Origin of the sequence: Streptomyces sp. G-G2 (genome assembly GCF_030063135.1) — a bacterium.
Lineage (GTDB): Bacteria > Actinomycetota > Actinomycetes > Streptomycetales > Streptomycetaceae > Streptomyces.
This window is the reverse complement of the sequence record NZ_JASISO010000040.1, coordinates 1-57,671: the sequence shown is the minus strand read 5'-3', so window position 1 is coordinate 57,671 and position 57,671 is coordinate 1. Positions and strand designations below refer to the sequence as shown.

The window sequence follows — 57,671 nt, the reverse complement described above, 5'->3', positions numbered from 1 at the left end:
CGCGGATCCGAATCCCCACCGCGGTCAGCCTCAAGGGGTGGACGCTGACCGACGCCTCCAACCACACCTACACCTTCGCCACCTTCACGCTGGGAGCCGGCAAGGCTGTCACCGTCAAAACCGGGAAGGGCACCAACACCGCCACCCCCCTGTTCCAGCAGCGCGCCGCCGACGGCTGGAACAACGACAAGGACACGGCCACCCTGCGCCGCGCGCCGCGCCGCGCCGCGGATCAGGCTCCCCTCCCCCGATGCCTCCTGCTGGCTTGATGACGCTGAACGGAAAATCAACGTTCACGTAGGCAGGCGCAGCGCCGTTCGGCGGGGCCGAACGGTCTCACTACGAATTGGTGGGGCAGGTCAGGTCGCGCTGGTGGGGGCGAGGGTGACGTGGTGGCCGAGGTGTTCGAGCTGCCGGACGAGGTCGCGGGTCTTGCGCTGCGGATTGAGATGTCGCTGGTGCGAGTCCAGGCCGAGGTCCTGATAATGGTCCTGCGGGTCGTCGATCAGGTGCCAGACGATGACGAGGATGGATCGTGCGACCGCGACCAGGGCCTTGGCGTGGCCTAGCCGCTTCGCCCAGAGCGCCCTTGAGCCAGGCGTTCCCCTTGTCTGCGGGCCCGGTGGTGCTTTTGGCGCCGGACTGGATCGTGCGAGGGCACAGCTTCACCCACCAAGCAGGGCCCGCTCCGCAACCCCTGGCGCTCAGGCGGTCCCGTTGACAGTAGGCGCCCCCCTTAAGACACTCACCGGGGGCACCAACAGACCCCATCCGAAGGCCCACCCGAGATAGTTGCTTCGAGTAACAAAAGATGCCAAGCCGTCGTCCACGATCGCCCCGGCGTTCCAGTGCTTGAACGCGGTGCGGACATAGCTTCGCGGGAGTCCGGTGCGGCGGGGATCCGGTCGATGCCCTCGAACAGCGTCGTCGACGAGGACTGGGCCTACCAGCGGCCCTATTCCTCAAACGACCAACGCACAGCGGCCCTGACAGGCTACCTCCACACCTACAACCACCACCGCAGCCACACCGCACTCGGCGGACGCCCACCCATCAGCCGCGCCAACAACCCTGCGGTCAATACACCTAGGCGATCCCGGATGTTGCGACCGCCCTGCTCGCGGACGCGGTCGTGGACGGCCGAAGAACGCGTCAGCCGACCCGAAGACCGACCGCAAGCGTCAGTTCAAGGACCCGGTGCGGCGACCCGAGATCCGGAAACAGCTCCCGCAGCTGCGACATCCGGTACCGGACGGTCTGGGGATGGACGAACAACGCCGCCGCCACCTCGTTCCGCCTGCCATGGTGCAGCAGCCACGCCCGCAACGTCTCCTCCAGCCGCCGCGCGGTCGCGACAGGCAAGGTCTGCAACGGTGCGAGGGCTCGGGCACGCAGGTCTGCGAACGCGTCCACGTCGGCGCTGAGCACCAGCTCGGGCAGGTGGTCCTCGGTGTCGCGAATATCAGAGGAGAGGGAGCGCGCGCGGACGGCTCGTGCGTACGAGGCGGACGCACGAATCCATGGCCGGGCCGGGCCGACCACGGCGGTGCGGTCGGTCAGCTGCCTCAAGAGATGTGATCGGTCGGCATCGGGGACGAGCAGCACGCCGAAGGCGTCCGGCAGATCGTCGAGGACGAGGGTGCTCGGGTCGAGCACGCGGTAGGCGGGCCGGGCCTGGGCGGCGGGCAGCAGGACCGCGGTCAGCGAAACCGGAGGCTGCCACCCGGCCCGTTGAACAGAGGCCCGCAATACGTCCGGGCTCGCGCCGGCGAGGAGGTCCCGGACCAGTTGTTCCAGGTGTCGCTCATGGGCCCGGCCCTGGGCGGCCAGTTCGTCGGCATGGCCCGCGGCGCTCGCGGCGGAGAGCTCGTCGATGTAGGCGAAGGTCAGCTCGGCGAACTTGGCGACCTCGGCGGCGGGCAGACCTGCGGGCACGGCACCCGCGGCCAGGCATCGCCAGGCCACGCGGGCACCGACGCGGTAGGCGCTGAGCAGGGCGTCCATCGAACGGCCGTCGCGTACCTCGCCCCGGCCCAGCTCGTAGGCTGCGTCACCGGCGTCGCCGCCCGTGGCGTTGCCGCTCGCGAGGTTCAGGTAGTGCCCCAGGGCGGTGCGGACGGCTCGGCGGATGGTGCCGCCCATGCGGCCCGAAAGGGCGTTGGCGTATGGAGGGACCTCGTCGATGATCGCCTGGACGACCTCGTCGGCGGTGGTCTTCAGCGCGGCCCGAAGTGCGGTGACCGTCGTCTCATCCAGGGCCAGTTCGGTGGCCCTCCGGACTGCATGGATCATATTTTGTTCCCTGCGAACAATTCATCCGACCAGTTTTACGTCCTGCGGACAGGACTTTACGCCCTGAGGCGCATCAAGCTGGAGTCATGACGAGTGCAGCCCTCCGCAGTAGGGCGTGGAAACTGCTGGAGATGGTCACGACGCCGCTGCTGCCGTCGGACTACCTCGACCTGGTCAGCCCGCTGCGCGCGGGCGCTGACCTGCGTGGGCGCATCGAGGCCGTGCACCCCGAGACGGGTGACGCCGCGACCCTCGTGATCAGGCCGGGACGGGGCTGGCGCGGTCACACAGCCGGTCAGTACGTGCGGATCGGGGTCGACGTCGACGGGGTGCGCCTGTGGCGTGCCTACTCGGTCACCTCGCCGACAAACCGCCAGGACGGCCGCGTCACGATCACCGTGAAGGCGATCCCGGACGGCAAGGTCAGCAATCACCTGGTCCGCAAGGCGAAACCGGGCACGCTGATCCAGCTCGACCAGGCGACCGGTGACTTCGTGCTGCCGGAGGCCAAGCCCGCCAAGGTGCTCTACCTGACAGCCGGCAGCGGCATCACGCCGGTGATGGGCATGCTGCGCGACATCGAGTTCGACGACGTCGTCATGGTCCACTCCGCGCCACAGTCGCAAGACGTGATCTTCCGCAACGATCTGCACGACCTGGTCGCGGACAAGAAGCTGCGTCTCACCGAGCTGCACACCGACACAGACGGCATGCTCGACATCGCCCGTCTCGACGAACTCGTGCCCGACTGGGCCGAGCGCGAGACCTGGGCTTGCGGGCCCGCGGGCCTGCTCGACGCCGCCGAAGAGCACTGGACCGAGCACGGCGTCCAAGAGCGCCTGCACACCGAACGCTTCCGCCCCAGCATCGTCGTCGTCGGCGACGGTGGCGAGGTCACGTTCAGCACCACCGGCAAGACCGTCGACGCGGACGGCGCCACGCCGTTGCTGGACGTCGGCGAGGAGGTTGGCGTGCTCATGCCGTCCGGGTGCCGCATGGGCATCTGCTTCGGCTGCGTCACGCCGCTCAAGGCGGGCGCCGTCCGCGACCTGCGCACCGGCGAGATCACCGAAGCCGAGCCGGGCGTCCTCATCCAGACCTGCGTGTCCGCCGCGGCGGGCCCCTGCGACATCGAACGGTAGGAGCACCTTGACCGCCATCGACCCCACCGCCCATCTGACCGCGGAGCAGATCGAGGAGCTTGGCCGCGAGCTGGACGCGATCCGCGACGAGGTGATCGCCAGCCGCGGCGAGAATGACGCCGCCTACATCCGCAAGGTCATCGCGGCGCAGCGCAAGCTCGAGCTGGTCAGCAGGGGCGTGCTGCTGTTCTCGATCTTCCCGCCCGCGTGGCTGATCGGCACCGCCGGTCTGTCCGTGGCGAAGATCATGGACAACATGGAGATCGGCCACAACGTCCTGCACGGCCAGTGGGACTGGATGCGGGATCCGAAGATCCACTCCACCACCTGGGACTGGGATCACGTCTCGCCGGCCGAGCAGTGGAAGCACTCGCACAACGAGCTGCACCACACGTACACCAACGTGATCGGCAAGGACAACGACCTCGGCTACGGCATCATGCGCGTCGACGAGGACCAGAAGTGGCACCCGTTCCACCTCGGCCAGCCGCTGTGGAACTTCATCAACGCCTGCTTCTTCGAGTACGGCATCGCAGCGTACGACCTGGAGCTCGGCGAGAACCTGAACAAGCGCCGCCGCGAGAACCCGGAGTTCCGCGCGCGGGCCAAGGCCGTGGGCCGCAAGATCCGCAAACAGGTGCTCAAGGACTACGTGATCCACCCGCTGCTGTCGGGCCCGTCGTTCCTCACCACGCTCGCCGCCACGTTCACCGCGAACCTGGTCCGCAACATCTGGTCCCACTCGGTGATCATGTGCGGGCACTTCCCCGAGGGCGTGCAGGTCTTCGAGCGCCGGTCGATCGAAGGCGAAACTCGCGGCCAGTGGTACCTGCGCCAGATGATGGGCTCGGCGAACATCAGCGGCAGCAAGGCCATGCACTTCATGACCGGCAACCTGTCGCACCAGATCGAGCACCACCTGTTTCCTGACCTGCCGAGCAACCGGTACGCCGAGGTCGCGCTGAAGGTGCGCGCGTTGTTCGAGAAGTACGAGCTGGAGTACGTCACCGGGCCGCTGCCCAAGCAGGTGTTCTCCGCGTGGCGCAAGGTCTTCCGGCTCTCGCTGCCGAACAAAAAACCCAAGGTCAAGACGCCGGACCGCGAGCAGGAGCTCGTCGCGGCCTGATGCCCGGTATGGGTTCAGATCTTTCGACCGTACCGGCGGCACCGCCGGTTTCGGTGAGCAGCAGCAGCTGACCAGGCGGGGCGTGGCCGCCGCCGAACGGCCCGCACCGGCCCCGGCGGCAAGGCGAGCGCCGGGGAGCGAGGGCAAGGCGCAGCAAGCCTTCCAGCGCGGCCCGACCGCCCTCACCCAGTGGATCGAGCGGTAAGGTGATCGTGCGGTCCCCCGCGGGAGACGGCGGATCCGCCCGCTCCGCAGCCTCCCCGGCCTCCCCGGCCTCCCCGGCCTCCCCGGCCTCCCCCGCTGCCCCTGCGGCCTCTGCCTCCCCGACGTCCTGCCCGGCGACGGCAGCCCGGCCAGGCGAGCAGAACGCGGTAACCCCGTAACCCCCGTTCGCGCACCCCCGCGATGAACGCCGGGCTGTCCATGTCGGCGCCGGAAGCCACCGCCTCCCGGTCGATCAGCACCGTGTTCGGGCGCGCCGTGTGCTCCGCCGCCACGGGCGCGAACCCCGCCTTCAGGTCGGCGAAGCTGTAACCCTGAATCACGGAGCGGCTCGTGACCGACTCCGGCACCACATCGAGGCGGCCCGGCTTGCCCACCGCCTCCCGATAGACGCCGCCCCAGTCCCTGATCTCCTGATCTCCTGATCCGACAGCGCGGTGCGGAGCACCGCGAGGACCTGCTGCTCCAGATCGGTGGGGGTCTTCCCCTGCCGCAGCCGGTCCGCGCCGTGCAGCGCCGCACCGACCAGCACGTTCGCCTTGTCCCCGCGCGCCAACATCCCCGCCGCACGCGAATCCCGGCGCGTGCCCATCAACAAACCCCGCAACCTCTCCAGGCACTGCTCCGGAGTCGTGTCCCGGCTGGCCATCGAAAACCCACCTCTCGCCGGGGAAACCACGACGGGCGAATGGACGGTGAGAGCGCGCGACAGGCGAACGCTCAACTCCGCCTCGTCGCACGCCGCAAGGACCACTTCCCAGCGTCCCGCGCCCGGCGCGGTGCGAGCAGCAAGCCGTCGCTGGTCCTGGTGGCAGCGGGTGCGGGATGACGCGCTTGGCCCTGCGACGGCGGCGTAGGGCCAAGCGCGCAACGGGCCGCTAGCAGGTGATGGTTACCTCATGGACCACCGGTTGGGCCGGTCGGGGGAAGAAGGCCACACCGAAGGTGCCGCGGATGGTCGAGCCGCACGGGACAGTGCTGACCGGGCCCCGTATTTCCAGGGGTGCCGAGTTGAAGATGACGGACCTGGTCAGGGTGGTGGGCGTGCCGTTGCCGACCACCTCCACGGACAGCGTCGTGATCAGTTCTTTCGTGGTGGGCGACGGGCCGGCGAGGGTGACCTTGCCGTAGAACTCGACGCTGGTACCGGTGACATCGGCGCACAGCCGGGTGGACAGGCCCGCCTGCAGGCCCGCGTTCCCGCAGGAGGTGACGGTCGCCGTGGTCTCGGCCGACTGAACGGTGGCGCTGGCGGGCGTGATCGCGAAGACGGCCAGACCGGCGGTACCGGCGGCGAGCAGCGTTAAGCGGTTCATGCGGTTCCCCTTTGTGTGAAGCACGGTCTGGGGACTTCCAGACTATGCATATGACATGTGATATTTCACATGTCACTAAACCGCAAGGTGATCGGTACCTGAACTCCCGGCGTCCACCCCACGGACATCCAGTGCCACACTCGCCGCTCAGAAGGGCCTCTGCGTGCTCGCTCCCCCGCGAGGTGGCATTCGGCAGCAGACGGACGAGACGGTCGGCGAACGCCGCGACGAGGCAACGGAGTTCGTCCGCCCCTCTCTGGGGCCCAGGTCCCCTGCGGGCCATGACACGGCGCCCTGTTCGTCGTAGTCCGGCTGCCCCACGCGGGGTCGGGCGGCTAGACTTCTCACCCCGGTTCCGCGAGCTGAACGACCAGCGGTTCTGGCGGGCCACGATGCCCGGCGTCAAGACCGGCACGTACGGAGCGGTAGAGGACCTGGCCCGCAACCGCGTGAACCTGAATGAGGTGATCACGCACTGGCCGGACATGTTGAAGGGCGCCGGGTCCCTCGTCACCAACCAGGTCGGCGCGTACGACCTGCTGCGGATGTTCGGACGCGAGGGGCGCCCGACTCCGCTGGGGACGGCGTTCGCGGAGCACGGGCGGATCGCGAAGACCGAGCACCTGCTGCGGGTGATCGACCCGGTGGACGACACCTACCGGCGTCAGATGAACGGGCAGCTCACGTGCAGGAGTCCCGCCACAAGCTGGCCCGGGACGTGTGCCACGGCAAGCCCGGCACCATCCACCAGGCGCACCGCGATCGGATGGATGACCAACTCGGCGCGCTCGGCCTGGTCCTCAACACCATCGCGCTCTGGACCACGAAGTACACCGACGCCGCCGTCGCCCAGCTCCAGGCCGAGGGCCACGAGATCCGCGAGGAGGACATCGCTCGGCTCTCCCCGCTCAAGCACCGCACCCTGAACCTGCTCGGCCGCTACAGCTTCACCGCCAGTGTCCCGGCCGCCGGCGGCCTGCGCCCACTGCGCGACCCGGAAGCGCCCGAGCTCGACGAGGACGGCGGCGGCGGCGGCGGCGGCGGCGGCGGTGGCGGCGGCGGCGGCGGCGGCGGGCAAGAGTAGCAAGGCTAACCACTCCCTACGCTGCACCGTGCCGGAATCACCGCCCAGCGATGACCACGCGATAGCCATAGTCGACAGAGTCCTGCCCCAGCAGGTCAGCATGTCGGCGGTGCCAGGCCCCCGAAGCCAGGTCTGCGCGCAGCCGCTCGATCGCTGGCTCGACCACCGACGCGGGCATCTGGGCGAAGGTGGAACTCGCCTGCCGAATAACGGGATCCAGGAAGTGCTCCGGACGCCGCCAGTACGCGATCTGGAAGCCGTCGGTGAAGTCGTGCGGAATGGGGAAGGAAAGCACCGTATGCGCCTCCAGCGCTTCCACCACCGTGGACAGGGGTTGTGAAGCGGGCTCGTTCGAACTCGCGGAGCTCCGGAAGGTAATCCTCGATCAGCCACAGCTCGGGCAGATGGTACGGATCGAAAGTGAAGAGTACCGGCCGACGAGAGACACGGCGCATCTCATCGAGGCCACGCCGCAGGTCGGGCCAGTGCTGCACCGCCATCACCGCCATCGCGGCATCAAACGCGTCGTCCTCGAAGGGCAGGTCCTCCGCTCCAGCCAGGAACTTCCTGCTGCCTGGATGCTGATCAAGCATCACCTGTGACGGGTCGACCGCGGCGACCTCGATGTCCTCCGGCTCGTAGGAGCCGGTACCCGCGCCAATGTTGACGACCGTGCGAGCCCCCGCCCAGCGACTGGTGAATCAGGGCAGCCAGGCGGGGATCGGCCCGGCGGATGTTCTGGTACCCGATCCCGATGCGGTCGTACGTCGCCGTCAACGGAGCCGGTCCCGAAGCAGAAGCAGTCATGAGCTGGATCTCCCGCCGTTTCACCGACGGGGGAGCCACCCTTCTCTTCGCTGACATTGACCCCGGCCTTCGATGGCACTCCGGTGCTGGCACCCTGGCCGTCCACGCCTGCCCCGCCAGGCAGCACGACTTGGCCGCCAACGGCCACGGGGTGATGTTCACACCCTCCCTGTTCTGCGATCGCGCCGTCACCGTTGTCGACCTCACACTGCCGCCCCGGATCTGGTATCCCGCCCGCGGCCTCGCCACCCTCTGGCACACCGACACCACCGCCCCGCCGGCCGCACTGGCCGACCTGCTCGGCCGCACCCGCGCCCGCATCATCAGCCACCTCGCCGAGCCGGCGAGCACGACCGAACTGGCCCAGCGGCTGGATGTCTCGCCCGGCACGGTGAGCCAGCACCTCGGCGTCCTGCACCGCGCAGGACTGATCACCCGGGCCCGACAGGGCCACGCCGTGCTCTATCTGCGTAGCCCCCTCGGCGACCAACTACTGACGTGACGGGGCGAGAACAGAGAGACCCCGCTACTTTGTCCGTCCGGCGCGGCTATGCGGGAACGAGATGTCGCACACAAGCCCAAGGCTCCCTGTCGGCAAACGATCGAATGACGACAGGTGCCGCAGGCGTCCAACGAACCCGGACTTTCCTGCGCCCGTTGACGGCGCGAATCCCATCAGATCCGTTGGTGTCTGATGACCGGGTTTGGTGACAGATAGGGTCTGATCCTCCGTACGGAAGGGGTCCCGGACGGCGAACCTGGTCTACAAGCGGGTTTCGACCGACCGGCAGTCGACCGACCGGCAGACCCTTGTCCTACCGAGGCCGGCATCGAGGACCCCGTCCCGTTCGAGGAGGAGTCCGGCACCGCCCGTCGCCTCCATCCGCTCCAGCGCCCGAAGTTGGGCGAACTGCTGGCGTATCCGCGGCCGGGAGACACCGTGCACATCTCCGAAGTGTGCCGCTTCGTACGCGGCACCGGGCACATCCTCGACGTGCTCGACATCCTCCACCGCGACCGTCTCGCCCTGCGCATCCACGACGGCGCGTTCTCCGCGATGGACCTCACCGCCCGCCACCCGCGCACCGGAGAGCTGCTGTCCACCGTGAAGTTCATGGTGCAGGCCCTCGCCGCCGCGTGCGAACTCCAACGCGACCTCCAACGGGAACTGACCTACGACGGACTACGGGCCGCAGAGGCCAAGGGCAACAAGGGCGGCCGCCGACCCGCCATCCCTGCCACGAAGACCGAGAGCGATCGCGCCGCGTACCTGCGGATGGGCGCCTTGGAAGACCGCGTCCGTATATCGGACCGAGGCCTCGTCTCTCCGAGGGGGGCCGGACTGGGGCCCCTGCAAACCGGATCATCCGAGGCTCGGATGCCTTATCGTGACTGCGGCTTCACAAGTGATCAGCAGAAACAAGGGGGATTCGTGACCGGGACTCTGGTGGTTCACGCGGAGCAGCCGGGGCTCGGCAGAGCCGGGACGTTCGCCGTGGTCGTCGACGAAGCGACGGTCGGCCAGGTCAAGCAGGGGAGCTCCGCACGGTGCCCCGCAGCGGTGGGCACACATACGGTTCGGGTCACTGGGAAGGACGGCACCCGCTCCAACACCGCGACCGTGGAAGTGTTCGAGGGCCAGGACTGCCTAGTCACTGCCCAAGGCACTGGGCTGTGAGCCGCCGTTCTGCTTCCGCTCCTGGCTGGCATCGCGGTCCCCCCGATCTACGTGGTGGCCTCCATCCTGCTGACAGGCGTGCTGCTCCGTACCATCCCCGGCCTGCTGTTCCGAGTACGGGCCGACGGCAACCCCGACCTCACGAACACCATGGGTGTTCAGGCGGCCGAGGGGGAGCACAGCGGGACCGGCCTGTGGTGGGAGACGGACCCGGCACTCGCCAAGCGGTTCCGCAAGAACTCCGAATCCTGACTCCGCCAACGCTTCGCCCTGGCATCGGCCAGTACACGGCTCACCATGCGGCAAACGGGAGTGGACTCCAAGGAGCTTTCACGAACCCCGGGACAGCAGGTCAAAGGGCTGGTGTGACCAGTCCTCGGGGTACTCGTGCTGGTCGTGGGCGGGAGTTCGCGGAGAAAATCATTCGTCAGTGGTTGACTTCGAGGTTGGTCAGGACGAGCAGGGCGCGCAAGAGTTGGGTGGTGCAGGCGGGGTCGGTGCGGAGTTTGGTGAGGATCCGCCAGTTCCTGAGGCGGGCGAAGCCGTGCTCGACCGGTGCCCGTCCGGCAGCGAGGGCCGGTTGGCTTCCTTCTGGCCCGCCCGGGGTGAGCTTGTGGGTGCGGACGACCCCCTGACGAGGTCCGCCCAAGCCCGCCTCGCGGCCGCCTCCGCCGAACGGCAGGCCCGTCGCACCGGGCGGGTCCGGGGCTGATCCGGCGTTCGCCCACCTTTACCGGCCGCGGTGCCCAGGATCCCGGGCCGGCTGTCGGGATGCCGGTGGCAGCCAGGCCGGACGCGGGCGCGGAGCCGCACGCGAACCGCTCCCCCGCATGAGGCTACGTCGACCGGTTCGCCCGGTCGGCCACTGTTCGCAGCGTGTGGGCTCGTTCGGCCGGGTGGTAGTCCGGCCCGACCCTTCGATCAGCAGCAGTCGCCTTTAACCTGGTCGGTACGCAGGTGCAGGATGGTCCGGTAGGCCGGGGAGTCGTACCAAGCACGGGCATCAGGCAGGTTGGGGAACTCGATCAGCACCATGCTGCCAGGCCACGTGCCCTCGACGACTTCGGCCGGCGGACCGTGGATGACTGAGCGGCCCGCGAAGGGGTCGAGGGTTGCCTGGATGCGCTCCAGGTACTCGAGGACGTCGGAGTGATTCCGGCGGCTGCGGAGATGAGCACAGCCGTAAGCGGGCATCACGGGGCTCCTTCGTTCCGGGGGCGAGCGATGACCGTGACCGTAGCTGAGGGTGTTGGGGCGGCGCGATGACCCGAGAGGTAATCGCCGCCCGGCCGAGGAACCGATCCGAGGCCACCGCACGCCCCGCCGGTCCGCCTCTCACGGAATGCCTGCCAGAACCGGCGGAGCCGCCGGGGAACGCCGACGACGCAGGCCCATGCGCCCCGTCGGTCCGATAAGCGTTGTCTTGCGCCCTCAGTACGGCGCCTGACGTTCTCTCAGGTCCGCCCCTGGCGCATGGCAGCCCGATGCCGCCAGGCACGGCTGGCCAGCGGAGGGTTTAAGGTCACCTGTGGGCGGCCTGACCTGCCCGTCCATACGGAACAGCTGGGGGGCTGGACATGCTGGAAGCATTGGGGCTCGACGGGACCTGGAGTCCGTGTACCGGGCGATGCTGTATGAACCGTCCTGGGGGCTAGCCGAGTTGGGCGCTCGCCTCGCCCTGCCGGAAGCCCGCGTACGGGACGCGCTGGACCGGCTCGTCGACCTGAACCTCCTGACCTCCTCTCGCGAGAGCTCCGGCGGGTTGCGGGCCGTCAGCCCCGAGGTGGGCCTGGAGCTGATCCTGCGCCGCCAGGAGGCGGATCTGGCACGGCGCCAGCAGTAGTTGACCACGAGCAAGGCCGCGGCCGCACAAGCCATCGCCGAATACGCCCACCTGCAGCCGAACACGAAGACCGACGGCACCGAGCGCCTGGTGGGGATCGACGCCATCCAGGCACGGCTGGAGATCCTGACCCACGATCTCGACGAAGAATGCCTCGCGATCATCCCTGGCGGCGCCCAGTCGCAGGCCAGCCTGGACGCCTCGCGATCGCTGGACGAACAGGGCCTTGGCCCACGGCGTCGAACTGCGGGCGGTCTACCAGGACAGCGTCCGCAACGACCCGCCCACACTCGCCTACGCCCAATGGACCACCGAACGCGGCGGCCAGGTGCGCACCAGTCCCATGCTGCCACCGCGGCTGCTGGTGTTCGACCGTACGACGGCCATCGTCCCGATCGACCCGGCCAACTCCCTCCGCGGCCCGCTGTGTACAACGGCGCCGAACATCGTCGCCTCGCTGACCACTCTGTTCGAGCAGGTCTGGGAGACCGCCGTACCGCTCGGCGCGGACCGCAAGCTGCCGTGTTAGACGACTCTCAGCGTGGTGATGAGGAGGGGTGACAGCGACACTCCCATTGCACAGGTGCTTTGGTCGTGTACGGGTCCTGTCTGGCTCTTCGTGTGCGACGACACGGTGAGCACGAGCAAGTCGTAGGGCCGCTGTTCGTTCAGAAGGCTTCGACTTGTGGCCGTACCGACGGCAACTCCCACAGTTCCAAATGTCCGCTGATCAGGTCCGCGAGGAACTGAACCGCGCCTCCCGTGTAGTGCCACCAGCCGCCATTGCGTGAGGCCACGGTGACAGTCCAGTCGTCAGGACCAGACCCTGTTGTGCTCCAGAGGAAGTAGTCCCCCTGGTTGGACGTGGCCCAGGGCAGCAGGCCCCCAGGGGCAGGAAAGGGACGCAGCGGAATGGACAGTTCTGCATCCGCACACCACTCGGCGAGGATCTCAAGATCTTCAGGGTCCTCTGCCCATGCCCTCTCCTGCCCGGGGTTCGGGAAGCCGAGGCAAAAGAAGTCACCGAAGACCAAGGACGGGTAGCTGTTGGCAAGCAGCTTGTAGTCGGAAGGCAGTTCCGTGTTCAGAAATTCCTCGGCCCGAGCCCAGTCGATGCCGGCTGAGGCCGTACGTCGGTGGAGGGCGAGGCCGGGGAGAGCCTGTTCCAAAGCCACGATCGCCGAGGCCGGATCAGTCAGTCGCTGACGAGGTACCTGAGTGCCGATGAGAGCGTCCACCGGGACAGCGTGCCAGAGCAAGGATCTCGAGCCTTCACTGACCTCCTACGCTTGTCACGAACGACGCCTTGAGCAACATGATCCTTTTGCGTTTGGGCAGGCTGGCGGTACTTCGTCCGTGCTCGGAGCCGAGCACATCTTGGGCCGCGGAGGCTGTCGGTGCTGATCGTGGACTCGGACGTGCTGCTGGTGGAACGGCAGCTTCGGGACGGTCGGCTGACGTGTCCGTCATGCGAGGCGGTCCTGGCCCCATGGGGGCATGGCCGGCCCCGGGTGATCCGCGGTGATCTTGGGGCCCGGTTGCTTCTGCGGCCACGCCGTACGCGTTGTTCGGGCTGCGGCGTCACGCACGTGCTTCTGCCGGAGGCACTCTGGCCGCGGCGGGCGGATGCAGCCAAGGTGATCGGGGCCGGGCTGGAGATAGCCGCGTTGGGCATGGGGCACCGCCAGGTCGCCGCCCGTCTGGGCCTGGCCGAGGGCACGGTCCGTGGCTGGCTGCGGGCGTTCGCCGGGCGGGCCGAGGACATCCGCCGCCATTTCACCGTCGCTCTGGTCGCGCTCGCCGATGACCCGGTATTGCCGGATGCGACGCCGTCGACGCTCGCCGACGCCGTCTCGGCGGTCGCGGCCACCCATCAGGCAGCTGTGACCAGGTGGCCGCAGATGCTCACGGTGTCGCGGTGGGAGTTCGCCGGCCGGGCGATAGGCGGCAGGGTCCTGACCTCGTCTTCTGTCGCTATTTGATCAACACGGGCCGCCCCTGGGCGGGATCGGGAGGTGCCGGGAGTCTTGATCGTGTCCGCCGAATGAGCGGCGGGCTCTGTTCGAGACGCGAGGTGGGTTGCCTATGTCACCAAGTGAGGACGAGGACCGTCGCCGGGCGGAGCGGGCCCGGCAGGTGGGCCTGTTCCGTTACGGCCTGATCCAGGACCTGATCGACACGAAGCTCACGACACGCCAGCGCGGGAAACTCGCCCGCGAACTGGCAGAGAAAGAGCACACCGACCCGTTCGGCCGGCAGGTGAAGGTCGCCCGCGGGACGCTGGACCGCTGGGTCCGGCACTACCGCGCGGGCGGGTTTCCCGCCCTGGTGCCCGCCCCGAGGCAGGTCACCCCGCGGACCCCGGTGGAAGTTCTGGACCTGGCGGCCGCGCTGAGGAGAACCCGGCCCGCACGGCCGCGCAGATCCAGCGGATCCTGCGGACGACACAGGGCTGGTCGCCGACCGACCGGACCCTGCAGCGGCACTTCGCCGGCGCCGGCCTCACCGGCACCAACGAGGGCGGCCGGACCAGCGTGTTCGGCAGGTTCGAGGCCACCCGCGGCAACGAGTTGTGGACCGGGGACGCCCTCCACGGACCGAGGATCAGCGGCCGGAAGACGTACTTGTTCGCGTTCATCGATGACCACAGCCGGGCGATCGTGGGTCATCGGTTCGGGTTCGCCGAGGACACCGTGCGCCTGGCCGCCGCCCTGCGGCCGGCGCTGTCTGCCCGCGGGGTCCCAGAGTCGATCTACGTTGACAACGGGAGTGCCTTCGTGGACTCGTGGCTCTTGCGGGCGTGCGCGTCCCTGGCCGTCCGCCTCACCCATTCCAAACCCGGACGGCCTCAGGGCAGGGGGAAGATCGAACGCTTCTTCCGCACCGTCCGTGATCAGTTCCTGGTCGAGCTCGATGACGAACGTGTCGGCCAAATTGAGCATCTCACCGAGCTGAACAGGCTTTTCACCGCGTGGGTGGAGACGGTCTATCACCGCACGGTGCACTCGGAGACGGGGCAGCCTCCGATCGAACGGTGGCTGGGTTCGATTCCCCGGCCGCTGCCGCTGCCCAGCCCCGCTGATCCTCGGGAGGCGTTTCTGTGGTCGGAGTTCCGGACCGTGACGAAGACCGCGACGGTCAGCCTGCACGGCAACAGCTACGAGGTCGATCCGATGCTGGCCGGGATGAAGGTGGAGCTGGTCTTCGACCCGTTCGACCTGACCGAGATCGAGGTGAGGGCGGCGGGGAAGACGGCGGGCAAAGCCCTCCCGCATCGGATCGGCCGTCACACCCATCCGAAAGCGAGGCCGGAGACACCGCCGGAGCCGGCCCCGCCGACTGGAATCGACTACCTGAAGATCCTCGACGAAACGCACACGGCGAACACCGCCAAGGGCATCAACTACTCGTCCCTGATGGACGACGGGCGGGGACGGCGATGATCGACCGTGTTCAAGGGTATTTCGGGTTCACCCGTGTCCCCTTCGGCCGCAACCTGGCCCCGTCCATGCTCCACCAGCACCACTCCCACCGGGAAGCCGCCGCCCGCATCGCGTGGTGCATCAACAACCGGGCGATCGGCGTGGTCACCGGCGAAGTCGGCTCCGGCAAAACAGTCGCCCTCAAGGGCGCAGTCGCCTCCCTCGACCCCGCCCGTTTCACGGTCATCTACCAGCCCAACCCCGAGGTCGGCATGCGCGGCCTCTACGACCGCATCGTCACCAGCCTGGGCGGGACCCCCAAGTTCCACCTGGCCGCTCTCGCCACCCAGGCATCCGCCGCACTGGCCGCGGAGGTCGACGAACGGGGCCGGACCCCAGCCGTCGTGATCGACGAGTCGCACCTCCTCGACCACCAAGAGCTGGACGAGATCCGCATGCTCACCAACTACGACATGGACTCCACGACACCGTTCGCGGTGTTGCTGATCGGCCAGCCCACCCTGCGCAAACGGATGAAACACGGCGTCCTGGCAGCCCTGGACCAGCGGATCTCGATCAGCTACCAGATGCCCACGATGACGAAGGAGGAGACCGCCAGCTACATCAAGCACCACCTCACGATCGCCGGACGCCAGGACATCCTGTTCTCCGACGACGCCGTCGAACTCATCCACCTCACCAGCCGCGGCCTGCCCCGCTCGGTCAACAACATCGCCTGGCAGTCCCTCATCACCGCCTTCACCGAGGAGAAAGGCATCGTCGACGAATCATCCACCCGCGCCGCCATCACCGAGACACACGCGACAGAGTGACCACGAAGCCGACACCGTGTTCACGACGACCCCGGCGGCCTGACGGCCGCCGGGGTCGTTTCGTCACATCCCATCGACAACCAGCACGTCACCTTCATGCACATCTTCAGCGTCACTCAACAGGTTTCGCTGCGCACAGTACGCCGCCAGATGGCCGGGCTGATGGAACGCCTGCACGCCACCATCCGGTTCGAGGCCGGACTCAAGGCCGCCCAGCGCGGCTGGTCTGACGGCATGACATGCGTTTCCTCCGCGGGCGTGTTCCCGCGGGGGCGGACATCCTCCTGCTCAGCAATGCGGTTGGTCCGCGGAGGGCGGGTGGGAGTGCGTCGGGGAGGGCCGACAAACGTGGAACCATGAGGTGTTCATGACGCGTCACTGTCCCCGTGTCCCCGTCCCCACCCACCTCATAGGAGAAGCGCATGGCCAACCCGTACGAGGTGTCACCGCCGCCCGCCCCCAGGCGTCGCTTGGGCGCAGGCCCCGTCGGTTTCCTGGTCCTCGTCCTGATCGTCGGGGGGATCTACGGCCTCTCGAACTGGCTCGGCGACGACAAGAAGCCCTCGGCGTCATCCTCCGCCACCACGTCGGCCCCGCCGTCCGTCAAGCCCTCCACCGGTGACCCGGGCTCCTCCGAGTCCTCCTCGGACACATCCAGTTCGTGGAAGGTCGGCGACTGCGGCGGGCCCGACCCCGACAACAAGCCCGACGGGTACCGGCCCCAGCGCTGCGGCGAGTCCGGCGCCAGCTTCAAGGCGATCGACATCAAGGACGCCAGCATCATCCCCGGCACCATCCAGTGCCCGGCCGGCACTGACCTGATGATCCAGGTGAGCATCTCCTACGGCGGGAGCAAGAAGGGCGGCGGCATCCCCACGAACACGGTGTGCGGCCGCAATCTGTCCGGTGACCACCCCGGTGACGCGGGCGCGGGCGGCGGCCAGCTGGTGAAGGGTGACTGCATCACCTCGCAGGCCGCGGAGGTTCCCTGCGCCACGGGTGGCACGGACACCTACAAGGTGCTCGGCCTCGTCAAGGACAAGAGCGAGTGCCCCGACGGCACCAGCGAGCCCATGCAGTTGACCATCGCCATCGGAAGGCCCTACGACGTGATCTGCGCCGACAACTGACGTCCTACGGTCGATCAGGTCGGCCACGGCACGCGCCGACGCCGGTACGTGCGTACAGCACTGCCCTACTCTCGGGTTCGAGGAGCGTATGTGGTGAGAGGGCCCCACATTTTCCCGGCTCTGGGAAAGTGCTTCGTTCCGTATGGAGTGCGCGACAGGTGTCGCGCACCGGGGCGGAGTCAGCCTGGTGCCCTTCTTCGAGAGTCTGCAGGCGCATCTGTCTGGCGCCTACGTCATCCAGGCGGCCTCGGAGTATCGCCGACAAACCTGGCCTCGACCTCTACACTGAACATCTCATTGCGTAGGAGGGGGTGGTGCGATGCGCAGGGCAATCAGAGCTGCGGCCGTCGTGGCATTAGTGAGCGTGCTCGGGGCTTGCGGGGGTGGAGGCTCGGGCACCGATATACCCCAGGACACACAGTCCCCGTCTAAGCATCCAAGCACAGCTACCACCGGGCTCCGACTGTCGGTTCCATCGGCGTTCGACGGGACCAAGGGCTGGACACAGCCAGCCAGTTCCGACACTCACGTTGCTGTCGCACCCACCGCCGCCCTGGTAGTGACAGTCACCAAGGTGCCAGACGGATACGTACTGACGGCCAAAGACCTCGCTACCGGCGCGGCACGCTGGTCCACGACGCCGTGGTGGCCATTCGATTCCGTCCGCAACGAGCTGCCTCGCCCGGAGATCGTCACCGCCGGCGGGAAGGACTACGTCGCACTGTCGATCAGCGGAAACCCCGGCGATGGCACACTGACCAAAGGCACACCGACCATCCGCATCGCGGTCTATCCGACGGATGCTGCAGGCAGCACGGCTGCCCCCCTACGAACCATCGACATCCCGGCACAGGAACCCGTCGCGCTTCCGTCCGCTCAGGGTGCCCTGCTGGCCTATTTCGGCGATCATCAAGCCGTGACAGCCGTGGACGTGACGACGGGGAAGATCACGTCGTACTCCACTGACGATGTGGGGAAGCCCCCCGACGCCGAGGCCTGCAGGCTGTGCGGTCACGGTAACGCCAGCGCCGGCGTCACCTCGAGCGGTCCGCTGGTTCGGGGTGGCGGAAACGATTTTTGGGTACCCGGTGCCTGGTACAGCCCCTCTAACGTCCCCCAGGGCGCCGAGGCTCCGGGCGGGTACGGAGAGATGTCACAGACCCTCACGGTGATCGACGACCGGATAATCGCCGGCTGGCCGGCGATGGGGAAGGACGGCAGGGACAGCGACGCCCGCGTGTGGGCAGTGCATGACATGTCCACCGGCAAAGTGAAAGCGTCGACGACTTGTGCCGCCGGCAGCCCGCGCGGCTCCAAACCCGAAGACGTCCGCCCCGTGTTCTCGGCGGACCATCGCTATCTCGTATACGGCATCCTGGCTTTCGACCTCGCCACTGGCCAGGGACGTTGTAAGGGCGACACGGCCACTGACAAGGGGGTCGTCTTCACGTCCGTCGACAAGGATGGCACCGCCTACGGACATACTGACGGTGGTGACGCCTCGGCGCCGGTCGCCCTCGCCATCGACAGTGGAACGGTCACTGTGCAGCCCCCCGGTACCGAGATCCCCACCATGATTCTCGAAAACGAGGCTGTCTACCTGAGCGAGGACGACAACAGGTACAGCGTGGCGGTGTGCCCGCGCCGTTGAGGCGATCGTCGCCGGGGCCGACGCCCGCGCACGCGGCATCCGGGTCCACCCGGCCGCCGCCGCGGCCGCGCTCGCCGTGTCCTCGGCAGGCACGCACTACGCCGCGGACCGCCGCGTGCCGGGCAACGGCCTGCTGGAGAAGACCGCCACCAAGACCGGCAAGGGCGGCTTCTCCACGCTGGCCGACTTCGGAATCAACGGGGCGTTCCAGCTCGGCTTTCTCTGCACCAACGGCAGGAGCCAGGGGCGGCAGGTTCTATGGTGCGGGCGTGGCCGTAGGCCCCTGGACTTCCAGGACGACAGCCGTGCCACCGATGGTCCGGTCTTCGTGCATCGTGGTCGTCTGGCCGGGCTGGAGGTGTCGCCACTGCGAGGGGTCGAGGGGGCACGTCGCACCGAGGAACGCTCGCCGGGCCCCAGGGCGTGGGTGAACTCGACCCACAGGCGTGCGGGATTCGTAGCAGCGCCAATGGCACCAGGCTGCGCTTTTCTCCAGCCGCATCTGCCCGGCGGCCGCGGCGAGGCTTTCCCAGAAGTCGAGCGGAAGCGGGCGGACGTCACCGAGTTCCTCCAGGAGTCCAAGGGCCACCTCCCACTCGTCGTGGGCGAGGTAGTCCCAGACGTCGTTGATCGTGATGTCGTTCTCGGTGGCGATCTCTGCGGGGACCAGCAGGGAGGCGGCTTCCAGCAGCTCGGGGACGTCCATGCGGTGATTTCTGGACCACGGTCTCCTGGCGGCGGCAGGAGGTGCCCGATGACCTCCATTGAGCAGGTCGCGACCCTGGCGACCTTCGGGGCGGTGTGGGCGGTTCTCTCCGTCGGTCACAACCTCGCGGCCCACGTGATCAGGCAGACCGACCAGCAGGCCGAGGGACGGCGTGAGCCCGCGGCGGGGCTGGGGTGTGTGCCTGGGACACGTAGCTTCTGTTGGCGCAGGACGGAGGCATCGGCTGACTGGCTGACGTTTGCACTGGTCAGCAGTTTGGTGCTGACCGCCGTCGTGTGCGACAGGTGTCGTTGACAACGGCGGCCGGCGCGATGCGGGGAGCGGGGCGCGGGCACCGGGGTGGATCAGTCGGCCTGGCTGTCCGCGCGCTTGGGCAGGCTGAACATCAGGGCCCACATCAGCGCGAAGGCGCTGCCGACCCACCAGAGCACGCCGGTGAACGCGTCGCGGTTGACTGCGGCGTCGGGCGAGCCGCCCGTGGTGGAGAAGAACACCAGGGCGGTCAGCGCGGTACCGAGGGCGATGCCGAAATTGACCGCGGTGTTGAACAGGCCAGAGGCCGATCCGGCGTTCTCGTGGGGGACCTTGGCCAGGGACATGTCGGCGAGCGGTCCGCCGAGCGTGCCGAAGGCGAGGCCGAGGAGCAGGAGGGGGGCCGTCATCGCGAGGAGGGTCAGGCCGGCCTGGCGGCTGCTGATCTGGATTCCGTAGAGCGTCATCGAGGCGACAGCGAACAGGGCTCCGGTCTGTGGCACGCGGCGCCCGTAGCGCCCGGTGGTCTTCATCGCGATGACTGCGCCGGCCACCTCACCGCATGCGATCAGCACGAAGGCCACGGCTGCCTGGAGCGGGCTCATGCCCAGGCCGCGCTGCAGGTACAGCGTCCAGGTCATGAAGAACATCCCGGACAGCAGCCCCATGAGGAGCTGCGCGGACAGGCCGCCGGAGAACGCCTTGTTCTGGAAGAGGGACAGGACGACGAGCGGGGTGTCCTTCCCGCGTTGGTGGCGCAGGAAGATGCCAAGGACGAGGAGACCTCCGGCGAGCATGGCGATCGACCAGAGCGGCCGGTGCTGGGTGTGGCCCTCGGTGAGCGGGAAGACGATCAGGACCACGGCGAGCGCGGACAGCAGCATGCCGGTGAGGTCGAGGCGCTCTGCCTTGGGTGCGGTGGACTCGGTGATGAAGTGCCGTCCGAGAATGACTACGGCGAGGCCGATGGGCAGGTTGATCAGGAAGATCGGCCGCCAGCCCAGTCCGAGAAGGTCCGCCTCGGTGAGCACGCCGCCCAGGACCGGACCCAGAACGGCGCCGACGGACAGGACCGCCCCGTAGAGGGTGAAGGCCCTGCTGCGGTGCTTGGCGTCAGCGGCGTCGAAGGTGACGTGGAGGGTCGCCAGGATCTGCGGGATCATCACCGCCGCTCCGCCGCCCTGGAGGACGCGGGCCGCGATGAGCATGCCCGTACTGGTGGCGAGCCCGCACAGCAGTGACGCGAGGGTGAACACGGCGGTGCCGATGAGGAAGATCTTGCGCCGCCCGTAGGTGTCGCCGAGCCTGCCGCCGGTGATGAGCCCGACGGCGAGGGTCAGTGCGTAGCCGGCGGTCAGCCACTGCACGGCGGCCGGTGAGGCGCCGAGCGACTGCTGGAGGGTGGGGACGGCGGTGAGGACGACCGACTGGTCCAGGACGTCCATCAGCTCGGCCACCAGGACCACCACGAGGGCGATCTTGGCGGCCAGGGCCATCCTGGAGGAACTGCCGGCCTGGGCCGACGAGGGGTCGGTGGTGTGCTGCGGCTCGTTGTCGAGCGCGGGGGAAGCCACGGTGGACCTCCTGATTCAAGGAATCGGGGAGCTCGCCGTCAGCCGCGCCGGGGCCGGACAACACGAAACCCGGGGCAGACGGCAGAGCTGCACCCGGAAAACGACAGGAAACTGCGGGGGTGGGTGAAGCAACTCAGGCCAGTGCGACGTCCGCCCCCGTACACGTTCGAAGAATCAGAACGCGGGGAAACGCGGACGGCTACTTGGCCTGGGGATACAAGCTCACCTCAAGGTCGTGGATCAGGGAGTCCGAACACTGCCGCCGAAATCCGACGCAGGGACTCATCTACGGTACGACACCTCCTGCACTCTGCGCACGCGAGATATCGCCTGGAAGGCCTCGCAGGGCCTGATCAACCGGGTCACCGGGACCGGTGAGGGATGCTGTTCAGCTGGGTCATCCGCTCTCGGTTGGTGGCTCGGGATGCCTGGAGGTCTTCTTCGCGTTCGGAGAGCTGGTCGCGGAGCTCGACGACCTGTTGCTCAAGGTGGTCGATCTTCCGCTTGAGGGTGTCTGTGTCGGTGGGAGCACCGAGGCCACTGGCGCGCCAGGCGTCCTGGCCGAAGCTTCGGACAGGCGTTGTTCGAGGCGAGCGACGTGTCCCGCAAGGGCGGGTGTTGCGTTCGGCGAGGTTGGCCAGATCGCTCAGCAGGGAGTTCCGGGTGACCTGCGGTCCGGTGGTGTTGTCGAGCGGTTGGGCGGCCTGGGCTACCACCGCTGCGTGGACGTCGCCGCGGCGGTAGTTCAGGCTGCGGTGGACACCGGCCGGGCGGGCTACGGCGGAGACGCTGATCGGCTGGCCGTCGCGGGTCAGGACGTCGAGCGCGGCCAGCACGCGCCTGCGGCGGCGGGTGCCCAGGCACCGGAACCGGAACGGGCAGGCATGTCCGCCGGCTTTGACGTTGCTGGGCTCGGCGCAGATCCCGAACGGTACGGCGACCTGCCCGACCCGCATCCGCAGCCCTTCCACCATCAGCAGAGAGATCCGCCGCAATCGCACTGCCTGCCCGCTTCCCGGACCAGCCGTCCGTATGGGCCGCGCACTTGCACGTGGGGGCGTGAGCGCGCGGTCCCGCCGAGTCGCCGTCCCGGACGGGACGGGGCGGGCCCGCCCCGTCCGGGACGGTGGCGAGGGCGGTCCCGATCACGTTCGCCGGGCCGGCCCGGTCGCAGGGGGAACCGTTGCCCCGGATCCTGCGTGACCCAGCCCTTCACGGCGCGTTCACGCTGCCTCGTCGGCTGGTGGGAGTTCTCGGCCCGGTTGTTCAGGCTCGTGTGGGAGCGGTGCTCGACGGAGGGCACGACCTCGCGGTGGGCGGCGCCGTAGGAGCGCAGCTTGTCGGTGACGATCACACGGGGCACCGCCCGGGACAGTGCCCTGCCGAGTAGTCCGGCGACGGGGCGGCCCTCGGGAGTGTGCGTCGGTGAGGTGGCGGTTCACGGAGGTCGAGGGGGCGGCGCGGCACGCGTCAGACCCGCCAGGCCCTTTCCAGCGCTTCGCTGAGTCCCGAGCCCTTCGGCCAGGGCGTCAGCAGTCCCAGGCGGCCGACCACCTGTCCCAGCCAGTCGGGGTCACCGAGCCGCTGCGCCTCACCGGCGGCGACGACCTGCGACAGCAGTTCCTGCAGCAGCACCGTGTCGAAGAGACGGTAGGCATGCGCATGCCGGGCAAAGGTCAGCTTGCGGTCCTCGTAGGGGTGACGGAGCGTCATATCGAGATGGCCACCGCCGCGCCCGTTGAAGGGGCCGGGGAGGTTGCCGAGCATGCCCAGCAGCGAGTACTGCCCGTGATTCGGGTGGCCGCGCCCGATGACCACCCCGACCCCGAGCATGATCCTCGACCACGGGATCGACTCGCCGTCCCCGCCGCGCCCGTGCCGGTACAGCCCCTCGGCGCGGAACTCGATCCAGGAGCCACCGGGTCGGCCGGGGTCGCCAACTACCCAGGTGCCGTTCACACGTTCCAGCGGTCCCAGGGCCGTGCGCGTATCCGCCATGGGTTCATTTGAGCACATGCTCCCACGGGCCCACGGACCCACGGACCCACGGACGGGCCACCGGCCGGTGGCCGGCCGTGCCCGTGCACGGGCCGACGGCAGCTCTGCCGTCGGCCCGTGCAGCACTTGTGCGCCGTGTCCCGTCAGAAGAGGGACAGCAGGCTGGTGACCGGCGATACGAGGTCGTGCCCGAACTGCGTGATTTTCGTGGCGACGGTCCCGGCGCCCACAGCACCGATCCACTTGGACTGGCCGAAGGTGAGGACACCCAGGGCGGTGCTCGCGAGGGAGGACTTGAACTGGCTGCTCGTCCACCCGTAGCCGATCCCGGTGAACAGCGTACTGAGCCCGGAGAAGGCCATGGAGGTGTAGCCGAAGCCGGTCGCGAGACCCTCGATGAACGGGACCGCGGGCGGGAAGAACATCCCGATGCCCAGGCCGGCCAGGCCGGTGAAGGCGGAGGCGAATCCGAACATGATGCTGAGGGCGTTCGTCGCGTCCGCCATCCACCGCGCGTCCTCCTTCCACCAGGGAAGGCCGCCCTTGACGCTGTCGTTCTCCGGCTTGTCGGCCGGGTTCAGCCCGGCGCCCTTGGCCGCCTTCGCTTCCTCGGCAGCCTTCTTGGCCGCGGCCGCGACTTCGGCCGTCCGCTTGTCCAGGGCGATCTGGTGGGCCTGGCTCGCCGCCGTCGCTGCGGTCTTCGCGTCCTGGCCGGCCTGCACCGCGGAGGAGTGGGCGGAGGCGGCGGACGCCTGGGCGGCGTTGGCGGAGGCGACCGCGTTGAAAGCGGCGTCCACCGCGCGGTTGGCCGAGTAGTTGGCCGAACGCGCGGCGGTCCGGGCCGTGGCGGCCGCCTGCTTCGCCTTGTCGGCCGAAGCCTGAGCGGACGCGGCCGACTTCTCGGCGTTGCTCGCGAGCGTATCCGCGTCCCGCGCGGAGGTGGCCGCGTTCGAGGCCGACTGGGTGGCCTTGTTCGCCCAGTCCAGCGCCTCGTTGGCGGCATTGCGGGCCTTGGCAGCCGCCTCCTGAGCGCGGGCCGCGTCCTCCTGAGCCTTGTGCGCGATCTTCGCGGCCGCGGCGATCGCTCCCTGCATCGCGGCGATGTGGGTGGCCGAGTCGTAGTCCAGCTGCGCGGTCTTGTGCTGGACCGAGGCGATGAAGTTGCGGCGCATCCATGCCGGACCCTCCATCGCGGCCTGCGCGTGGGACTTGGTGTACGGTCCCCCGGTGCTGAGCAGGGTCGCGGTGGCGACGGTGTCGTCCTCCTGCTGCGCCGCCTCGTACGTGCTGCCGAGGAATTCGTAGAGGGCGCCGGGGGTTCCGGCGTTGAGTGCGTCGTTCGCCGCCTTCGTCACCGCACGGCCGGGGTTGTTGGCCAGGACCCGGTTGACCGCGACACGGTTGTCCATCGCGGCGGCCTGGATCACTCCGGTGCTGAGGAAGTCCGTCGCGGCGTCCGGGGCGCTGCTCGCCAGTGCCGTGGTCGCGGCGGAGGCGATGTCCGGAGCGCAGGTCTTGGCGAGGTAGAGACTGGTCTCCCGGTCGTCCTGGCGCTGCGCGATCCGCCGGTCGGTGTCGATCCAGACGTGTACGTCCGAGTCCGTGCCCGCCAGCGCGAACCGGGCCGCCTCCTGCGACCAGGATCCCTTGGAGGCCATCAGGGCAATGGCCGCCTTGCGTCCGAGCGTGGCCGCACCCCCCAGGTCACCCGTCCTGAGGGCGGACTCGGCCTGGGTCACGAAGTCCTTGGTGGCCTGCTCGGCCTGCTCGGCCTGGGTGCGCCGTTTGGCGTAGTCGGCCTTCTCCTGCACTTCGGCCTGCGCCAGCAGGCGGGTCTCCTCGATCGCCTGCTTCATGTCCTGGTCCAGGCGCTGCCATTCGGCCTCGCGCGCGCTCTTCTCCACCGCGACCGCCTGAATGACGGCGTCGGTGGCGGTGTTCGCGGCCTTGGTGGCTTCGTTGGCGAACTCGGTGGACTTCTTCGCGTACTCCACCGCCTGGCCGGCGTACTGGACGGCCCAGTCGGCGGCGGCAGCCGACTTCTCGGCGTGGTCGGCCGCGCTGTTCGCGGCATCGCGCGCGGTCCGCGCGGCGGTCGCCGCGGCGTTGGCCAACACCTGGGCGGTACCAGCGGCGTTGGTGGCGATCTGGGCGTTGGCGCCGGCGATCTGCGCTTGCCGCTTGGCCTCCGCGGCCTCGGCCTGGGCCGCGCCCGCGGCACTGGCCGCGGCGGCCGAAGCGTTCGCGGCGGCCGAAGCGTTGCGTGCTGCCGAGGCGGCGGCGTCCCCGGCCCCCGCGGCCTGGGACGCCGCACCGGCGGCGAAGTCGGCGGCCGTAGCGGCACTGCGTGCCTGGGCCGCGGCGGTGCGAGCGGCGACGGCGGCGTCCTTGCAGGCGGCTGCCTGAGAGGCGTCCTTGGAGGCGGCGATGGCAGCGCCGTACGCCCGGGCGGCAGCGGAGCCCGCGCTGGCCGCGGCCTGACTCGCGGCAGCGGCCGCGTAGGCGGCCCGGCGCGAGGCCTGAACAGCGGCGTTGGACGCGCTCATGGCGACCCGAGCGGAGTCGGCCGCGCCCTTCGCCGCCTCTCCGGCGTTGCGGGCCGCCTTACCGGCCTTGGCCACGTCGTTCTGGGCTGCCTGGGCCTCGGCCGCGGCGTTCTCCGCCGCTTCCTTGGCCTTCGACGCCGCCTCGACGGCCCGGGCGCCGGCCTCCACGGCTTGTTTCGTCATCGCATCGGCCTTCTTGCCTTCGCGCTGGACGACCGCCACGAGTTCCTGGATCTTCGAAGCCTCCTGGTCGCGGGCCCGGGCGATGTACTGGCCGGTCTCAAGGAACCATTCGACGTCGGCTGCGGAGCCGGAGAGCGCCCGGGAGGCGTACTTCTGCACCTCCGGACCTGCCTGCATCATCAGCTTGGAGGTCTCGACGCGCATGTCCTCCTCGCGGGCCGCGTACTGCCCGTCGGTGAGGAACGTCTCCAACGCGGCCTGGGAGCCGTCGTTCAGGGCGGCGTTGCCGACGCGGTTCACGGCCTTGCCGCCACTGGCCATCACCGTGGCGGTGGCGACCCGCAGGTCTTCGGCGATGGCGCCCTTGAAGCCGCCCCCCAGGTAGGCGGCGATGGTGGAGTCACCGCCGTTGATCGCAGCGACGGCTTCGCGCCGGCTGCCCTTGCCGCCCCGTACCAGGGAGGTGATGATCGCGACCCGGTTGTCCATGGCCGTGTCCGACGGCAGTTTCACGGCGAGGAAGTTCTGTACCTCCGCGTCGGATCCGGTCAGCGCCGCTGCCGCTGACGCACGAACGGCTTTGCCACCCAGCAGCCACGCCTTGACGACCTTGGCCCGGTCGGTGTCCGGCAGCAGGAAGGGGTCACCGTTGTCGTCCGCCGGCGGCGCGGCGGCCCACGCGGCCGCTGGGTTGAGCACGAGGCTGGAGGTGGTGATGGCGGCCGTGGTTGCCGCGACGGCGCCGAGGATGCGCCGCCTGCTCCAATACATGGTGTCCAAAACGGTCCTTAGGGATCAGTGCCTGGTGTGCGGCGCGCGCGTGACGGCATCGCCAGACAGCGAGTTGTTTTGGCTGCGCCCATGCTCCCCGGCCTGTAAGGAAATCGGGGGGAAGTGATGGGCACGCGCCACGACCCTATGCGTCAAAGAGCGGGTTGAACACCCGTCACCTCGAATCGGCAGACGCCGCACGATCCTCGTCAAAACCTGGAATGAAACCTTCCGCAGGCAAGGTGTGGAATTCACTATTCCGAAACAGCGAGAGGCGCGGGCAAACGTGGTGCACGTCACGTACCAGGTGGCCGACTTGCCCTATTTTGTCACCAATATATGGATGGACGAGCATCGAGGCAGATGTTTCTATACGGAGGGCCCTGCGGGACTGCACACTTCCCGCCATCCGCCATCTCCCTTTTCTTTACGGGGGGTTACGGAAAACTGGGCACGTAGTTACGATCTTGCTGGGAGTGGGGGACTTCCAGGGGTGATGAGCTCGCGTTCGAGCGCATTCCCCATTGGTCATTCATGGCCTTCACCTCCGCGTTGGCACACGTTGCGGGACTCACTCCCGGAACCGACGACTAGGACAGCGATGAAGGTAAGCAAGGCAATTGTGCGCTCCGTTGGCGCGGCCGTGGGCGCGGGCGCCCTGGCATGGGTCGCGATCGCGAGCGGCGTGACGGGCGGGACGGCCGTCACCGCAAGTGGTTCCGGTATGAAGGCGGTTGCCGAAGAGGGTCCCGGTTACGCCGTAGAGGACTTCGGGTACCCGAACGCGGACAAGGTTCTCGCGGAACAGCACATCACGCTGAAGCGCGGTGACGGCCATATCCTTCTCGCCGACTGCGCGAGCGCGAGCGATCTGCTCGAGGTCTGGTCCCGTACGAACGACAAAATCTGCTTCCGTATCACGGGCAACCAAGGATATCTGACCCTGGAAATTCCTTCGGTCTTCAGCATCAAGGGGAACTCGTACGCCACCCGGGTCGACATGTCCGTGGGCGCGGAGTCCAAGACGTTCGACGTGAACAAGGGCACCTGGACTCCGGTCGGTGAGAGCGCGGACGAGCAGGGGCGTGACTTCATGCTCATGGAAATCAGGTCTTCCAAGTAGCAGTGGCAGGACCGGTGACTTCCGTTCGCGAAGTCCCCGAATCCTGTTCCCGCACGCTGAATCAGATCCGGCCGACGGAAGTCTTCCCGGTAACGGCTTCGCGGATTCACCGGAATCCACATCGCCCGCAGTCCGGCGACGCGCGATCGAGGCGAAAGACCCCGACCGAATCCGCCGGGGCGTACGACGTGCGCGACCGAAGACGCACCTTTCGGCAGCACCCTCGATCGATTTCCTACGCACTTGATCAACTGAAGGAAGACGCATGTCTGCACTCCGTCTGCGCTCGGCACGGATGGCTGGCCTCCTGGTCTCCGCCACCGCGGTTTCGGCAGGTCTGATCCCGTCCGTTCCCGCCCTGGCGATGACTGGTCCCGAGGCCGCCACCGGGCAGCTTGTGAACGTCGCGAAGCTGAACATCGGCGACGAAGCCCACTCCCGCGCCTGTACCGCGACGCTGGTCGACCAGTGGTGGATCGCCACCGCCGCCAGTTGTTTCGCCACCACGCCCGGTGCGCAGGTCCCCGCCGGGAAGCCCGCGCTGAAGAGCACCGCCACCCTCAGCAGCGGCCAGGCCGTCGAGGTCGTCGAGGTCGTGCCCCGTACGGACCGAGACCTGGTCCTGGCCCGCCTCGCCGACCCCGCCACCGGGGTCACGGGCATCAAGCGCGGCGTCGCGGCACCGGCCGTCGGCGCCGACGTCACGTCGGCCGGGTTCGGCCGTACGAAGACCGAGTGGGTGCCCGACAAGGCGCACACCGGCATGTTCACCGTCGACGCCGCCGACCCCACCACGCTGACCATCACCGGCAAGGGCACGGACGCCATCTGCAAGGGCGACACCGGCGGCCCACTGCTGAACGCGGCCGGCGAGTTGATAGGCGTCAACAGCCGCTCCTGGCAGGGAGGGTGTCTGGGTACGGCCACCACCGAGACCCGCACCGGGGCCGTCTCCGCACGGATCGACGACCTCAACGACTGGGTGCAGCAGGCGAGGGCCCTGACGCCGGGCTGGAAGGCCGAAACCCTCGTGCGGGCGGGGACCGGCCTCTACCAGGGCATCCGCCTGGCCGACGGATCCTGGACCGGTTTCACAGACGTGCAGTCCAAGGCCGGAAACATCGGCGGCGTGCGCACAGCCGCCGCCGCCGGGATCAACGGCGACACGCACGTGGTGGCGCTGGGTACGGACGGCCGCCTTCGGCACACGGTGCGTAAGGCGAACGGCAGTTGGGGCGCGTTCGGTGACCTCTCCGCCGAAGCCGGCGCCCTCCCCAACATCACCCAGGTCTCCACCGTCTCCATCGGCGCCGACCTCCACGTCGTGGTGGTCGCGGGCGGCAAGGTGTTCCACACCGTGCGCAACGCCACCGGGAACTGGACCGCCTTCGGTGACGTCGCCGCCGCAACGGGCCCGATCGGCACCGTCACCTCCGTCGCCACCGCCAGCTCCGGGGGCGAGCTCCACGTCGTCGCCGTCAGCGGCGGCAAGGCCTTCCACACCATTCGCCGGACCACCGCTCACTGGACCACATGGGGGGACGTCGCACAGGCCGCCGGCGCCAGCGGCCCCATCAGCTCGGTGAGCATGGCGGGTGCGGGCGGCGACACCCACCTCGTCATCGCCACCGACAACGGCACCCGCCAGTACCACTCGGTCCGTTACGCCAACGGCACCTGGGCGCCCTTCGGTGACCTCAAAAGCAGCCTCGGCACCCTGACGGCCACCTCCATCGGCGCCGGCACCGTCGACGGCGAACTCCAGCTCGCCGTCACCACCAGCGACAACCGGATCCTGCACATCATCCGCCACACCGACCGCACCTGGTCTCCGGTCACCTCGGTCAACACCCAAGGCGTCGCCGGAACCCTGGGCCCGGTCTCCCTCGCCGCCACCCTCTGACCCACCGGACTCCATTCCCCGCGGGGCCGCGTGGCGCCGCGGGGACCGGTACACGCTCGGGCGCGGCCCTCTCGAAGGAGCAGGAGCCGTGCTGCTTCCGCCCGGCAGGCCCCACGGGCCCGGGCGGCGGAGCCATCCGCACCTGACGCGCTCGAGGGTGTGTCCGCACCGTGGTCCGACCGGATTCCGCTCCTTCCCATACCAAGAGGATCATCATGTCCGTACATGGTTCGCGCACCGCGTGGGCTGCCACCCTGGTCGCTACGACAGTAGGAGCTGGACTCCTCACCATTGCCCCCGCCACGGCCCTCGCGGGCACCGACGCCCCCGGTACCGGCTACGGCTTCGCGGCGAAGGTCACCATCGGTGACAAGGCCTCCTGTTCCGGCGCGCTGGTCGACGCCCAGTGGGTGATGACCGCCGCGTCCTGCTTCCGGGACGGCGCTGCGCCGGTCCCGGCCGGGAAGCCGGCGCTGAAGACGACGGTGACCGTGGGCCGCACCGATCTCACGCAGTCGACGGGCACCGTGGTCGAGGCAGTGGAGCTGGTGCCGCACGCGGACCGCGACCTGGTGATGGTCAAGCTCGCCTGGCGGGTCGTCGGGGTGGATCCGGTCAAGGTCGCCACCACCGCCCCGGTGGCCGGTGAGCAGCTGACGTCGCTGGGGTTCGGGCGGACGAAGACGGAGTGGGTTCCGGACAAGGCGCACACGGGGGTCTTCACCGTGGCCTCCACGGACAGCGGTGCGCTCGGTCTGAACGCGTCCGGTGACACGGTGGTCTGCAAGGGTGACACCGGCGGGCCGGCCCTGCGGCAGCAGGGCGGTGCGGTGGAGCTGGTGGCCGTTAACTCGCGTTCCTGGCAGGGCGGTTGCCTCGGAACGGCTCCGGCCGAGACCCGTACCGGCGCGGTCGCCGTGCGCTTGGACGATGTGGCGGCCTGGATCGACCAGGTCCGCAAGACCACGCCCGCAGTGCGGCTGGCGTCGTTGGTGCCCAAGGTCACCGGTGTGATGACGACCGGCGATTTCAACCGGGACGGGCGCACCGATGTCGCTGCCGTCACCGATGACGGAAACTTGCACACCTTCGCCGGCCGCCCCGACGGCACCTTCGAGTACGGCCGCGCTCTGTGGACGTCCGACGGCAGCTGGGGTGGCGCTACGAAGATCATCGGCGGTGACTTCAACGGCGACGGAATCACCGACATCGCCGCGGTATGGAGCACGGGCGCGTTGCGCCTGTACACCGGTCAGCCGGACGGCTCCCTGGCCTCGGCCAAGTCCATGTGGGGCGACCAGACCACCAACTGGAACGTCATGCTCCAGCTGACCCGCTACAAGGCGGACGGCTCCGGGCGTGACGGGCTGCTCGCGGTCTGGGGCTCCGGCAGTTCCAAGGGCTCCCTCTACGCGTACCTGACCGGTTCGGACGGCGTGCTCAATGGCCAGAGCCGCAAGATGTGGCCGGACGCCACCTGGCTGAACATACAGAAGATCACCACCGGTGATTTCAACAATGACGGCCGCGACGACGTCGTCGCCATCGCCGCCGACGGCGCCCTGCGGCGCTACAGCGGGAACACCGCGGGGGGCCTCGACGACGGGGTCTCCATGTGGCCCGACACCAGCTGGAACGGCATGTCCGTCATGTTGTCGGGTGACTTCAACGGCGATGGCAAGGCCGACCTCGGCGGCCTGTGGAACAACCAGCAGCGCTTCAACTTCTACAAGGGCAACGGCCAGGGCGCCCTGGCCTACGGCGCCAATGCCTGGCCCTCGCCCGTACCCGTGCCCGCTGGCGGCCGGATCCGCAACGTGAACAGCGGCAAGTGCCTGGAGATCACCGACTCCAGCAAGGACAACGGCGCCCTCGCCCAGCAGTGGACCTGCGGCTCCCAGGGCGGCGCGCAGTGGGAGTACCGGCCGACCGCCACCCCGGGCGTCTACCAGATCGTCAACGTCAACAGCGGTAAGTGCCTGGAGATCCTCAACTCCAGCAAGGACAACGGGGCCCGTGCGCAGCAGTACACCTGCTACGACATCCCCACCATGCAGTGGACGATCACGCAGGCCGGCAGCACCGTCAGCCTGAACATCAGCAACGTCAACAGCGGCAAGACCCTGGAGATCAGCAACTCCAGCAAGGACAATGGCGCACCCGCCCAGCAGTGGGGGCACTCCCCCGACCCTGCCTACCCGGGCCAGAGCTGGTACCTGTAACCAGGAGCGCCCCGGGCGCACCGCAGACGGCCGACCGCCCTACGCACACGCAGGGCGGTCGGCCGTTCGCGCGCCCGGCCCGCGCCCGTTCCGCTGCGCGTCCCCCGGCCTGTGCGGTGCCGCACAGGTGGTCGGGGTCGGCCGGTGCCTCGCGTCATGCCGCGGGACGCGGCTGGCCCCGAGGCGGTCGCCGCCCTTCCTCAGCGGCTGACGTACTCATAGACGCCGCCGTCCGGATGGCGCAGCACGGCACGGTGCCCGTTCGGCGTGGGCATCGCGGCGGCGACAAGTGTGGCGCCGGCCGCCACGGCACCCGATATGGCCTGGTCCAGGTCCGGCACCGACAACGTCGCGGCCACACCCGCGAAACGCCCAGCCGCCTCTTCCGAACCGGTGAAGAGGAGGAAGGCGCCGACAGCGGCCAGTTCCAGGCCCGCGAACTGGAACCTGTTGGCTGCCTCCCCGGTGAGCTGCTCGTAGAAGGGCACCGCAGCTTCGAGGTCGTCCACGCGTCGGCGCAAGGTCACTGAAGTAATCCTCATACGCACATACTTGCACCCCTTCGTCGGCTGCTGCGTGTCTGCGGACGCTCCGCTGCGGCCACGACGTGGACACCGATACGAGGCGTCGCCGGTTCGCGTCCTGGCTCCATGCCATGGGGTCGGTGTCCGCACAGGCACATCGCGACCGGTCAGGTCGTGTGGGCTCCGGCGCCACCCCCGAGGCTGCTATGTCGTGTCGAGCGGCTTGAATAAGCTATTCGGTGCTCCCGGTTTTGGTGCGGTCAGTCCGTTCGAGGGTCTTGAAGATCGAGCGGAAGATGACTCGCTTGAGGCATCTCTGTGCGCCTCAAGGGGTCTTCCCCTCGCGGATTCTGCGGGCGACGTATGCCTTCGTGACGGGGTCAAGCCGCATGCGGGATCAAGGTGATGGTGATTCTGGAGTCCGCTCTCGAGGGCGAGATCACCGACCACCTTGGCCATGAGAAGCACGAGAGGACAGAGTCGGGCAACACCCGCAATGGCGTCCGGCACCTGGACCGCGGACCTGGACACGCTCGCGCCCGGATCGCGGCGCCTGTTCGCCTCGTTCACCCCTGACAGGGGGCCAGGAGAGGCGCCGCGTACGTCCCGTCCCGCACCGTCGCCGTGCCCGGTGTCGAGACGAAGGCGCCGCTGCCGGCCGCGGCCAAGACGGCGGATGTCGACGGGTACAGCGCCACCGTCAAGGGCGATCCCATGGCCGCGATGGGGCACCCGCTGACCGTGACCGTCACCAAGGACGGCACAGCCCGTCAGCGACCTCCAGCCCTACCTGGACACCTACGCCCGCCTGACCGCCTTCCACGAGGGCGACACCGCGTTCGCCCACCCGCACCCGACCACCAAGGTCAACGGCGACCACGGCGGACCGAAACTGTCCTTCCATGCGGAACTGCCGACCCCCGGGAACTGGCGGCTCTTCCCGCAGTTCCAGACCGGCGGCAAGCTCCACACCGCAGCCCTGACCCTGAACGCGTCGGCTGAACCCCCGCGCGGGGCGCCACCCACCGGGCGGCGCCCCGCGCCCAGCCCGCCGCCCCGTACCGCGTAGGTGCAACGTGTGTGTCGGTGGGCCCCATGCCGTGCGCTTCTCGGAAGGCTTCAGGGATGATCCACGCCGTACTGCACGCACTGTCGATCGCCGGTTCCATGACCTGGGAGATCACCTGGGCCCTGATCCTGGGCTTCGCCCTGTCCGCCGTCGTCCAGGCCGTCGTCCGTAAGTCCACCGTCGTCTCCCTGCTCGGCGACGACCGCCCCCGCACCCTGGCCATCGCCGCCGGTCTCGGCGCCGCCTCGTCCTCGTGCTCCTACGCGGCCGTGGCCCTGGCCCGCTCGCTGTTCCGCAAGGGCGCGAACTTCACCGCCGCGATGGCCTTCGAGATCGCCTCCACCAACCTCGTCGTCGAACTCGGTGTCATCCTGGCTCTGCTGATGGGCTGGCAGTTCACCGCGGCGGAGTTCGTCGGCGGCCCCATCATGATCGTCGTGCTGGCAGTGCTGTTCCGTCTTTTCCTGCGCGGCAAGCTCCTGCGCCAGGCCCGCGAACAGGCAGCACGCGGGCTCGCCGGCTCGATGGAGGGACACGCGGCGATGGACATGTCCGTCCAGCGGGAGGGCTCCTTCGCCCGTAGGCTGTTCTCTCGCGAGGGCTTCACCTCCACGAGCCACGTCTTCGTCATGGAATGGGCGGCGATCCTGCGCGACCTGATGATCGGCCTGCTCATCGCCGGCGCCATCGCCGCGTGGGTGCCTGACTCCTTCTGGCGCACGTTCTTCTTCGACGGCCACCCGCTGGCATCCAAGCTGTGGGGCCCGCTGATCGGCCCCCTGGTCGCGATCGCCTCGTTCGTCTGCTCGATCGGCAACGTGCCGCTCGCGGTCGTCCTGTGGAAGGGCGGCATCAGCTTCGGCGGAGTCGTCGCGTTCATCTTCGCCGACCTGCTGATCCTGCCGATCCTCAACATCTACCGGAAGTACTACGGCACGAAGATGACGCTCTTCCTCCTCGGCACGCTCTACCTCTCCATGGTCGTCGCCGGCTACATCGTGGAGTTCACCTTCAGCGGCTTGGGCCTCATCCCCGACCGGGCCGACGCAAGGATCCCCATGGAGGGCGTCACCTGGAACTACACGACCTGGCTCAACATCGCCTTCCTCATCCTGGCCGCCGCACTCCTCACCCGGTTCTTCCGCAGCGGCGGCATTTCAATGCTCCGCATGATGGGAGGACCCCCCACCGCAGAACACGATCACTCAGCCCACCAGCACACCAGCCCGCGCCAGGACCCCGGCGAACCGCACGGGGGCCACCACCGCTGACCACCGCCCCCTCTCTCCAGCCGGGGGCGGAGCCGGCCCTCCACCCCCGGACCGATCCGCCCGCGTCCCTCGCACTGACCAGCCGCGACATCGGCGTCGTCACCAGCTTGTCCGAAGCTGGCACCTCGACCATCGGACGGCGCCAGCGCCCCGACGGCGCATGCCTCCTGGTTCCCGCCGGGACCGGCGGCCGCACCTGGCCGGAACCCGGGGACAGGCCGCCCGCGTGGCGGAAAACAGCGACGACGTTCGGCACAGGCCCTACGGTCGATACCGCTGGTGATCATTCCTGGGGGGACCGTCGTCGCTGACCTGCGTGCACTGTTCGGCTCGAACGATCCATCTTCGTTCACCAGCGCGGAGGCGTTCACCGACCGCCGCAGCCAATGGGTCGCGGTGGCCACGGCCCTGGGCGAGCACCTTGCCCGCGTCGCTGGCCGGTAGCGCGTACATCTTCGGTGAACAGGGGCCGCTCGGCGAGGCGGCGGGCGGGGGGATTGCTGGGCGAGGCCGACGGTGCGGGTGACCAGGTCGAGGTCGAATGCGTCCAGCAGGCCGACGCTGCGCAGCAGGCGGCGTTCCTCGGCGGTCAGGTCGGACAGGGTGCGGGCCAGGAGCGCTGGGAAGTCGCCGTCGAAGTCGGCCGGGGTGGGAGTGCGGCCGCTGCGGGGCGTCAATGCCGGCAGGACGGCCGGACGCGGAGCAGCTCGGTCCGCAGGACGGGTGTGCCGTCGACCGATGCCGGGTTCTCCGCGGTCGGCTCGATTCCTCCGGCGGCGACTTTGTCGAGTGTTACCAGACCGTCGGGGCCGACCGTGCCGAACACCGTGTAGTTCGGTCGCAGTGCGGAGTCGCCGTAGACGACGAAGAACTGTGAACCGTTCGTGTCCGGACCGGCGTTGGCCATCGCCAGCAGGCCGCGCCCATAGAGGCGGCGCGCGCCGGTCGGATCGGTCGGTGCGGGCGGCAAGTCCACCGGCAGCTCGTCCTTGTACTTGTACCCGGGCCCGCCCTCACCGGTACCGGTCGGGTCGCCGCACTGCAGGACCTTCAGCGTCGGATACGCCGTCAGACGGTGGCACACCGTTCGGTCGTAGAACCCATGCCGTGCCAGGTGCAGGAAACTCTGGACCGTGCACGGCGCCTTGGCCTGGTCCAAACGCAGCGGGAGCGGACCCTGGCTGGTCGCAACAGCCATATCAACCGTGCCACGGCTGGGGGTGCGCCGTGGGTCAGGCGGCAGCGGAACAGGGCGCGCGGGCAGCTCTTCCGGGGTCTGTGTGTACTGGCAGGGGCCGTGCGTGGTGCGCGGCGGAGCGCCGTCGGAAGCGGTGGCGGCGCTTCCCCCGGACACGACTATCGTCACGGCCGCTAATGCGCTGATCAGTGCTCGGTTCATCTTGCGCGCCCTCCTGATGATCGCCAGTTTCGGAGCGCTCGCAGTCTAGATGAATGAGTCCAAGGGGTGTCGTTGCGGTCAGTGGTCGTAGGCGATCAGTGACCGCTTGACCGGCTGCCCAGTCTTGTCGTTGTGCCAGATCGCCGCCGTGAGTGCGAGGATCCGGCACAGGACGCGGGAGGCCACCCCTGCCGGGCTCTTGCCGCCGTGTCGTTCCAGGTCGAGCTGCCCCTTGAAGGTCTGGTTGATCGACTCGATGACTTGCCGCAGCGGCTTGAACAGGTGTGCCCCGGCCCGCTCGGCCTCCCCCTTGCGGGCCGGTCGCAGCAATTCCAGGTGACGCTCGGCAAGGTCGTGCTCGAACTCGCGGCCGAAGTAGTTCTTGTCCCCGATGATCGTCTGGCCCGGGTGGGCGGCTTCGACGTCGGGCGCGCGCGCCCACGGTGGTGCTCCTGCATGGCCTGGCCGGCTCGACGGCATGGTGGGATCCAGTGCTGCCGGCATTGCGGGACCTGCACGTGGTGCGGGTGGACCTGCTCGGACACGGCACATCAGCCAAACCGGCCGATGGCTACGGCATCGCGGAGCAGGCACGCCGGGTCGGCGCTGTACTCGACAAGCTCGGGGTGCGCCGCGCGACCGTCGTCGGGCATTCGACCGGCGGCGCCGTCGCCACGTCGCTGGCCGAGCAGCGCCGCGACCTGGTGGCGGCGATCGCGCTGATCGATACCGGCCCCCGGGTGGACGCGTTCCTCGGCGACAGCTTCGCCGGCCGCCTGATGACCGCGCCGGTGGTAGGGGAACTGCTCTGGCGGCTGCGCACCGACAGCTTGATCCGCGACGCGGTGAGCACCGCGTTCACCCGCAGGGTGCGGACCCCCGACCAGATGATCGCTGACATCCGGGGCATGACGTACCGCAGCCTCGCCGCGACGAAGGAGGAGTCCACCGCGTACGTGAAGGAACAACCCATCCCCGACCGACTCGCCGGCCTCGACCTGCCCACCCTGGTCATCTTCGGCTCCCGGGACCGGCGATGGCAGCCGTCCTCCGCCCAGGACTACCGCCGAGTCCCCCACGCCCGGATCGAGATCCTGGACGGTGTCGGCCACACGCCCATGTTCGAGGACCCCGACACGACCGGAGCCCTCCTGCATGGCTTCGCCCTCGAAACCGCGTCACGCTGACCGGGCATCATCACTCATCTACCCCAGCCGCCGCGCCTGGCGCAGCCCGACATCAACGGGCAACGTCCTCTCGTGCCGCATGGCGCGCGTTTGCCAACGGCGTCGCCTTCCGAAGCCAGCGGTGCTCTCCGCTCCCCGTACGGGGAGCGGTCCCCGGGGGCCCCGTCCCGGACAGGCCCCGTTGAGGGTACGGATCCGGCATGCCTCCAGGCGCCGGACTCGCGCGACGACGTCTGACGCCTTGGACGGACACTCCCGGCGCCAGGCGTTGTCCCGGAACCCTTCACCGGGGCGTCCGGCAGATCGGCCCGCGGGTGGGAGGGGGATCCGCCGTAGTGTCACCGGCTGCTGTCCGGGCGGGCTCCCGGGGATGGTCCGTGTGCGGCTTCGGCGGCGCGGATGGCGTGGGCCGCGTTGATGAGGCCGATGTGACTGAAGGCCTGGGGGAAGTTGCCGAGGGCTTCGCCGGTGTGCGTGTCGACCTCCTCGGGGAGGAGGCCCACGTCGTTGGCGTGGGTGAGGGCGTTGTCGAAGACCTGGCGGGCGCGGGCGGTCTGGCCGGTCAGGGCGAGGGCCTGGGCGAGCCAGAAGGTGCAGAGCAGAAAGGTGCCCTCGTCGTGGTCGATGTCGTCCTCGAGGTACCGGCGTACCAGACCGCGGGAGTCGCTCAGCTGCCGGGCGATCGCCTCGACGGTGGAGAGCACGCGGGGGTCGTCGGCAGGCAGGAAGCCGACGAGGGGCAGCATCAGGGCGGACGCGTCGAGGCGGCGGCTGCCGAAGGCCTGGGTGAACGCTCCGGCCTGCTGGCTGAATCCCTCGTTCTCGATGGCGTCGCGGATCTGCTCGCGTACGTGCCGCCATTCGGCTACGCGGTCCTGGGCGCCCAAGGCGGCGGCGAGGTCGACGGCCCGGTCGAGGGCGACCCAGCACATGAGTTTGGAGTGCAGGAAGTGGCGGCCGGGTCCGCGGCCTTCCCAGATGCCCTGGTCGGGGTCGGCCCAGTGGCGGGCGGCCGCTTCGGCGCACTGGCGGAGGAAGTCCCCTACCGGCGCATCCAGTGGAACGTCGTGCGGGAGGGTCTGGTGGGCAGCGTCGAGGAGTTCTCCGTAGACGTCGAGCTGGCGTTGGCGCCAGGCGTCGTTGCCGATACGGACCGGGGTGCTCCCGCGCCAGCCGGCCAGGTGCGGCAGGATGCGTTCGCTGAGGTCGCGTTCGCCGCCGATTCCGTACATGACCTGGAGGTCGGCGCCTCGTTCCAGTTGTGTCGCGGCGGCCTGGGCGAGGAAGGTGAAGAAGTCGGTCTTCTCCTGTCTGCAGGTGGCGGTCGCGAGGGCTTGGAGGGTGAGGCTGGCATCTCGGACCCAGGTGTAGCGGTAGTCCCAGTTGCGGGTACCACCGACGCTTTCGGGCAGTGAGGTCGTCACCGCGGCGACGATCGCTCCCGTCGGCAGGTAGGACAGGCCGCGCAGGACTCGTCCGCTGTGGCGGACGTGCTCCTGCCAGGGGCCGGTGTAGGCCTCGTGGAGTCTGGACCAGGAATGCCAGCTGGCACCCGTATCGCGCAGGCGACGGCGGATCCGCCGCTGGGACCACGTCTCGGGAGCCGGGCCCCATGCCGACGCGGCACTGAGTGCGAAGGCGTGGCGGCCCCCGGCCTGGAGGGTGATGTCAGTGCGGGCCGTCGATCCGGTCTGCTGGAAGGTGAGGTCGGTGGCGAGTGTGAGGGACTGGGCTCCCCCGCGGGCCAGCAGCCCGCGGCGTGTGGGGGTCATGACGGGCCGGATCAGACCGAATTCCGGTCGGGGTGCGTACTCCACCGTGATGTCCACCTGCCCTCGCGTGCAGGTGATGTGCCGCAGCAGGACTCCCGGTGAGGACTGTCCCATGGCGTGGCCGCGCTCCCGTCGGCCCAGGGCCATCGCGTCGAGGAGCACTACGGTGCCGGTGGGGGTGCGGAAGGTCGTCTCCAGGACCAGGGACTGCGGCAGGTACCGGCGGCTTGCCTCTGCGGGGCCCGCCGGGCGGATCGAGAAGTGGCCTGCGTCCGGGTCCAGCAGCCTGGCGAAGACTGCCGGGCTGTCGAAGCGGGGCAGGCACAGCCAGTCCACCGAGCCTTCGGTGCTGACGAGCGCCGCCGAGCGGCAGTCCGAGAGCATCGCGTAGTCGCTGATGGGCCGCTCGCTCACGTTGGCGTCTCCCTCAGCAGGCAGTTCGGCGCGGCCCCGCGAGGTCGACAGGGCTGCTCCGGTGGGGTCGAGTGATCCATCATGAGCCGCAGGGTCCGATCAGCGGTGCGGGACACGAGAAATGTCCGTGTTCATCGTCGGGTGCGGACCCTGGTCAGGCTTCGGTGGAAGCGGGGCCGGTCGGGAGGGGTGCAGCGGGGCCCGGGCCACGGCTGGGTCTACAGGTGCCACCGAAGGCACGATGCCCGTCTGCGGCGTCGGATGTCGGATCGTCCTCCGGATGGCGGTCTGTACTGGCCTGTCTGCCGCTCGCGGTCGGGAATCGGGGGGAGCGGCGTTGTCCGGTTCCGTTGCCTCGCGTCGGTGCGGGGGTGAGGAGCGCGCGGGTGGCGGCTGCCGACTGCCGCCGCCCGCACGCCGGTCCTCGCGGGCACGGCGGGTGCGGTGCGGAACGACTGCTCGCTCAGTGCCGCATCCGGTCGGATCATCCGGCCCGTTCCACCCCGTTACCGGCGGCGGTCCGGACACTTATGCCCCTTTTCGGGGTGGTCAGGCGTTGATGCAGGTGTTGCCGAAGGCGGGGTTCAGCAGCCCGATGACGCTGATCGTGTTACCGCAGGCGTTGACCGGAATGTGGACCGGGACCTGGATCAGGTTCCCGGAGAGCACGCCGGGAGAGCCGATGGCCGCTCCCTGGGCGCCGGCATCGGCGGAGGCCAGGGAGGCGCCGCCGATCACGACGGCTCCGGCGGCAAGGACGAGGGCGGCACTCTTCAGAACGTGCGACATGCGATGTCTCCTTCATGAACGGGTGATCGGCCCGCCCCGGGTGGGGTCGTGCCGCACGGCCCGGCCTGGGTCCGTACCTTGCTCTTCGTCATGATCGGCAATGCGGTTTGGTCGCGCGGGGGTTCTTCACTCGGGCGGGTGAACCAAGCCCTCCCGTTCGCGCCCCGTGCCGTTTCGGCAGCGCCTGGTCCCTGCCCGAGTGGTGACCGGCTGGCCCGGCAGCCAGGTGTGGGCATGGATAGGCGGTCCTGCGGCGGTCGGCGGTGGTGCCGAGAGGGGCGGCGGAGTCGTCGAGGTTGTGGCGCAGGTTCTGCCCGGAATTGCTGATGACGCGTCCGTGCGTGCACGGATGGGCCGAAGCGGCGAAGACCATCCCAATGGCGGCAACTGCGCTTCCTCGCCCCGGAACTCGATGCTCCGATGCCCGGCAGCCAGTCGCTGATGCCCGCGGCCGGTCAGCAGCGGCGAGCCAGCGTCCCCTCCGCCAGGCGCCCCGGAGCGGCGCCGGGTGTCTCCTGGCGGGCCGAAGGGCCTGAAGGCGGCGTGGGGTCTGGCGTGTCACCGGGCGGCGGGTGTGGGGGTGAGGGATGTTCACCTCAGCGCGCCTGTCCGATGGGCCCGGAATGCGACTGATGTGGAGATGTCTCGAATGGATGCGAGTGACAAGGTGCCGGAGCAGCCCCCTGCCGGACCCGCAGGCCAGCCTGCGCCCGCCCGCCCCGCACCAGCACCAGCACCAGCACCAGCACCCAAGGGCCCGTCCGTACTGACGCGGATCAGAGGACAGGTACAGGCGGCCGCGGCCGCGGGGCCGCCGCCGGGTCCCGCGCGGCCCGGGTTCTGGCGCAGTCCGCTGCGCGGGCCGTGGCTGACGGGTGTGTTCGGGCTGGTGCTCCTCGTCGGGGTCACGGTGCTCTTCGTGACGGGACTGCTGTCGTACGCCGCCTACAACCCCGACCTCGCGCCGCGCAACGACCAGACCCCGGACAAGGGCTGGCTCGGCTTCTACCTGTTCACCTGGCCGACGTCCCCGTACTGGCTGTACCGGCTGACCCAGGGCACGCACACCGTGCTGGGCGTGGTCCTGGTGCCGGTCCTGCTCGCGAAACTGTGGTCGGTGATCCCGAAGCTGTTCGAGTGGCCGCCCCTGCGGTCCGCCGCCCACGCCCTGGAGCGGCTCTCGCTGCTCCTCCTGGTGGGGGGTGCCGGTTTCACGTTCGCCACCGGGATCCTGAACATTCAGCTGGACTACGTCTTCCCGGGCTCCTTCTACACGCTCCACTTCTACGGCGCCTGGGTCTTCATGGGTGCCTTCGTCGTCCACGTGGCCTTCCGGTTCCCCCGCGCCGTCCGCGCGGTGCGGGCCGGCCGGCTCCACCAGCCCGCACCCGATTCCGAGGAGGCCGCCGGACTCGTCTCCCCCAACCCGGCCGCCCCGACGATCACCCGGCGGGGCGCGGTGGCCATGGTCGGCGCCGGATCCCTCGCGCTGCTGATGGTGACCGCGGGGCAGAGCATCGGCGGCTGGTGGCGCAGGACCGCCCTGCTGGCCCCGCACGGCCGCGATCCGGGCTCGGGCCCTAACGGCTTCCAGGTCAACAAGACCGCCGCTTCCAGCGGGATCCGCCCCAGCGACATCGGGGCCGCCTGGCGGCTGACCGTACGCGGCGGCGGCCGCCAGGAGGTCCTGACCCGCGAGATGCTGCTGGCCATGCCCCAGCAGAAGTCCGCCCTGCCGATCGCCTGCGTGGAGGGCTGGTCCACCCCGGACCAGGACTGGTCCGGGGTCCGCCTGAGCGACCTCGCCGCCCTCGTCGGACTCGGCACCGACACCCCGCAGGTCCTCGTCGAGTCGGTCCAGCGCGGCGGATCCTTCTCCTCGGTGGTCCTGGCCCCCAATCAGGCCCGCGACCAGCGCTCCCTGCTCGCCGTGCGGGTCAACGGAGCCGACCTCTCCCCGGACCACGGCTACCCGGCCCGCGTGATCGTCCCCGGCGCCCCCGGAGTCCACAACACCAAGTGGGTCACCCGCCTCACCTTCGGAGAGCCCGCATGAACCCACCGACGAGCCGCCCCTCCCCCAGCCCGGTAGCCGCCTTCCGCCACCGCTACGGCGCCTCCCCCCTCCACCTCCTGCTCACCCTCGCCTCCTTCACCCTGGCCCTCTACGCGGGCATCCGCCTCCTCAAAGGCAACACCATGGGAGTGGTGATCTGGTTCGTCGGCGCGGCCCTCCTCCACGACCTGATCCTGCTCCCCCTCTACTCCGTCACCGACCGCGCCGCCCAGCTCCTCTTCCGAGGCGAATCCGCCACGGGCACGGGCGGCGGCAGGCCACGGCCGGGCGTCAACCACCTCCGCGTCCCGGCCTTCGTCTCCGGGGTCCTGTTCCTGGTCTGGTGGCCGCTGATCCTGCAACGGGGCGGCCACTACACCGCGTCCACGGCGCTGGTCGCGGACGGCTTCCTCGCCCGCTGGCTGCTGATCACCGCCGCACTCTTCCTCGGCTCCGCGACGGTCCTGATCACACGGATCTGGCTGCGCCTGCGGCCCGAGCGCAAGGAGATCCGCGCTCAGGCCCGGGCGCGCAGAGCCACGAAGTGACGATCGCCCGCAGGACTGGTCCACCGCTCCGCCGCGGACCACCCGGACTCCCCGGCATGCCGTTCCAGCGCCCGCACGCCGACGGTCGCCCAGGAGAACACCGGGCCCGCCGCCTGCCCACCGGCGTGCAGGCGGACCCGCCGCCGTTCATCCACCTCGACAGGCGAGGTCTCCACGATCAGCAGCCCCACCGGGCGTACGAGGTCACGGATCCGCCGCAGGAGCCGCAGCGGATCACCACCGATGCCGATGTTCCCATCGATGAGCAGCGCCGTGTCCCAGCGCCCCTCGTCCGGCAGGACGTCGAACACCGACCGGCTGGCGGCCGCGCCACCCCGGCACACCGTGGAAATGACGGCGGTGGGACACACATCGATCCCCAGCACATGGTGCCCCCTGCGAGCCAGCGCCTCGACGAAACGGCCTGCCCCACAGCCGATGTCCAGGACCCGCCCCGAGCACCGCTTCACGACCGCCCGGTCCGCGGCGTCCGCTCGAGCACACCAGCGCCGGACGTCCAGGGACAGACACCAGCCCTCCGCGTCCCGCAGCGTCAGGCTGCCACCCGACGCCCCGATCGCCTCAGCGTAGAAGCGGCTCTTCCACGGCTCTGGCGGGCCTGCCTGCACCGATGCGACGGTACTCACACGGACTCCCCACGAACACTCGCGGCTCCCCCGCGTCAGCACACGCGGTGATCACCCTGCATGCTTCGCCGCACGGAACGCCTTCGCACGGCCAGCAAGGAACAAATCACCTGAACGGCCCCCCTCCCGGTCACCCTGAGACCAACCAGACATGCCCCAGCGGATCCCCTGTGCCTGAGCGCGGGCAGGCGCAATCCCCGGACCCGCACCCGCACCCTCACCCTCACCCTCACCCTCACCCTCACCCGCACCCGCACCCGCACCCGCACCCGCACCCGCACCCGCACCCATGATCAGGTCACTGGTTTCTGACCACCTGGGCAACCTTGTCCAGCGCGCCGACGCACCCCCCTGCCCCGGGCTCGGTCATCGCACCCGGTCGGGCCTCCGCCGGGTCCCCGACAAGCACCGACCGCTCGGCTGGCTGACGCGCTTGTCCCCCGCGTGAGGGCCTCTTGGGCCGAGCGGGGCGACCGACCACGTGGCGACCGCGCGTTGACGGGCGGTATGGGATCGCCAGCTTGCTCAGTTCGACAGGTCCCGCGTGTTGCGTCGCGTGTGCGGCAGCCACGCCCGGGTACGCTCGGTCACTGAGCGATTCGGTCGTAGGTCCGGTTCCTTACGAGGTCCGCCAAGGATCAACGCCCCCTGGCGCGACTCGTACTACTGCCGGAGGCGCCGTCGTGACCGAGGTGTTCACCAGGCCGAGTTCACGACGCGGGAACCGGAGACATCACATGCGCGCAAACCGGATTACGGCCAACCTCCGGGTGGCCGACATCGGCGAGGCGAAGAGTTTCTACACCGACTTCCTCGGGCTGAGTACCGAGGAGTTCACCATGGGGTGGGTGGCCCGCTACACCTCCCCCGAGACCGGCGCGCACCTCCAACTGGTCACGCGTGACGCCACCGCACCCGAGGATGCGGTCGTCTCCGTGCACACGGACGATGTGGAGACGGCCTACGCGCAGGCGCAGGAGCTGGGCTTCGACATCGTCCGCCCGCTGACCACGGAAGCCTGGGGCGTGCGCCGCTTCCTCGTCCGCGCACCGGACGGCAACGTCGTCAACATCGTCAAGCACCACCCCTGACGCGAACGCGTGCTGCCGCACCTGACCGGCTGGCGCGGCAGCACGCGTTCGCGTCAGGGGTGGTGCAGGGGGCTGGAGGCGGCTTCGAGCTGCGCGTCTCACTGAGCGGCTTACCAGGCCCGCGTCTCCCGATCGACGGCGTCCTCGGCCAGGTTCATCTCCCCTTGGCCCTTGGCCCTTGGCCCTTGGTTCACGATCACGGGCCTACAGACGAGCGAATCTCTCGGTCTGCTCGGCGAATTGCTGTGCCATGTCGGTACTGACCGTCGCGTGTGTGCGGTGGACGGTCTCCAGATAGTCATCGGTGGTCGGCCGGGCGCGGATGCCGGTGTCGCAGGTCCGCTCGAACACCGTCTGGGAGACGGTGCGAGCGACGTGGGCGATGTCCGCGGGGGTGAACCCCGTGCTGGCCGCGGCGAGCGCCACGACATCGGCGTCTGCGCCGACGCGTGCGAGGTAGCTTTCCCAGAGGGCGGTTCTGGCCTTGAGGTCGGGCGGGCCGATGGGCATCACATAGTCGAAGCGGCCGTGGCGCAGGAAGGCCGGATCGAGGCTGGTGACGTTGTTGGTGGCGCAGATGAGCAGCCGTCCGTCGCGGGTGCGGAAGCGGACGATCGCTTTGAGGAGTTCGTTGACGATGCCGACTGCCGTCGCGTCGGCTCCGCCCCGCTCGCCGGCGACTTCTTCGACCTCGTCGATGAAGACCAGGACGTGTTCGAGTCGGGAGATCTCCTCGAAGCTCCGGCTCAGTCCCGCCGCGAGCCCGTACTCGGCTGCGAGCCGGGCGGGGAACAGTTCGAGGAACGGCCAGCCGAGACGACCGGCAACGGCATGCGCGAAGGTGCTCTTGCCGGTCCCGGGAGGGCCGAACAGCATCACGGCCCGTGGCAGCTCCACTCCGTGCTCGGCGGCCAGCTCCGGTCTGGCCAGCGGGAGCACCAGACGGCGTTCGATCAGCTGCTTCTCCCGCTCCATCCCCGCGACCTGCCTCCACAGACCGGTGGGCGGCAGCTCGGCGCCGATCTCCGAGAGCACACTGACCTCCTGTGTGATGGCCGGTGCACGCTTCTCGAAGAACACCAGACCGGAGCGGTCCTCGAAGCCGCGGTTTCGCAACGCGACGGCTCCGGTCTCGTCCTCGGGCAGGATCGCGTACAGGGTGCGTACGCCTGCGTCGAAGAGGCGGCGCTCCAGCGCGGCGAGGAGGGCGCTGCCGAGTCCCCGGTGTCGCAGGGAAGGCGTCATGCAGATCCGCAGGATCCACGCCCGATCGCCGTCCACCCTGCTCACCGCGGCGCCGATGACCAGGCCGTCGGCGGTGGCGATGACGGCCGGATGGAGAGCTTGGAGTGCGGCCACCGCATCGGAGAGCCGGAACAAAGCGGGTTCCCCCGTGGTGCCGCTCTCGCCGTCCAGGCGCACCAAAGCCTCAAGATCGTCAGCCGTATAGTCCCTGACCTGCCAGCCTGTCATGATCAGCTCCGAAGGTACGCCCCCTCCCGTTATCCCATCATCGACGGGCGCCCGCCGTGGGACGAATCGCGCACCGCGCACCGGTGTGCCCCCGCGTGAGCCGAGTGCCGTCCCACAGCCGTGCCGCACGCCCACCTGGCCGCGCTGAATGTGAGTGGCGCACCGGCCACCAGGCGGGCGACGTACCGGCCACTACGACGGACCAGCCGCGAGCCGAGCCGGTGTCGGCGGCAGGGGCGGGAACCGTCGAGCGGGCGACCTCACGGACCCGGGGTGCGAGCGGCAACCGGGCGACCGGCCATCGCGACCGCAGGCCGCGGCCTGCGCCGAGCGCGGCGCCCGTCGGCGGGGAGCCCGCCGGAGTCTCATCCGCTTCCCGTCGCTGCCCGCACGGTCAGACCGAATCCGACGACGATGACGAGAAGGGAGGTCAGGACGGGGCCGGCGCGGGCGATCCTGCGCAGCAGGGCATTGTCCCGCAGGGCGTGGGCGCGGTGGTGGGTTTCGATGCGTTCGCGTAGGCGGACGAGGAGGAGGCCGGCGAGGGTGAGCGTAACGGCCATGCCGAGGCCGTAGCCGATGACGAGGAGGATGCCGAAGGCGGTGCGTCCCAGGGCGACCGCGCCGAGCAGGACGACGAGCGCGGAGGGGCTGGGGACGAGGCCGCCCGCGATGCCCACACCGATGAGGCCGGCCTTCCCCTGGCGCCGGTCGGCTTTCGGCTCCGGTGAGGTGGCCGGTTGGGGAGAGACGTGTTGTGCGGGAGGGAGCGTGACCACGCTGCCGGTCGCGTGGGGCTGGCCGGTCGTGGCGCTGCGCCGGGCAGGGATCAGTGTGCCCGGACTGAGGAGGGGGCCGTCCCCGTCGACACGGTCGTGCCCGCCGTGATGGTGGTCATGGCCGTGTTCATGGGTATCACCGTCGTCGTGGCGACGGACGTGGCCATGGCCGTGGGTGTGATCGTGGCCGTGGTGGTCACCGTGCGGGTGGTCGTGGGTGTGCCCGGGATCGTGCGTGTGGGTGTGACCGCCGTGGTGGTGGTTATGGGGGGACCTGCCGCGCAGGGCGCCGGTGAGGAGCCACAGGCCGATGCCGGTGACGAGGAGGCCGCTGGCGGCGCCGAGCCACATCAGGACGGTTTCCCCGGCGAGGTGGGTGGCCGCGGGCAGGGCGAGGCCCAGGACGAGGACGCCGACGGTGTGGGTGAGGGTGACGGTGGCACCGACGGTGACGGCATCACGACGGGTACCGCGGCGGCCTGCGAGGTAGGCCGCCATGATCGTCTTGCCGTGCCCCGGCATCGCCGCGTGCGAGGCTCCCAGTACGAGGGCCAGGAACAATGCCAGCAGGCCGACCGGAAGGGTGATCTCCCGGGCCCCGACGAGCGAGTCGAACACCCTGGTGACCTTGCTGAGCAGGCCGGCGATCAGGTCTCCGCCGGGGATGTCGGCGACGGCTGGGCCAGGGCCCGTGCCCTGGCCGGGTGCGATGCGCAGCTTCGCGGTGTGCTGGTCGAGCGGAGAGGCGAGGGGGTCTTGGGGATAGGCGCGCAGCTCGCTGGTGGCCGAGAGGGCCGGCACGTCGGACTGGATGATGTGGACGCCTTGTGCGGTGGCGGTGATCTCGCGCCAGCCGATGCGCTGGGTGTCGTAGCCGGTCCGCACGCTGATGTCGGCCGGCTTCGCGAGCCCCATGGGGGCCGTGAGGCCGCAGGTGAGCCTGCTGGTCCTGAGGCCCGCCTCACCGGGCTGGTAGCCCAGGACGGCCGACGTCGCCGTCCAGGTGGCGTCCCCGCTCCCGGCGCTGACGTGGAGTTGCCGCCCCAGGACGGCGCAGGCCGCCTCGGCGTAGGTGTGGGCTTCGATGTCGCTGGCGCTGCCGTCGTGGTCGCTGTCGACGAGGGCGCGTTCCTGAAGGGCGGAGATTTCGGCGCGGTCGACGATGATCCGGGCGTCGATGCTGTCGGGGTGCAGGGTGAGGCCGGTGTGGTAGTTGACCGTGAAGTTGCCCAGCGGGTGGGCGCTCGCGGCGGGGCCGGCGACAGCGCCCGCGGTGGCGGCCAGCGCGGTGGCGGCCAGAGTGGTCAGGGTGCGGCGCAGGGCGTGGTTCATGGGGTGGTGTCGATTCGCTGGAGCAGGGCGCGGGCGGCGTCGGCGTGCAGGGGATGGAAGCCGGGCTGGCGCAGTGCTTGGTTGAGGTCTCGGCGGGCGGCGTCGGGGTGGCCGAGTGCGTGCTGGATGGCGGCCCGGTGGTAGTGGTAGAGCGCGCTGCGGGTGCCCAACGACAAAGCCTGGTCGGCCTGGGCGAGGGCCTCGGTGTCGCGGCCGGCCCGGTGCAGCGCCCAGGCGTAGGCGTCGTGGACGGCGACGAACGGCCGCGCACGCAAAGCCTCTTCGGCCAGGGTGACAGCCCGTTCGGGGCTGCCGTGGTCGCCTTCGAAGAGGATCGCGTCGGTATCCGCCGTTGTTCCGGTGGTTTCGCGGATCCGGTCCTGGGCGCGCAGGACGGCGTACTGGGCTTCGGCCTGGCCGCGGTGGCCTAGGGACTGCTCCAGTTCGCCCAGGCCCAGCAGGTAGTGCGGCAGCGGAGCGATCGCGATGGCCGCCTGGTAGTCGGCGACGGCCTGGGCCGTGTCGCCCAGCGCCTCGTGCACGCGGGCCCGGGCCTCCAGGAGCGCCGAGTCGCCGGGGGCGGCCCGAAGGCCGGTCTGAGCTTCGGTCAGGGCCCCCCGGGTGTCGCCGTCCTGGAGCGCCAGTGAGGCCAGGACCGCATGGGCGAAAGCGGATTCACCCGGTGTAGCAGCCGCGGTGAGGGAGCGGCGCATCAGGTCGCGGGCCTCGGCGGTGTCGCCCTTGAGCTCGAAGGCGTAGGAGGCGCGGGCCAGGGAAGCGGCGTCGGGGCGCAGGTCCGTCATCTTCTGGACGGCCGCGTCCGCTTCGGCGTAGCGGCCCAGCTGGGTGTACGCGTCGGCGAGGACCCCCTGGGCGGAGGCGCTGTAGGGATCGCTGGTCGTGGCCCTGAGCGCCCAGTCCAGCGCGGCGGGAAAGTCGTGACGGGCCGCCGCGAGGGCTCCCGTTGCGATCTCCGCGTCCGCGTTGTCCTTGCCCTGTACGGTCAGCGAGGTGCGCAGGGCCTTCTCGGCGCGGGCGTAGGTGGCCGGGTCGGCTGTCGTACGCCCTTGCTGTACGTACGCCATGCCCAACGCCGCCCAGCCCCCCGGGTCCTTCGGCAGGCGGGTCACCCGCGCCTGGAGCGCCTCGATGGAACCGGGTGCCGGACCGGTCGCCCGGGTGTTGCCCGATGGGCGGGCAGGCGTTGCCTCGCCCGGATTCAGGGCGACCGCGCCCACAGTGAACATGGCCGCTCCCAGAGCCAGTGTGACCGCGATGCTAACCAGCCGTCTGCGCCCCCTTGACGACGATCGCGTGGATGGGCATGCGGTGGTGTTCTGCTGCACGAAGGGTCCTCCCCGGTTCCTGATGGTGCCGGTGTCAGGGCCGGGACGTCCTGTCCCGGCCCTGACACCGTTGGTCGCGGCCCGTCCTCGGGCTGCGACCGGTTCAGCTGGTCTTGCTGCGGCGGCGCAGACGGAAGCCGCCGGCGCCGAGGAGCAGCGCACCGATCCCGCCGATCGCCGCGGCGTCGGAGGTCTTGATGGCGGGGCTCGCGGAAGCGGTGTTCTTCATCGAGGACTGCTCGGCTTTGCGCTCAGGGCCGTTGGGGCCCTGGTTGACGTTCTTGGTGTGCGGCAGCGCCACGTACGGGAAGGACGTGCCGAACGGCACCTCGTTCGTGTCGACCTTGTCGCCGGCCGCGAGGGCCGGGACGAGCACGCCGGTCTGGGCGGCGCCTTCGACGGCCTGGAGGGAGATGTCGATGACGTCATCGGCGAGGCGGCGCCCGTTCGGGAAGCCGGCCAGGTCGCCCGCGAGGACACCGAGCCGCTTGGGCTGCGCGGTCGGGGGAACCGCCGTGTTCAGGCGCAGTTCCTCGGCGGGGACGATCTTCTTGAGGTTCGCGTCCTTGTTGAGGCGGTGCGCGTTCAGGTCGGCCTTGATCGGGCCGCACACCTTGCAGATGCCGGTCAGGTAGATCTCGGCGAGGTCGTTGCGCGGGGTCGCGGGGGCCGGGATGTTGTAGACCTTCTGGATGAGCTTCGGCAGGATCGGGTCGTAGACCTTGTCGACGACCGGCCCGACCGTGCGGTCCTGGTCCGGGTTGAGGGTGTTGAAGGCGTCCTTGTACTTGAGCGGGACGACGACCTCGTTGACGAGCGGGTTGCCGAGGCGGGAGACCTGCTTCCAGTCCTTCCTGTGCTGCGCGTTGCGGGAGTCGCTGATGGTGACGCCCTCGCGCTCGGTGGTCGACCAGACGCCGATCACGGGGTTGCGCGAGTTGTTCCCGTTCAGCGCGAGCTGCTTCTTGGGGACCTGGATGGCGATGGTGTTGACGTTGTACCCGGCCAGAGTGTCCTGACCACGCTCGCTCAAGTCGCCTCCGTAGAGGAGGTCGAAGACGCGCAGGTCGGCGAAGAACGGGTCCTCAGCCTGGCCGGCGTAGGTCTTGCCGCCGCCGGGCAGGCCCAGGGTCGCCTGGTTGCGCAGCGTCGTGTAGTTCGGCATGGACGCCTTGCCGGTGCGCGACGGCGCGGCCGGCACACCCTCAAGGACGGTCCTGCTCTTTCCGTCGGTGGTGACGACCAGGTCGTAGAACTGGCGGAAGTTCAGGTCAGGGTCGTTCAGCGAGGTGACCTGGCCGGTGTTGTACAGGAACTGGTTCGCGGCGTCGCGGTAGCTGTTGCGGAAGCGCCAGGTGTAGGTGACGTCGGAGACGCCGTCGCCGTCGTTGTCGACCTTGATGTTGTAGCGCAGGTCGTCGCCGAACGCGTAGAAGTTCGGGCCGCCGTTCGGCTCCTCCATCGGGATCCAGTTCGCCACCATGGTGACGGTGTCGGCCTTGTCGGGGCTGGTGAACGCGTACACGTCGGTGTTGTCCGCGCGCGGGTCCCCGGCGATCAGGGGAGCCTCGCGGTGGCTGGAGGCCGCGCTGATGCCGGGGGCGAGGGTCATCGCGCCGAGGCCGGCGGCCAGGCCGGTGGCACCGAGTACGAGCAGGGAGTGGTCCAGGACGCGTCGGGAGCGGGGCCTGGCCTGGGGAAGCTTCACGGCATTCCTTCTGTCTGCGGACTCCCCTGCACCGCATGCGAAGGGGCATGCGGAAGGCAGGAGTGGGCTGATGGGATGGCGGTCGGCACCGCGGCGAGACGTCTCGCACTGCCCGGGCCCGCTGGAAGGGGGGTGATTCAACGGGGTAGGCCGAATTCCCGGGCACGCCACCACGCAGAAACTGCGCAGCGGTAGACAAGCACGCCGAACCGCCGCCCCGTGCACATCTCGCACCGAAAGCGCGGCACCCAGGGACGGTCCATGAGGACGAAAAGGCCGGTGGGACCCGCAAAACAGAGGGGCGGATCTCTCACAAAATTCGCCCGCGACACAGACTCCACCGAGTACGCCGAACGGGTCATCCCCCTTGTTGCAACCAATGCGCAAGAACGGTCATGCCGGAAATTCACTCCTCTGACGCAACAGGAGCGGTGGCGTCCGCGCTGAACAGCCAGAACAACCCCGCAGCAGGCCGTCCGGTGCTCTCCGGCGGACGGATCCGGGGCGGATCGCCCGCCCCTGACAACCCCCCGCATGCCGGCCATGCCGCCATTGGGGTGGCTTTCCGGGATTCAGCCCATCCGCTGATGCGTGCACTCCGAAGCAGCCACGAGGCAGCTCAGCACTCTGGACGGGACAGCGCATTTCTTGGGGAGCACCATGCGAACTCGCAAGACCGGCGCCGCCGTCTCCATCGCCGTGGCCGCGGCCCTGCCCGTACCCGCTCTGGCGTCCGCAGACGTCGGTCGCGGCCGCCCTCATGGATATCGCCCCCACCATGCTCGCCCGGCGCCCCCGATATCCAGAAGATCGATGTCCTGGCTGCCGAACTGCCGCGACCGCGCACCCCTGTGGCCGACGGACCAGAGCCACAGCACGCTCACGTCAGGGGCCTGTCGCCTCCGGGTGTTGCGGAACCCCGCGGACCGGCTTGATCCGTCCCGACCACCCGGTGGGCTGCCCGTGCCGTGCCCGTCCCCTCCCGGGATGGGTCTGGCGAGGTCTTCCGCGCCCGGATGGCGGTGGCCAGGAGAACGAGCAGGAGCGCGAGGCCGTACGCCGTGACGCTGAGCGCAGCCTGGTAGTCGAACACCGGACCGAGAATGTACACGGCCGCGCCCGCCAGTGCGATGCCCAGCCATTCCCAGCGCCCGTCCAAGGCCACGAGGGCGACCAAGAGCAGGGCGTACCAGGAGTAGCCGGGTGTGAGGAGGAAGAACGCCCATCCGGTGACCAGGAGGGCGCCGCTCCAGGGTCGTTGGGGGCTGCCGCGCCACATCACGTACAGGGCGACGCACGCCATGGCCCCGAGGAGCACCGGGAGGGCCCAGACGTCGGGCAGCGCCAGACGCAGCAGGGCGTACCGGGATCCGGCCTCGGGGTCGCCGTAGCCCTCCTCGGTCACGTAGCCGTCGAGGTAGCCGAAGACCGACCCGTGCGAGAGGAGGACGTACGGCAGGTAGGAGAGTGCGGTGAAGGCGGCGGCGGGCAGCAGGACGGCGGCCGCGTCACGCATCCGCCGGACCCCGGACAGGGCCCCGGGCAGGACGACCGCGGGCATCAGTTTGGTGGCGATGGCGGCGCCAAGGAGCAGGCCTCCGGCTGCCTTTCGGCTCATGGTCCGGGCCGCGGCCAGCCCGAGGCCGGCCACGGCCAGCAGCACGCCGAGGACGTCCGCGTGGGCGTTGTTCACCGCCTCGATCGGCACGGCGGGGCACCACGCCCAGTACGCGGCCAGGCGGAGGTCGCCGCCACGGCGCCGCAGGATCAGCAGCAGGGCAGCGGTGACACCGAGGGAGAGCAGACCGGCACCGATCTGGAACGGCTTGTGCCGGGCTCCCGAGGGCGAGAGCTGGTCCACGGCCAGGAAGTACACCTCGGCGACGGGCGGGTAGATCGTGTGCACAGCGGGCCGGTTGATGCGGGTGCAGTGCGGTGCGGCGGCTGTCCCGGTGCCGGGGATACGGGCCCGGTCCTGGCCCGCGCACGCGGCGCCCACGGGGAAGAGCCAGGGGTCGCGCAGCCGGACGAGCGCCGGGTCCTGCGGCGCGTGGTCGTACGGGGAGATCCCGGCGGACTGGACCCGGCCGTCCCAGGCATAGCGGTACGAGTCGGTGCTGGTCCGGGGCGGCGCGATCAGCCCGGTGACGGTGACGGCGACCGCCCCGGCGAGGAGCAGCGGCACGACGCGGCGGGCCTGGACCCGGCGCAGCGCGAGGACCGCCAGGGCGAACAGCGTCCAGCAGGCCCCGTACCACCAGAACAGAACGGCGGGGCCGGTGAAATAGCCGTCGTACCGGATGGTGAGGACGAGGACGGACGTGAGAGCGACGAGGGCCGTGACGGCCGGGGCGGTGCGTTGGTTCACGTCGGCAGCGTTCCAGGAACCGGCTTCGAGCGGGGCGCGGCGACCCGGACGTTCGTGTTTCGTAAGCTGATCCAACCGCCCGTCCGGTTCTCGCCAGGGATGTCCCGGCCATGCGTCTGACTGCTTCCGGCATGCCGATCACCTTGGCGGGACGGCCTGCGCGACGCCGGGACCGCGGCCGTGACGGCAGGTTGCCCGTAACGGTGCCACCCGGTCACCCGGGGCTGCACGCAGGCTCCGGAAACACCGCGATCCCGCTGCTGCTCGCGAAGCTGCGCGCGGTCTCCCCACGGCTGTTCCGTCGGGCAGTCGGCGACCGCCCTCAGCCGGGCTCGTCCTCTCAGGGCCGCGCAGCTGGTGCACGGGTCCAAAGGCTGCCGGTGTACCGTGCGCCCGCCGAGGCGGGAATCACTCGCGCCTCGCTCACCTACTGGCGGCTGACCTCGGAAACGCCCGACCGTTCACCGTCACGCTCGCGCTGACGTATCGCGGGCCCTTGGAGGGTGATCGCGCCGACTCCACCCTTGTGCCCCCGCAGGCAGGGGCCCACCACGGTGCTGCGCTGGGCTGCTCGCGATGGCGGCCGTTGCCGTGGGCACGACGGGCTATGCGGCCACGCGTACATGTCGACGGCGGGCGGCCCTGAGCAGGCCGGACAGCCGGAAACGGCTGAGGCGCACGTCGCGTCAGCCGTTTCCGGGTTGCTCTGGTCAGCGTCGCAGGTGCACGCAGGTACGGCCGGCGGCCTGCCATGGGGCGGACCGGCTCCAGGCCGCCGCCCCGGCTTCGGCGATCAGGGCACGGGCGCCGAGCCGGGCCCACCAGAAGGGTGCTCCCCGGCCGCCGTGGCCGCCCTCGACGTGGACCTCTACACATTCGTCGATGCCGACGATAGCGGCCTCGACCAGCAGGGAGCCGTCAGATGAGGCGAGTTGGGCGGCACGGCGGAGCAGGGCGGCGCGGTCGCCGCCGATGCCGATGTTGCCGTCGATGAGCAGGACCGTAACCAGGCGGCTTCCAGCGGGTGGTGCCGGAGGTGCCGTCGCGGCCCAGGGCGGTGGCCGCGACGGCACGGTGACCGGGAGGTGCTGGCCGCGATCGTGTTCGTGGCCACGTCGGGCTGCACGTGGCAGCAAGTGCCCGCAGCTTCGTTCGCCTGGAGCCCTTCAGCGGTGAGCGCCTGGAGCGGTCCTCAATGGCCCCCGCCTCCTGGGCGTCCAGGAGGCGGCCCGCGAGGTCGGGCGGGAGGTGCTGGGTGATGCGCCGTATCCGCCGCACTTCGGCCTCCATCCGGCCCGCCAGCGCTTCCTTCGGCGTCCTGATCTGCTCCTTGACGTACCCGCTCCACCGTGCGCTGACTGATCCCGAGAAGCAGAGCGACGCCCTTGGTGGCGCCCTTGGTGGCGCCCTTGGTGGCGCCCTTGGCTGATCGTGCTCGCCGAGCGCTGACCGCGCCACCGTGGCGCCGTGGCGGCCGCTACGCCGTGTGCACTTCCAGTGAGGTTCGCACCGCGGATTCGAGAGCTCCCTCGATCCACGCGGGCTTGATGGAGGTGTGGCATCCGGCGAAGTGCAGGTTGCCCTCGGCCCTTCGGACGTGAGTGAACAGCTCGGTGTGCTGGCCGGGGAGCAGTACGGACGCCTCACCGTAGGCGTACGGGTCGCGCATCCAGGACTGGGTGCGGCCGACGCCCGTGTAGAACACCTCGATGCGCTGTCCGAAGACCTCCTGGACGCCCGCGAGGGCGCGCGGGTAGCGCTCCTCGTCGTCCAGGGAGTCCCATTTCAGGGCGTCGTCCGACCAGCTGTAAGAGGCGAGGATGACGCCGCCGACGCTGCCCTCGACGGGGTAGGAGGGCTGGAACATGAAGCGGTTGGGGTTGTCCGTGGCCGATCCGCCGCCGATGACGCCGGCCGCCTCGGGCTGGTCGCGGGTGACCACGCGGCTGGCAGCGTAGTGGGCTCGCTGGCCCGCGGAGATGTGGCCCTCGGGTACGGAGGAGTGGGCGCCCAGCAGGGTTCCGTTCGCCGGGGTCTGCCCCGTCTGGTACTTCCGGTACAGGCCGGGCTGTACGGCCTCCAGCTCGCGCTTCCAGTCCGCCTCGTCGAACTCCCACCAGCGGCGGCTGAATTCGAGCAGCACCTTGGTGGCGGCGTCGTAATGCAGCTCGGTGACCGCGCGCCGCTTTCCGTACGAGAGCGCCGGGGCGATGGGGATGTGGCGCAGCCCGGAGAAGGGGACGGTGATGATGGCCGTGTCGGCGGTGAAGGTCTCGCGCTGCACGGGGCTGCCGCCGCGGCCCTCGGAGACGGTTTCGACCGTGACCTTGCCCTCGCCGTGGGTGATGCGGGTGGCACGGCGGTCGAGCCGGACGAGGTTCTTGACGCGCGCGTACAGCGCGTCGGCCAGGGTGGCGGTGCCGCCCGGCAGTTCGTAGAAGGCGGTGTCGGGGCTGATCAGCGAGGCACCGATGAAGCTGTGGACGAAGGCGAGGTGCAGGCGGGAGGTGAGGTTCTCGACGGTTCCGATCAGGTCGATGGTCCGTTCGTCGAGCCTGGCCTCCTCCGTCAGGAACCGGTACATCGACATGTGGCCGTAGCGCTGGATGACGCGGGCCCAGCCCTCGACGAGTTCCTTGTCCTTCTTGCCCTCGATCTCCTTGCGCACGGGGGCGAAGGCGTCGCGGACGATCTGTGAGGCGGGAACGGACTCGTACGCCTGCGGCACTCCGAAGGAACGATTGAGTGCCTGCGGGGCGCGCGCGTAGTCGGCGCGCCGGACGCGGATGCCGTTGACATAGATCCACGTCCGGTAGGCGGGACGGCCGGCCCCGTCCACGTCGACCAGGTGGAAGCGTCGGCGCTTGAGGCCGAGACTGTCCATCAGGCCGGTGACCAGCGGGTGGCTGTCGGGGATGCGCATCGCTCCGGCCTCGGCGTACTGCTTCGGGTCGGCGAAGGCCGGAGCCGCGTTCTCGTGTCCGCCGGTGCGGAAGGTCTTGATCCGGCCGCCCACCCGGTTGGCGTTGGCCTCGATGACCGTGACCTGGTGGCCGGCCTCGCGCAGGAGGTAGGCGGCGGTGAGGCCGGCCGGTCCGGCGCCGACGATCAGCACCTTCTTGCCGGGACGGCGCGATCGGGGCAGGCCGTTCTTCAGGAGGATGTCTACGTAGCGCGGTACGAGCGGCTGGTCCTCTTCGTCCCGTACGAGAACGGCCCGTGCGATCGTCAGGCAGGTGGCCCAGTCGGTGACCGGAACGCCGGGGGCGGCCTGCGAGATTGTGGCGGAGGTGGCGGCGACCGTCAGTCCGCCGGCGGTGGCGACGGCGGCCGCGCCGGCGATGACGGTACGGCGGGAGGGCTGGCGGGAGGGCGCCGGTGCGGGCTCGCCGGACGATTCGGGAACCTCAGGGGCTCCGGAGTTGGCATCGGGATCCATGATCATGAAACAACTCTTGCCGCCCCGCCCCGCCCGAAGAGCCACAATGCCCCCGCGCGGGCAAGGATCACCCGGACGTGCGTAGCGCGTCGCCCCTCGTTGACGAACTGGGATTCGTACGGACGGCCTTGGGCCCGGCCGCGCCTTCCCCCACAGCTGACCGCCGCCGTCCCGGCCACCAGGAGCTCCAGCGCCTGCTTCGCCTCCGGCCCCAGTAGGGCGAGCGCGGCGCCGCCGGGCGTCGACCGTCGCCAGCGTGTCCATGGCCGCACGGCGACCACCCGTCGGCCACCACCGCGTCCCGCACCACACCTCGCGGGCGCGACAGCTGACCGTCGCCCCCGCCCGCGAGATGGCGGGCCGGCCGCGACCCAAGGACGGGTCAGGGCCGGGGCAGCCGTTCCCCCGTCCGGGCGGCTGCTCCAGCCCTGATGGGACGTTGTGCACGCAGCGTGAGCCGCCGCGTGCACACCACGCAGGTGCTTTCTAGGGCCTGTTGCGAAAGTGGATCTTGAGCGGTGATGATCATGGTGTGGCGCGTGGAGATCTGACGGATGCACAGTGGGCGAGGCTGGAGCCGTTGCTGCCGGTGGGCCGCAAGCCGGGCCGGCCCC

45 protein-coding genes and 9 pseudogenes (1 of these 54 running past the window's edge) are annotated in these 57,671 nt (G+C 69.7%); 29 read left to right on the top strand and 25 right to left on the bottom strand.

Going from position 1 to position 57,671, the window contains the following annotated elements:
• The 3 genes and pseudogenes from QMF80_RS27780 to QMF80_RS27770 all read left to right on the top strand — a co-directional run.
• A protein-coding gene (locus tag QMF80_RS27780) for a lamin tail domain-containing protein (RefSeq protein WP_283458090.1) crosses the window boundary here: on the top strand, positions 1–269 show its 3' portion. 61 nt of this gene lie to the left of the window's left edge; only the last 269 of its 330 coding nucleotides appear in the window; its start codon lies beyond the left edge, outside the window; it ends in the stop codon at positions 267–269.
• A gap of 123 nt (positions 270–392) precedes the next feature.
• Positions 393–569 (top strand): hypothetical protein, encoded by a 177-nt coding sequence (locus tag QMF80_RS27775; protein WP_283458089.1) that lies wholly within the window; start codon positions 393–395, stop codon positions 567–569.
• Between the two features lie 366 nt (positions 570–935).
• Positions 936–1,076, top strand: a pseudogene (locus QMF80_RS27770) (integrase core domain-containing protein); the annotation flags it as partial.
• A gap of 76 nt (positions 1,077–1,152) precedes the next feature.
• Here QMF80_RS27770 and QMF80_RS27765 read toward each other — a convergent pair.
• Positions 1,153–2,292 (bottom strand): PucR family transcriptional regulator, encoded by a 1,140-nt coding sequence (locus tag QMF80_RS27765; protein ID WP_283458086.1) that lies wholly within the window; start codon positions 2,290–2,292, stop codon positions 1,153–1,155.
• 86 nt (positions 2,293–2,378) lie between these two features.
• Here QMF80_RS27765 and QMF80_RS27760 point away from each other — a divergent pair, with 86 nt between their 5' ends.
• Positions 2,379–3,434, top strand: coding sequence for a ferredoxin reductase (locus QMF80_RS27760; RefSeq protein ID WP_283458084.1), 1,056 nt, complete (start codon positions 2,379–2,381; stop codon positions 3,432–3,434).
• 7 nt (positions 3,435–3,441) lie between these two features.
• On the top strand, positions 3,442–4,560 hold the full coding sequence (locus QMF80_RS27755; protein ID WP_283458082.1) for a fatty acid desaturase family protein: 1,119 nt from the start codon (positions 3,442–3,444) through the stop codon (positions 4,558–4,560).
• 1,100 nt (positions 4,561–5,660) lie between these two features.
• On the opposite strand, the gene QMF80_RS27750 is transcribed toward QMF80_RS27755, so the two are convergent.
• Positions 5,661–6,098, bottom strand: a complete 438-nt coding sequence (locus QMF80_RS27750) for a hypothetical protein (protein WP_283458080.1) — start codon at positions 6,096–6,098, stop codon at positions 5,661–5,663.
• Between the two features lie 338 nt (positions 6,099–6,436).
• Here QMF80_RS27750 and QMF80_RS38130 point away from each other — a divergent pair.
• Positions 6,437–7,182, top strand: a pseudogene (locus QMF80_RS38130) (Tn3 family transposase); the annotation flags it as partial.
• Positions 7,183–7,219: 37 nt separating this feature from the next.
• On the opposite strand, the gene QMF80_RS27735 reads toward QMF80_RS38130, so the two are convergent.
• Both QMF80_RS27735 and QMF80_RS27730 read right to left on the bottom strand, forming a co-directional pair.
• Positions 7,220–7,504 carry a hypothetical protein gene (locus QMF80_RS27735; protein ID WP_283458076.1) on the bottom strand — a complete coding sequence of 95 codons (285 nt, stop codon included), beginning with the start codon at positions 7,502–7,504 and terminating at the stop codon, positions 7,220–7,222.
• Positions 7,505–7,679: 175 nt separating this feature from the next.
• Positions 7,680–7,808: pseudogene (locus tag QMF80_RS27730) on the bottom strand (methyltransferase domain-containing protein); the annotation flags it as partial.
• Positions 7,809–7,915: 107 nt separating this feature from the next.
• Here QMF80_RS27730 and QMF80_RS27725 point away from each other — a divergent pair.
• The 3 genes from QMF80_RS27725 (at position 7,916) to QMF80_RS27715 (ending at position 9,919) form a co-directional block, all read left to right on the top strand.
• On the top strand, positions 7,916–8,491 hold the full coding sequence (locus tag QMF80_RS27725) for a winged helix-turn-helix domain-containing protein (protein WP_283458075.1): 576 nt from the start codon (positions 7,916–7,918) through the stop codon (positions 8,489–8,491).
• A gap of 399 nt (positions 8,492–8,890) precedes the next feature.
• Complete coding sequence (locus tag QMF80_RS27720; protein ID WP_283458073.1) at positions 8,891–9,667, top strand: recombinase family protein; 777 nt, start codon at positions 8,891–8,893, stop codon at positions 9,665–9,667.
• A 78-nt stretch (positions 9,668–9,745) separates the two neighbouring features.
• Positions 9,746–9,919 carry a hypothetical protein gene (locus tag QMF80_RS27715; RefSeq protein ID WP_283458071.1) on the top strand — a complete coding sequence of 58 codons (174 nt, stop codon included), beginning with the start codon at positions 9,746–9,748 and terminating at the stop codon, positions 9,917–9,919.
• Positions 9,920–10,094: 175 nt separating this feature from the next.
• Here the strand turns inward: QMF80_RS27715 and QMF80_RS27710 are convergent, their stop codons facing one another.
• Both QMF80_RS27710 and QMF80_RS27705 read right to left on the bottom strand, forming a co-directional pair.
• Positions 10,095–10,316, bottom strand: coding sequence for a hypothetical protein (locus tag QMF80_RS27710; protein WP_283458069.1), 222 nt, complete (start codon positions 10,314–10,316; stop codon positions 10,095–10,097).
• Positions 10,317–10,588: 272 nt separating this feature from the next.
• Positions 10,589–10,861: a DUF1330 domain-containing protein gene (locus tag QMF80_RS27705; RefSeq protein WP_283458067.1), complete on the bottom strand. Its 273-nt coding sequence runs from the start codon at positions 10,859–10,861 to the stop codon at positions 10,589–10,591.
• A gap of 433 nt (positions 10,862–11,294) precedes the next feature.
• On the opposite strand from QMF80_RS27705, the gene QMF80_RS27700 reads away from it, so the two are divergent.
• A complete protein-coding gene (locus QMF80_RS27700; protein ID WP_283458065.1) occupies positions 11,295–11,510 on the top strand; it encodes a hypothetical protein in 216 nt (71 codons plus the stop codon).
• 226 nt (positions 11,511–11,736) lie between these two features.
• Entirely contained in the window at positions 11,737–12,039 is a 303-nt protein-coding gene (locus QMF80_RS27695; RefSeq protein ID WP_283458063.1) for a hypothetical protein, read from the top strand.
• A gap of 139 nt (positions 12,040–12,178) precedes the next feature.
• Here the strand turns inward: QMF80_RS27695 and QMF80_RS27690 are convergent, their stop codons facing one another.
• Positions 12,179–12,748 (bottom strand): SMI1/KNR4 family protein, encoded by a 570-nt coding sequence (locus QMF80_RS27690; RefSeq protein WP_283458061.1) that lies wholly within the window; start codon positions 12,746–12,748, stop codon positions 12,179–12,181.
• A gap of 159 nt (positions 12,749–12,907) precedes the next feature.
• Between QMF80_RS27690 and QMF80_RS27685 the strand changes: the two genes are divergently transcribed.
• The 7 genes and pseudogenes from QMF80_RS27685 (at position 12,908) to QMF80_RS27660 (ending at position 18,546) form a co-directional block, all read left to right on the top strand.
• A complete protein-coding gene (locus tag QMF80_RS27685; protein ID WP_283458058.1) occupies positions 12,908–13,492 on the top strand; it encodes a DUF6431 domain-containing protein in 585 nt (194 codons plus the stop codon).
• A 103-nt stretch (positions 13,493–13,595) separates the two neighbouring features.
• Positions 13,596–13,793 (top strand): annotated as a pseudogene (locus QMF80_RS38125) (DDE-type integrase/transposase/recombinase); the annotation flags it as partial.
• Positions 13,794–14,044: 251 nt separating this feature from the next.
• Positions 14,045–14,953, top strand: a complete 909-nt coding sequence (locus QMF80_RS27680; RefSeq protein WP_283458056.1) for a DDE-type integrase/transposase/recombinase — start codon at positions 14,045–14,047, stop codon at positions 14,951–14,953.
• The gene (locus QMF80_RS27675) at positions 14,950–15,765 is read left to right on the top strand and encodes an ExeA family protein (protein WP_283458054.1); all 816 of its coding nucleotides are present in this window, start codon (positions 14,950–14,952) and stop codon (positions 15,763–15,765) included. Before QMF80_RS27680 ends, QMF80_RS27675 begins: the two co-directional genes overlap by 4 nt.
• Before the next feature lie 123 nt (positions 15,766–15,888).
• Positions 15,889–15,990: pseudogene (locus QMF80_RS38420) on the top strand (LuxR family transcriptional regulator); the annotation flags it as partial.
• Between the two features lie 197 nt (positions 15,991–16,187).
• The gene (locus QMF80_RS27665; RefSeq protein ID WP_283458053.1) at positions 16,188–16,895 is read left to right on the top strand and encodes a hypothetical protein; all 708 of its coding nucleotides are present in this window, start codon (positions 16,188–16,190) and stop codon (positions 16,893–16,895) included.
• 559 nt (positions 16,896–17,454) lie between these two features.
• Positions 17,455–18,546, top strand: a complete 1,092-nt coding sequence (locus tag QMF80_RS27660) for a hypothetical protein (protein ID WP_283458051.1) — start codon at positions 17,455–17,457, stop codon at positions 18,544–18,546.
• A gap of 256 nt (positions 18,547–18,802) precedes the next feature.
• On the opposite strand, the gene QMF80_RS27655 is transcribed toward QMF80_RS27660, so the two are convergent.
• Positions 18,803–19,252, bottom strand: coding sequence for a hypothetical protein (locus QMF80_RS27655; protein WP_283458049.1), 450 nt, complete (start codon positions 19,250–19,252; stop codon positions 18,803–18,805).
• Positions 19,253–19,300: 48 nt separating this feature from the next.
• Between QMF80_RS27655 and QMF80_RS27650 the strand changes: the two genes are divergently transcribed.
• Positions 19,301–19,567, top strand: coding sequence for a hypothetical protein (locus tag QMF80_RS27650; protein WP_283458047.1), 267 nt, complete (start codon positions 19,301–19,303; stop codon positions 19,565–19,567).
• A 50-nt stretch (positions 19,568–19,617) separates the two neighbouring features.
• Here the strand turns inward: QMF80_RS27650 and QMF80_RS27645 are convergent, their stop codons facing one another.
• The 5 genes and pseudogenes from QMF80_RS27645 to QMF80_RS27625 form a co-directional block, all read right to left on the bottom strand.
• The gene (locus QMF80_RS27645; protein ID WP_283458045.1) at positions 19,618–21,099 is read right to left on the bottom strand and encodes an MFS transporter; all 1,482 of its coding nucleotides are present in this window, start codon (positions 21,097–21,099) and stop codon (positions 19,618–19,620) included.
• A 362-nt stretch (positions 21,100–21,461) separates the two neighbouring features.
• A complete protein-coding gene (locus tag QMF80_RS27640) occupies positions 21,462–22,094 on the bottom strand; it encodes a hypothetical protein (RefSeq protein ID WP_283458043.1) in 633 nt (210 codons plus the stop codon).
• A pseudogene (locus QMF80_RS38415) lies at positions 22,073–22,489 on the bottom strand (DDE-type integrase/transposase/recombinase); the annotation flags it as partial. The gene QMF80_RS27640 and the pseudogene QMF80_RS38415, both read right to left, overlap by 22 nt.
• Positions 22,490–22,569: 80 nt before the next feature.
• Positions 22,570–23,097 carry a hypothetical protein gene (locus tag QMF80_RS27630; RefSeq protein ID WP_283458041.1) on the bottom strand — a complete coding sequence of 176 codons (528 nt, stop codon included), beginning with the start codon at positions 23,095–23,097 and terminating at the stop codon, positions 22,570–22,572.
• 143 nt (positions 23,098–23,240) lie between these two features.
• Positions 23,241–26,597: an ALF repeat-containing protein gene (locus QMF80_RS27625; protein WP_283458127.1), complete on the bottom strand. Its 3,357-nt coding sequence runs from the start codon at positions 26,595–26,597 to the stop codon at positions 23,241–23,243.
• A 601-nt stretch (positions 26,598–27,198) separates the two neighbouring features.
• On the opposite strand from QMF80_RS27625, the gene QMF80_RS27620 reads away from it, so the two are divergent.
• The 3 genes from QMF80_RS27620 (at position 27,199) to QMF80_RS27610 (ending at position 31,845) form a co-directional block, all read left to right on the top strand.
• Positions 27,199–27,720 (top strand): hypothetical protein, encoded by a 522-nt coding sequence (locus tag QMF80_RS27620; RefSeq protein WP_283458038.1) that lies wholly within the window; start codon positions 27,199–27,201, stop codon positions 27,718–27,720.
• A 265-nt stretch (positions 27,721–27,985) separates the two neighbouring features.
• Positions 27,986–29,623, top strand: coding sequence for a trypsin-like serine protease (locus QMF80_RS27615; protein ID WP_283458036.1), 1,638 nt, complete (start codon positions 27,986–27,988; stop codon positions 29,621–29,623).
• Between the two features lie 215 nt (positions 29,624–29,838).
• On the top strand, positions 29,839–31,845 hold the full coding sequence (locus QMF80_RS27610) for an RICIN domain-containing protein (protein ID WP_283458034.1): 2,007 nt from the start codon (positions 29,839–29,841) through the stop codon (positions 31,843–31,845).
• 200 nt (positions 31,846–32,045) lie between these two features.
• Here the strand turns inward: QMF80_RS27610 and QMF80_RS27605 are convergent, their stop codons facing one another.
• The gene (locus QMF80_RS27605) at positions 32,046–32,354 is read right to left on the bottom strand and encodes a VOC family protein (RefSeq protein ID WP_349372245.1); all 309 of its coding nucleotides are present in this window, start codon (positions 32,352–32,354) and stop codon (positions 32,046–32,048) included.
• A 784-nt stretch (positions 32,355–33,138) separates the two neighbouring features.
• On the opposite strand from QMF80_RS27605, the pseudogene QMF80_RS38410 reads away from it, so the two are divergent.
• Together QMF80_RS38410 and QMF80_RS27600 are read left to right on the top strand one after the other, a co-directional pair.
• A pseudogene (locus QMF80_RS38410) lies at positions 33,139–33,438 on the top strand (DUF8832 domain-containing protein); the annotation flags it as partial.
• 59 nt (positions 33,439–33,497) lie between these two features.
• Positions 33,498–34,709: a permease gene (locus QMF80_RS27600; protein WP_283458125.1), complete on the top strand. Its 1,212-nt coding sequence runs from the start codon at positions 33,498–33,500 to the stop codon at positions 34,707–34,709.
• Positions 34,710–35,382: 673 nt separating this feature from the next.
• On the opposite strand, the gene QMF80_RS27595 is transcribed toward QMF80_RS27600, so the two are convergent.
• Both QMF80_RS27595 and QMF80_RS27590 read right to left on the bottom strand, forming a co-directional pair.
• Positions 35,383–36,108 (bottom strand): peptidylprolyl isomerase, encoded by a 726-nt coding sequence (locus QMF80_RS27595; RefSeq protein WP_283458031.1) that lies wholly within the window; start codon positions 36,106–36,108, stop codon positions 35,383–35,385.
• Positions 36,109–36,186: 78 nt separating this feature from the next.
• Positions 36,187–36,540: pseudogene (locus tag QMF80_RS27590) on the bottom strand (transposase family protein); the annotation flags it as partial.
• Between the two features lie 59 nt (positions 36,541–36,599).
• On the opposite strand from QMF80_RS27590, the gene QMF80_RS27585 reads away from it, so the two are divergent.
• Positions 36,600–37,295 (top strand): alpha/beta fold hydrolase, encoded by a 696-nt coding sequence (locus QMF80_RS27585; RefSeq protein WP_283458029.1) that lies wholly within the window; start codon positions 36,600–36,602, stop codon positions 37,293–37,295.
• 338 nt (positions 37,296–37,633) lie between these two features.
• Here QMF80_RS27585 and QMF80_RS27580 read toward each other — a convergent pair whose 3' ends face one another.
• Both QMF80_RS27580 and QMF80_RS27575 read right to left on the bottom strand, forming a co-directional pair.
• Positions 37,634–39,481, bottom strand: coding sequence for a glycoside hydrolase family 15 protein (locus QMF80_RS27580; RefSeq protein WP_283458027.1), 1,848 nt, complete (start codon positions 39,479–39,481; stop codon positions 37,634–37,636).
• 549 nt (positions 39,482–40,030) lie between these two features.
• Complete coding sequence (locus tag QMF80_RS27575; protein WP_283458025.1) at positions 40,031–40,270, bottom strand: chaplin; 240 nt, start codon at positions 40,268–40,270, stop codon at positions 40,031–40,033.
• Between the two features lie 649 nt (positions 40,271–40,919).
• Between QMF80_RS27575 and QMF80_RS27570 the strand changes: the two genes are divergently transcribed.
• Together QMF80_RS27570 and QMF80_RS27565 are read left to right on the top strand one after the other, a co-directional pair.
• On the top strand, positions 40,920–42,326 hold the full coding sequence (locus tag QMF80_RS27570; RefSeq protein WP_502962933.1) for a molybdopterin-dependent oxidoreductase: 1,407 nt from the start codon (positions 40,920–40,922) through the stop codon (positions 42,324–42,326).
• Complete coding sequence (locus QMF80_RS27565) at positions 42,323–42,874, top strand: hypothetical protein (protein WP_283458023.1); 552 nt, start codon at positions 42,323–42,325, stop codon at positions 42,872–42,874. Before QMF80_RS27570 ends, QMF80_RS27565 begins: the two co-directional genes overlap by 4 nt.
• On the opposite strand, the gene QMF80_RS27560 is transcribed toward QMF80_RS27565, so the two are convergent.
• Positions 42,844–43,521 carry a class I SAM-dependent methyltransferase gene (locus QMF80_RS27560; RefSeq protein ID WP_283458021.1) on the bottom strand — a complete coding sequence of 226 codons (678 nt, stop codon included), beginning with the start codon at positions 43,519–43,521 and terminating at the stop codon, positions 42,844–42,846. The two genes, QMF80_RS27565 and QMF80_RS27560, sit on opposite strands and share 31 nt — an antisense overlap.
• Positions 43,522–44,258: 737 nt before the next feature.
• Between QMF80_RS27560 and QMF80_RS27555 the strand changes: the two genes are divergently transcribed.
• Positions 44,259–44,612 (top strand): VOC family protein, encoded by a 354-nt coding sequence (locus tag QMF80_RS27555; RefSeq protein ID WP_283458019.1) that lies wholly within the window; start codon positions 44,259–44,261, stop codon positions 44,610–44,612.
• A gap of 204 nt (positions 44,613–44,816) precedes the next feature.
• Here the strand turns inward: QMF80_RS27555 and QMF80_RS27550 are convergent, their stop codons facing one another.
• The 5 genes from QMF80_RS27550 to QMF80_RS27530 form a co-directional block, all read right to left on the bottom strand.
• A complete protein-coding gene (locus tag QMF80_RS27550) occupies positions 44,817–46,085 on the bottom strand; it encodes an ATP-binding protein (RefSeq protein ID WP_283458017.1) in 1,269 nt (422 codons plus the stop codon).
• 365 nt (positions 46,086–46,450) lie between these two features.
• Entirely contained in the window at positions 46,451–48,196 is a 1,746-nt protein-coding gene (locus tag QMF80_RS27545) for a nickel/cobalt transporter (RefSeq protein ID WP_283458014.1), read from the bottom strand.
• Positions 48,193–49,443 carry a tetratricopeptide repeat protein gene (locus QMF80_RS27540; protein WP_283458012.1) on the bottom strand — a complete coding sequence of 417 codons (1,251 nt, stop codon included), beginning with the start codon at positions 49,441–49,443 and terminating at the stop codon, positions 48,193–48,195. The genes QMF80_RS27545 and QMF80_RS27540 overlap by 4 nt, the downstream gene beginning before the upstream one ends.
• 202 nt (positions 49,444–49,645) lie before the next feature.
• Positions 49,646–51,154 carry a DUF4331 domain-containing protein gene (locus QMF80_RS27535; protein WP_502962935.1) on the bottom strand — a complete coding sequence of 503 codons (1,509 nt, stop codon included), beginning with the start codon at positions 51,152–51,154 and terminating at the stop codon, positions 49,646–49,648.
• 976 nt (positions 51,155–52,130) lie between these two features.
• Entirely contained in the window at positions 52,131–53,618 is a 1,488-nt protein-coding gene (locus QMF80_RS27530; protein WP_283458008.1) for a glycosyltransferase 87 family protein, read from the bottom strand.
• Positions 53,619–54,642: 1,024 nt separating this feature from the next.
• On the opposite strand from QMF80_RS27530, the pseudogene QMF80_RS27525 reads away from it, so the two are divergent.
• Positions 54,643–54,760: pseudogene (locus QMF80_RS27525) on the top strand (IS5/IS1182 family transposase); the annotation flags it as partial.
• A gap of 335 nt (positions 54,761–55,095) precedes the next feature.
• Here QMF80_RS27525 and lgoX read toward each other — a convergent pair.
• Positions 55,096–57,063 (bottom strand): L-glutamate oxidase LgoX, encoded by a 1,968-nt coding sequence (lgoX, locus tag QMF80_RS27520; protein ID WP_283458006.1) that lies wholly within the window; start codon positions 57,061–57,063, stop codon positions 55,096–55,098.
• Positions 57,064–57,671: the final 608 nt, after the last annotated feature.

Excerpts from the sequence above, each read along its gene's own strand:
- QMF80_RS27765 (WP_283458086.1), bottom strand. The coding sequence starts at position 2,292 with ATGATCCATGCAGTCCGGAGGGCCACCGAACTGGCCCTGGATGAGACG.
- QMF80_RS27760 (WP_283458084.1), top strand. The coding sequence starts at position 2,379 with ATGACGAGTGCAGCCCTCCGCAGTAGGGCGTGGAAACTGCTGGAGATG.
- QMF80_RS27750 (WP_283458080.1), bottom strand. The coding sequence starts at position 6,098 with ATGAACCGCTTAACGCTGCTCGCCGCCGGTACCGCCGGTCTGGCCGTC.
- QMF80_RS27725 (WP_283458075.1), top strand. The coding sequence starts at position 7,916 with ATGTTCTGGTACCCGATCCCGATGCGGTCGTACGTCGCCGTCAACGGA.
- QMF80_RS27705 (WP_283458067.1), bottom strand. The coding sequence starts at position 10,861 with ATGCCCGCTTACGGCTGTGCTCATCTCCGCAGCCGCCGGAATCACTCC.
- QMF80_RS27700 (WP_283458065.1), top strand. The coding sequence starts at position 11,295 with ATGCTGTATGAACCGTCCTGGGGGCTAGCCGAGTTGGGCGCTCGCCTC.
- QMF80_RS27675 (WP_283458054.1), top strand. The coding sequence starts at position 14,950 with ATGATCGACCGTGTTCAAGGGTATTTCGGGTTCACCCGTGTCCCCTTC.
- QMF80_RS27665 (WP_283458053.1), top strand. The coding sequence starts at position 16,188 with ATGGCCAACCCGTACGAGGTGTCACCGCCGCCCGCCCCCAGGCGTCGC.
- QMF80_RS27655 (WP_283458049.1), bottom strand. The coding sequence starts at position 19,252 with ATGGACGTCCCCGAGCTGCTGGAAGCCGCCTCCCTGCTGGTCCCCGCA.
- QMF80_RS27650 (WP_283458047.1), top strand. The coding sequence starts at position 19,301 with ATGACCTCCATTGAGCAGGTCGCGACCCTGGCGACCTTCGGGGCGGTG.
- QMF80_RS27630 (WP_283458041.1), bottom strand. The coding sequence starts at position 23,097 with ATGGCGGATACGCGCACGGCCCTGGGACCGCTGGAACGTGTGAACGGC.
- QMF80_RS27625 (WP_283458127.1), bottom strand. The coding sequence starts at position 26,597 with ATGTATTGGAGCAGGCGGCGCATCCTCGGCGCCGTCGCGGCAACCACG.
- QMF80_RS27620 (WP_283458038.1), top strand. The coding sequence starts at position 27,199 with ATGAAGGTAAGCAAGGCAATTGTGCGCTCCGTTGGCGCGGCCGTGGGC.
- QMF80_RS27615 (WP_283458036.1), top strand. The coding sequence starts at position 27,986 with ATGTCTGCACTCCGTCTGCGCTCGGCACGGATGGCTGGCCTCCTGGTC.
- QMF80_RS27610 (WP_283458034.1), top strand. The coding sequence starts at position 29,839 with ATGTCCGTACATGGTTCGCGCACCGCGTGGGCTGCCACCCTGGTCGCT.
- QMF80_RS27595 (WP_283458031.1), bottom strand. The coding sequence starts at position 36,108 with ATGAACCGAGCACTGATCAGCGCATTAGCGGCCGTGACGATAGTCGTG.
- QMF80_RS27575 (WP_283458025.1), bottom strand. The coding sequence starts at position 40,270 with ATGTCGCACGTTCTGAAGAGTGCCGCCCTCGTCCTTGCCGCCGGAGCC.
- QMF80_RS27570 (WP_502962933.1), top strand. The coding sequence starts at position 40,920 with ATGGATGCGAGTGACAAGGTGCCGGAGCAGCCCCCTGCCGGACCCGCA.
- QMF80_RS27565 (WP_283458023.1), top strand. The coding sequence starts at position 42,323 with ATGAACCCACCGACGAGCCGCCCCTCCCCCAGCCCGGTAGCCGCCTTC.
- QMF80_RS27555 (WP_283458019.1), top strand. The coding sequence starts at position 44,259 with ATGCGCGCAAACCGGATTACGGCCAACCTCCGGGTGGCCGACATCGGC.
- QMF80_RS27550 (WP_283458017.1), bottom strand. The coding sequence starts at position 46,085 with ATGACAGGCTGGCAGGTCAGGGACTATACGGCTGACGATCTTGAGGCT.
- QMF80_RS27545 (WP_283458014.1), bottom strand. The coding sequence starts at position 48,196 with ATGAACCACGCCCTGCGCCGCACCCTGACCACTCTGGCCGCCACCGCG.
- QMF80_RS27540 (WP_283458012.1), bottom strand. The coding sequence starts at position 49,443 with ATGTTCACTGTGGGCGCGGTCGCCCTGAATCCGGGCGAGGCAACGCCT.
- QMF80_RS27535 (WP_502962935.1), bottom strand. The coding sequence starts at position 51,154 with ATGACCCTCGCCCCCGGCATCAGCGCGGCCTCCAGCCACCGCGAGGCT.
- lgoX (WP_283458006.1), bottom strand. The coding sequence starts at position 57,063 with ATGATCATGGATCCCGATGCCAACTCCGGAGCCCCTGAGGTTCCCGAA.